Genomic DNA, 50466 nt, shown 5'->3' with positions numbered 1-50466 from the left:
GGTGTGCTTGGCGGCGACGTTGGACTGGATGAAGTCAGCACCCTTTAGCAACACGCCCTAAGGCTCCGCACGGTAATGACGAGCACGACCAGTACGAACACAGCCGAGACCACGGCTGAGCGCCTGCGCCGTTCGACGACGCTGCGCACCCTCTGGCTGGTCGTGGCGGTGGTCGTGCTGCTCGTCGTCATGGCGGTCTCCACCGCCGTGGGCTCGCGCGACGTGGGGCTGGCCGACATCCTCGCCGCCTACGGGGGCTCCGCCGACGGATTCGACCAGGCCTCCGTCGCCAAACGCATCCCCCGCACCGTCCTGGCCGTCGTCGCCGGGGCGGCGCTCGGCGTCACCGGCGCGGTGATGCAGGGCGTCACCCGCAACCCGTTGGCCGACCCCGGCATCCTCGGGGTCAACACCGGTGCGGCGCTGGCCGTCGTCATGGGCATGGCGTTCCTGGGCCTGACCACCACCAACCAGTACATCTGGCTGGCGATGGCGGGTGCGGCGGTGACCGCCGTGGTCGTCTACGTCATCGGCTCACTGGGCCACGGCGGGGCCACCCCGCTGAAACTCGCGCTCGCCGGCTCCGCCACGGCGGCGGCGTTGACGTCCTTCATCAGCGCGATCATGCTCACCCGCGCCGACCTCGTCGACCTCGCCCGCGACTGGCAAGTCGGCGGCGTCGGCGGCGGCACGTGGGACTCCATCCGGCTCGTCGCCCCCTTCCTGGTCGTGGGTTTCCTGGTCTGCCTGCTGTCCGCACGCGGGTTGAACTCCCTCGCCCTCGGCGACGAACTGGCCGCCGGGCTGGGCGAGCGGGTGGCCTTGACCAGGGCGTGCGCCGCCCTGGGGGCGGTGGTGCTGTGCGGTGCGGTGACGGCGGTGACCGGGCCCATCGGGTTCGTCGGCCTCGTCGTCCCGCACGCCTGCCGGCTGCTCGTCGGCGTGGACCACCGGTGGCTGATCCCCTTCGCCGCGGTGTCCGGCGCGGTGCTGCTCGTCGCCGCGGACATCCTGGGACGCATCGTCGCCCGCCCGTCCGAACTGGAGGTCGGCATCCTCACCGCCCTGATCGGTGCGCCCGTGTTCATCGCCATCGTCCGACGTCAGAAGGTGCGTGCGCTATGAGTGTAACCAGCACAATTCAGGCCGTCGCGGCGGAACGACGCGGCCGCCACCGGCGGTGGTGGACGCTCGTGGCCGTGCTCGTGACCCTCGTCGTGGCGTCCTACCTGGCGTCCTTGAGTTACGGGCACACCGTGTACCCGCTCGGCGACGTGTGGCGCGTGGCCACCGGCGAGACCGTGCCCGGGGCGAGTTTCACCGTGGGACGCCTGCGCCTGCCGCGCGCGTCGCTGGCGGTGGTCTGCGGCCTGGCCTTCGGCCTCGGCGGTGTGGTCTTCCAGACGATGCTGCGCAACCCCCTGGCCAGCCCGGACATCATCGGCATCAGTTCGGGAGCATCCGCCGCGGCGGTTTTCGCCATCCTCAGCCTGTCGCTGAGCCGGGCCGGCGTGTCCGCCTTCGCCATCGCCGCCGGGCTCGGTGTAGCGCTGCTCGTCTTCGCCCTGGCGTGGAAGGGCGGGGTGGCCGGCACCCGGCTGATCCTGGTCGGCATCGGGGTCTCGGCGATCCTCACCAGCCTCACCAACTGGCAGCTCTCCGGGGCACAGACGTGGGACACCCAGACGGCGATGCGCTGGCTCACCGGCAGCCTCAACAACGCCGTGTGGAACGACGTCCGTCTCGTCCTGCTCGCCCTGGTCGTGCTGGTGCCGGTGCTGCTGGCGCAGTGGCGCAACCTCTCGGTCACCCAGCTCGGCGACGAGACCGCCGGCGCCCTCGGCGTACGAGTCACCCTGACGCGGCTGGTCCTCGTCGTCGCGGCGGTGGGGCTGATCGCCTTCGCCACCGCCGCGGCCGGGCCGATCGCCTTCGTCGCCTTCCTGTCCGGGCCCATCGCCGCACGGCTCGTGGGGCCGGGCACGAACCTGCTCATTCCCGCCGCCCTCGTCGGCGCGTTGCTGGTGCTCATCGCCGACTTCGCCGGCCAGTGGGCCTTCGACGCCCGCTACCCGGTGGGTGTCGTCACCGGTGTGCTCGGCGCGCCGTACCTGATCTACCTCATCATCCGCACCAACCGGCGCAACGCCACTGGAGGCGCACTGTGACTCGTGAACACTCCCTCGCCGTCGAGGACCTGAACCTGGGCTACGGGGACCGCGCGGTGATCCGCGGCATCGACCTCAGCGTGCTGCCCGGCAGGGTCACCGGCATCATCGGTGCCAACGCGTGCGGCAAGTCCACGCTGCTGAAGTCCATGTCCCGGCTGCTCAAGCCCACGTCGGGCCACGTCCTGCTGGACGGCAGGGACGTGCACTCGCGTCCGGCCAAGGAGCTCGCGCGCACCCTGGGGCTGCTGCCGCAGTCGCCGATCGCCCCGGAGGGCATCACCGTGGCCGACCTGGTGGGACGCGGACGCCACCCGCACCAGGGCATCATGTCGCGCTGGTCGGCCGCCGACGACGAGGCCGTGGCCTTCGCCCTGGACACCACCGGCACCGCCGCGCTGGCCGACCGGGCCGTCGACGAACTCTCCGGCGGGCAGCGCCAACGCGTGTGGATCGCCATGGCGCTCGCACAGCAGACCGACCTGATGCTGCTGGACGAGCCGACGACCTTCCTCGACATGGCCCACCAGGTCGAGGTGCTGGACCTGCTCACCGACCTGAACGAGGCGTCCGGCATCACCATCGTGATGGTGCTGCACGACCTCAACCTCGCCGCCCGTTACTGCGACCAGGTCGTGATGATCGCCGACGGGGGAGTGGAGGCCGTGGGAGCGCCGGCGGAGATCTTCACCGAGGCCCGCGTGGAGAAGGTGTTCGGGCTGCACTCGCGCATCATCGACGACCCGGTGTCCGGCACGCCGCTGGTGCTGCCGATCGGACGGCACCGGGTGCTGTGAGCTAACCGGTCGCACCCGTGTTCATCCCCAGGTTCATCCCCAGGTTCGCCCGCAACGTGGAGTGCGTGGGGAGCCCCGACGGGGACGGTCGGGCGCCGAGGGACACGAGCTCCGGCACGACCTCGTCGCACAGGAACCGGAGGTCCTCGGGGATGAGCCGGGGCATCAGGATGAACCCGTCCAGGCCCGTCTCCTCGACGATGCGCACCAGGTGCCCGGCGACGTCCCGGCCGGACGGCGCACGCCCGCCGGTGGTGGGGGTGTGGAAGTGCAGTCCCGCCGGGCCCGGCTCGCCAGGGGAGCCGAACTCGGGGAACCCGGCGGCGGAGACGAAGTAGCCCGGCATGAGCCGCGGGGCGTCCTGCCCGGTACGTCCCTCCTCCCCGGCGAAGGTGCGCAGGGTTCCGACGGCCCGGCGGGCGTCGTCGGCGTCCCTGAGTGCGGTGAACACCACGTCGGCGTCGCGCGCCGCGGTGCGCAGGAAACCGTCGGACGCCCCGGCCATCACCACCGGCGGGTGGTCCTGCACTGACCGGTGCAGGGTGAGCGGGCCGGCGACGTCGAAGTACTCGCCGTGGTGGTCGACGGGGCGCACCGTACCGGGGCGCGTCCACCGCCGGGCGTCGGCGTCGGCGACCACCGCGTCGGCGTCCCAGGACGTCCACAGCCGTTTCACGAGGGACACCGCCTCGGCGTGGCGGGCCTTCATCCCCTCACGCGTGTCCTCCGGGCGGTGCGCGAAGTTCGGCTGCTCCAGGCCCGGGTGCGAGGACACCGCGTTCCAGCCGGCGCGTCCCCCGGACAGGTGGTCGAGGCTGAGGATCTGGCGGGCCAGCGGGAAGGGCTCGTACCAGGTGGTGGACAGGGTGGGGACCAGGCCGATGCGGGAGGTGACGGCGGCGAGGTAGCTGAGCAGGGTGAGCGGCTCGAACCAGCTGTCCACCATCGACGGGTCGGCACGCCCGGGCGGGGCGGCGTTGGCGACGTGCTTGTCGGGCAGGAAGAGGAAGTCCATGCCGGCAGCCTCGCAGTCACGGGCGAGCCCGGCGTACAGCGTGGGGTCCATGGCGCGGGAGGTGAACTCCGGGGACTCCGGCCAGGCGTTCTGGAGCTGCCACGGGCTTGCGGGGAGGACGCCGAGGTACATGGGGGTGAGCCTAGCATTACCTCATGCCGTTGGGTCGCCCTCCGGCCCGCGCACACACGGCCTATGATGGTTCACGACGCGAAGTACACCGGCAGGAACGGGAGATCAAGATGGTCAAGGTAATGGTCACAGGCGTGGACTCGAGCGAGACGGCGCTGCGGGCCGCACGGAAGGCCGCCGAGCTGGCGGAGGGGTTCGGTGCGGAGCTGCACGTCGTCACCGCCTACGCGGCGAACGACTCCTACAGTATCGAGACCGAGGGCGGCAGCGACGGCAGCAGCCCCGCGGCGTCCTCCACGACCTCGGACGGTCTGGCGACCAACGCCCGCAGCAGCGCGGACGCCGTCGCCGCCGAACTGCGCGCGGCGCACCCGGAACTCACCGTCGTGGCGTCCGCCGGGGTGGGCTCCCCGGCGGAGGTGCTCGTCGGCAAGGCCGAGGCGCTGGACGCCGACCTGATCGTGGTGGGAAACAAGCGCGTCCAGGGGCTCGCGCGGATCCTGGGCAGCGTGGCGCGCAAGGTCACCGCCGAGGCGGGCTGCAACGTCTACATCGTCAACACCGTGCACCGATAGAAGGGCCGGCACCCGCCTGGCACACTGGACGCATGCCTGAACAGCAGCCCACCGCAGGGGCCTACGCGCACGGGTTCGCCCGCGTCGCCGCCGCCACCGTCCCGGTCGCCGTCGCCGACCCTGCCACGAACGCCCGCACCATCCTCGACACCGCCCGTGACCTGCACGGGCGTGATGTCGCCGTCGCCGTGTTCCCCGAGCTCAGCCTCACCGGCTACGCCATCGAGGACCTGGTGATGCAGGACGTCCTCCTCGACGCCGTCACCGACGCGCTCGCCGACATCGTCGCCGCGTCCGCCGACCTCCTCCCCGTGCTGGTCGTCGGCGCGCCGCTGGTGCACGGCAACCGGCTGTACAACTGCGCCGTGGTCGTCCACCGTGGCCGCATCCTCGGTGTGACCCCGAAGTCCTACCTGCCGACGTACCGGGAGTTCTACGAGCGCCGCTGGTACGCGCCGGGCGACGACGTGCGCGCGGCGAGCATCAGCATCGGCGGGCAGGACGTCCCCTTCGGCTCCGACCTGCTCTTCGAGGCGTCCGACGTGCCCGGGCTCACGCTGCACGCGGAGATCTGCGAGGACATGTGGGTGCCGGTGCCGCCGTCGTCGCTGGCGGCGCTGCAGGGGGCGACGGTGCTGCTGAACCTGTCGGGCAGCCCGATCACGGTGCAGCGCGCCGACGACCGTCACCTGCTGGCGAAGTCGGCGTCGGCACGCAACCTGGCGGCGTACGTGTACGCCGCCGCCGGTCAGGGCGAGTCCACCAACGACGTCTCGTGGGACGGTCTGACGATGGTCCACGAGCGCGGCGTGCTGCTCGAGGAGACGGAGCGTTTCCCCGACGGCCCGCGCGTCAGCGTCGCCGACGTGGACGTCGCCGGGCTACGCGCCGCGCGCCTGCGCCAGGGCACCTTCGACGACAACCGCCGGAGCGTGCAGGACGCCGTGGGCACGCGGGACGCGGCGTTCCGCACCGTCTCCTTCACCCTCGGCGCCCCGCGCGGTGACGTGGGACTGTACCGCGACGTGGCGCGCTTCCCGTTCGTGCCCGGCGACCCGGCTCGTCTGGCGCAGGACTGCTACGAGACCTTCAACATCCAGGTGTCCGGCCTGGTCCAGCGGCTGCAGGCCATCGGGAACCCGCGGCCGGTGATCGGGGTGTCCGGCGGGCTGGACTCCACCCACGCGCTGCTGGTCGTGGCCCGGGCGATGGACCGTACCGGGCGTCCGCGCTCCGACATCCTGGCCTACACGATGCCCGGCTTCGCCACGAGCGACCACACGAAGTCGAATGCGGTGAAGCTCGCCGAGGCGATGGGGGCGACGATCGAGACCCTGGACATCCGGCCGGCGGCCACCGAGATGCTGCGGCAGATGGGGCATCCCGCCGGCGACGGCGAGCCGGTGTACGACGTCACCTTCGAGAACGTGCAGGCGGGCCTGCGCACCGACTACCTGTTCCGCCTGGCCAACCACCTCGGCGGGGTGGTGGTGGGCACCGGTGACCTCTCCGAGTTCGCCCTGGGCTGGTGCACCTACGGTGTCGGCGACCAGATGAGCCACTACGCGGTGAACTCCGGTGTGCCGAAGACGCTGATCCAGCACCTGATCCGCTGGGTCATCGCCGACGGGACCGTGGTCGGGGAGGACGCCGCGGTGGTGCTGCGCTCGGTGCTGGACACCGAGATCAGCCCGGAGCTCGTGCCCGCCGGGGCGGACGGGCAGGTGCAGTCGACCGAGGACACGATCGGGCCGTACGCGCTGCACGACTTCACGTTGTGGCACGTGCTGCGCGGGACGCGGCCGTCCACGATCGCCTTCCTGGCGTGGCACGCATGGCGCGACGCCGACGCCGGCGAATGGCCCGCGGGGTTCCCCCCGCAGGACCGCTACACCTACGACCTGGCCACGATCGTGCGGTGGGAGCGCACGTTCCTGCAGCGTTTCTTCGGCTTCGCGCAGTTCAAGCGCACCGCGGTGCCGAACGGGCCGAAGGTGTCGCCGGCGGGTTCGCTGTCGCCGCGGGGCGACTGGCGGGCCCCGTCCGACGGCAACGCCCGCGCCTGGCTGGCGGAACTCGACGCCGCGTACCCGCCGGAGTAGTCGCGTCCCGGAGAATCCCGCGGAACTGTCGACTAGAACGCCGCGGAACTGTCGAGCAGCGCGGCGAACTCCTCGTCGGGCATCAGGGAACCGCCGGTCAGCCACGCGATGTGCGTGCCGCCGTCCCCGTCACCGTTCCCGAGACATCCTGCTGCGCGTAGCCCCGCACAGGCGGACGGCTCAAGCTTCATGCCGGCGACGTCGTGCGCCAGGCGTAGGACGCGCATCAGGTCGTCGTCGGTGACGGTGGCGTACCCGGCGACGAGGTGGCCGACGGTCGCGCCGACGAATCCGGAGGGACGCCCGACCGCCAGGCCGTCGGCGAGTGTCGCCTCGCCGCGTCCGATGTCGGTGACGGCGACGGCGTCGTCGCGCCCGGTGAGCCGGCCCAGCAGGAAGGCGGGCATCGCCACGGGTTCGACGAACACGCAGTGTACGGCGTCACCGAAGGTCTCCCACAGCCCGTAGGTGATGCCGCCGGGTGCCCCGCCGATACCGCACGGCAGGTACACGGTCAGCGGGTGCCCGGCGTCGACGACGACGGAGGACGCCGCGAGCTGGCCGGCGAGGCGGCGTCCTGCGACGGCGTAGCCGGCGAAGAGGCTGCGGGAGTTCTCGTCGTCGATGAAGTGGGCGTGCGGGTCGGCCTCGGCGGCGAGACGTCCGGCGTGCACGGCCTCGGTGAAGTCGGTTTCGTGCTCCACGACCTCGACCCCGGAGGCGCGCAGGCGCTCCTTCTTCCACTGTTTGGCGTCGTGGGACATGTGTACCGTCACGGAGAAGCCGAGCACCGCGCCCATCAGCCCGATGGACATGCCCAGGTTGCCGGTGGAGCCGACGACGATCCGCCGGGTGGCCATGCGTTCCCGGGTGGTCTCGGAGAGGAAGGTCAGTGGCCCGTCGGCAAGGTCGATGCCCAGCTCGTCGGCGGTCTCCACCGCGGTCTGGAGGACCTCGTGGATGCCGCCGCGGGACTTCACCGAGCCACTGACCGCCAGCGAGTCGTCCCGCTTGACCCACAGGTTCGCCGGCACGGGTGCGTCGAACCCGGTGCCCAATGCCTCGCTGAGCGCGGTGACCTTCGTCAGCTCCGACTCGATGATGCCGCCGCGGCCGCGGGTGTCGGGGAAGAGCTCCTCGAAGAGCGGGGCGAACCAGCGGAAGCGGTCCTCCGCGGCGTCGACCAGCGGGGCAAGCGCGCTGAGTGCGCTGTGGTCAGGCGCCGTCCCACCACGGTGGGGACGCCACACGGTGGGGCGTCCGGCGACGAGGTCGTCGAAGACGGCCCGGTCGGCGTCGGTGGTCAGGGCGTCCCGAAGTGAGTGCATGGTGGCCGAGTCTAGAGGTGCACGTCCGGAGGTGGTCGCTCACACCAGTTCATCGCGGTGCGGCGGTTGCGCCCCGGCACGCGACACCGCCACCGCGGCGCTGGCCACCGCGGTGTCCAGTGCGCGGGCCACCCGGTCGGTGCCAAGGGGCTCACCGGCGACGAGCAGCCGGTCGCTGCCGTCGCTGACCAGGGCGAACAGGAGGCCGGACATGAAGGCGTCGCCGGCGCCGATGGTGTCGGCGACCTCCACCTTCCGCCCGGGCACCTCGTGGGTGACGCCGTCGACGACGGCGGTGCAGCCGTCCGCGCCGCGGGTCATCACCGTCACCCGCGGGCCGGACGCCGCGACGTCCGCCAGCACCTCGTCCGCGGTGCGGCCGTCGCCGAGCCAGGCGGCGTCCTCGTCACTGAACTTCACCACGTGGCAGGACGCCGCGAGGTCGCGGATCACGCGGCGCGCGGTGCCCGCGTCGCCCATGATGTCGGAGCGCACGTTGGGGTCGTAGGTGCGCAGGACGCCGGGGCCGGCGGTGGCCACGGCCGTGCGGGCCACCGTCCCGCCCGGCTCGAGGACGGCACCGATCGAGCCGGTGTGCACCACCGTGACCCCGGAGGTGTCCGAGACGTCCGGCACGGGGAGGTCCCAGACGAGGTCGAAGTCGTAGCTCGCGCCACCGTCGTCGGCGAGGGTGACCGTGGCGGTGGACGTCCGGTCGTCGACGAGCGCGCCGTCCGGCACGGCGACGCCCTCGTCCGCCAGTCGTCCGGCGACCATCTCTCCGTAGCCGTCGCGTCCGATGCGGGTGTGCAGCGTGGCGGGGAGCCCGAGGCGGGCGAGGCCGACCGCGACGTTGAGCGGCGACCCGCCGACGTAGCCGTGGCGTTCCTGCGTCGGGCCCTCCTGGACGACGTCGACGAGGGACTCGCCGATCACGGCGATGCGGGTGGTCATCGGTGGGGCTCCTGGGATGCTCTCGGGTTCTACGTTTTCCGGGTTCAACGTTTTCCGGGGCCAGTGTAGGCGCGGTGCCGGTACGCTCATACCGGTTGGTAGGAGACGGAGGAGGTGCGCGGTGTCTGTGACGGTGATCGGGGTGCTGCTCGTCGGGTCGTTGGCGGCCGGGTGGGTGGACGCCGTGGTCGGTGGTGGGGGACTGATCCTCATCCCGCTGGTGATGATCCTGAACCCGGGGATGTCCAACGCCCAGGCGTTGGGCGTGAACAAGGTCGCCGCGATCTTCGGGACCGCCAGCTCGGCGGCGGTGCTGGCGCGCAAGGTGCCCTCGGCGCGTAAGGCCCTGCGTTTCGCGCCGGTGGCGTTGCTCGGTTCGGCGGGTGGGGCGATGATCGCCTCCTCGGTGGACAAGCAGGTCATGCGCCCGGTGATCATCGTGCTGCTCGTCGCCGTGGGGGTGTTCATCGCCGTGCGGCCCTCGTTCGGGCAGGGGTCGGGGACCGGCGGGCTCGCCGGGACAGGCCCCGGGGTGCGCACCTGGCTCAGCCTGACCGCCCTGGTCGCCGCGATCAGCGTGTACGACGGCACGTTCGGCCCCGGCACCGGGCTGTTCCTGATCCTGGGCTTCACCTCCCTGTTGGGCGGGGACTTCATCACCAGTGCCGCGTGGGCGAAGGTGATCAACGTGTTCACCAACCTCGGCGCGCTGGTCACCTTCGCGCTGCAGGGCGAGGTGCTGTGGCTGCTGGGCCTGGGGCTGGCGGTGACGAACGTGGTCGGCGCGCAGATCGGTGCCCGGATGGTGCTCGGCAGGGGGACCGGGTTCGTGCGCGTGGTGATCCTGGTGGTTGTCGTCGTGATGTCCGCGAAGCTGGGGTACGACCTGATCGCGGGGTGAGCGGTGGTGAGCGGTGGTGAGCGCACGACGAAACCCCCGGTCCGAGGACCGGGGGTTTCGTGTTGGCGGAGGATAGGGGATTTGAACCCCTGAGGGATGTGACTCCCGCACGCGTTCCAGGCGTGTGACATAGGCCGCTAGTCGAATCCTCCGCCGAGAAATATACACACGACGGTGTCGCAGATGCAAAACGCGGGTGAATTCCCAGGTGGGAGGGCGAAAACGGGGTGACGCCGGCATGTGGCGGCGCTGCCGGGCGACCGGTCTTGGCTCCGCGGGGCCCGGCTTGCTACTATGAGGACCGGACGCCGCGCGGCGTGCATCTTGTGAACTCCCCCAGGGCAGGAATGCAGCAAGGGTCAACGAGCTCTGGCGGGTGCGCGGTGTCCTCTTACTTTTTCGCGGTGGTGACACCGTAGGGCGGTGGGGGCGTCCTGCCCGGGGGCGGACGTCCTGGAGGACGGGTTCAGCGCGGAACCGGTGGTGCTGACGGGTGGGGCGCACCCTGTCGGTTCCCGTCGCCGCCAACTACACTCGGACCGAACCCGCCCGTTGAAGTCGAGGAGGTCCTGCGGGACTATGAAGCTCACCCACGCGAACACCGCGAACGCCGAGAACACCGACGTGATCGAGAACCTGAGGTCCCTGAGGGGCGAGGCCGACAAGGCCTACCGCGAGCTCAAGGAGCGCAACCTGACGCTCGACCTCACGCGTGGAAAGCCTTCCGCCGAGCAGCTCGACCTCGGCATGGACCTGCTCAGCCTCCCGGGCGTGAACTACACCTCCGAGGACGGCGTGGACACCCGCAACTACGGTGGCGGCGACGGCCTCAAGGAGATCAGGACGCTGTGGGCCGAGCTCCTCGGCGTGGACCCGTCGCTGCTGATCGCCGGCGACTCGTCCAGCCTGAACATCATGTTCGACCTGGTGTCGTGGTCGCACACCTTCGGCAACAACGACTCGCAGCGCCCCTGGTCGGCCGAGGAGACCGTGAAGTGGATCTGCCCGGTGCCCGGCTACGACCGCCACCACACCATCGCCGAGACCTTCGGCTACGAGATGATCACCGTGCCGATGACCGAGCAGGGCCCGGACCTCGACGCGGTGCGTGAACTGGTCAAGGACCCCGCGGTCAAGGGCATGTGGACGGTGCCGGTGTTCTCCAACCCGACCGGCTGGTCGGTCTCCCGCGAGGTGGCCGAGGGTCTGGCGTCGATGGAGACCGCCGCCCCGGACTTCCGTGTGGTGTGGGACAACGCCTACGCGGTGCACACCCTCACCGAGGAGTTCCCCGAGGTCATCGACATCGTCGCGCTGGCCGCGGAGCAGGGCAACCCGAACCGTTTCTGGGCGATGTCCTCGACCTCGAAGATCACCTTCGCCGGTGCCGGTGTGGCGTTCTTCAACTCCTCGGCGGCGAACCTGGACTGGTACCGCAGCTTCGCCTCGGCGCGTGGCATCGGCCCGAACAAGGTCAACCAGCTGGCCCATGCCCGCTACTTCGGCGACGCGGAGGGCGTGCGCGTGGTGATGCGCAAGCACGCCGGGATCATGGCGCCGAAGTTCACGGCGGTGACCGACATCCTGCAGCGCCGCCTCGGTGACCTGGGGATCGCCGAGTGGACGAACCCGGACGGCGGCTACTTCATCTCCGTCGACGTGGTCGACGGCACCGCTTCGCGCGTCGCCGAGCTTGCGAAGGACGCCGGCATCGCGCTGACGGGTGCGGGTGCGACGTTCCCGTACAAGAAGGACCCGGACAACCGGAATCTGCGGCTCGCCCCGTCGATGCCTCCGCTGGAGGAGGTCGAGGTCGCGATGGACGGCGTGGCGACCTGCATCCTGCTCGCCGCGATCGAGGCCGCGGAAGCCGCGGCCGCCGGAGAGTAGCCTGTGAATCTCGAGGAGACGACGTACTGGGTCGGTGACCTGCTGCCGGGTGAGGTCACGACGTCGCGGCGCCGGGTGAGCCAGAGCTTCCCGGAGTTCACGGTCGCCGAGATCCACCTGGGTGGGGAGGATGAGGCGGCTGACGCGGAGACCGTTGCGGCGACGCTGGACGCTGCGCGCATCGAACCGTTGCTGGTCACGGAGGACGGTTCGGACCTGCGGGTCGAGTTCATCACCGTGACCACGGGTCACGGCCGTGCGGCGGCGGACCTGGTGATGGCCGCGGCGACGATGATCTCCCGTGACCCGATCCAGCTGTCGCCGCAGCCGGGGCTGCTCCTGCCGAAGCTGGGGTGGCACGTGGACGACACGATCACCGCGCAGCACGGTCTGCTCGTCCCGCCGTTCCTGTGGGAGGACGGGGTGCCGAACGTCCACGAGGTGAACTTCGGTGGTCGTCACGGTGGCGGGTCGCAGCACGAGTACACGCATCCGGGACGGATGACGGTGTTCGCTCAGTTGGTGATGCTCACCGAGGACGAGTACCGCGTGGCGGTGGACGGTGGTCCTGGTGCGGTGCAGCAGATGCTGGCGACGTCGCAGGCGAATCTCAACGACGTGTGGCGCTGAGCCTCCGGGGCAATTCTGGTCCTGGCCGCACATCCGGCCCCTGCACCTGTGAAGGTGCGGGGGCTTTCGGCGTAGCTGCGGCCGGCTTCTAGTCCGGCGGATCCTCGGTGGTGGCGGGGCCGTCCGGTTCGGTTGGTTCTGCAGGTTCAAGCGGTTCGTCGGGATAGTCCGGGTAGTCGGCGTACGGGTCGTAGGCCTCGGCCAGGGGGCCGGTGGCGTACGTGGCGTAGCGCCTGCCGTTGGGGCCTTCCCAGTCGATGGTGAACCCGTCGTCTGCGGTGGAGCAGGACCACACCCCCTCGGTCTTCAGCCGGTGGTGCGGTCGGCACAGCTTCTGTCCGTTGCTCGGATGAGTGGCGCCGTCGCTGGTGGGGTCGGTGTGCGGGGAGTTGACGATATGGTCGTTGTCGCACAGCGTGGCAGTCACGTCGCAGTTCGGGAACCTGCAGGTCCCGTCGCGGCCGTCGAGGTAGGCCTTCTGCGCGGTGGTGAACGCGTAGGCGTCCGTCTCCGGATACTTGTCGGGGTCGGTGTGCAGCACCCGTACGTAGGAGGACTCGTGCTCCAGGCGGTCTGCGGTGGCCGGGTTGATCCACCCCACCCCGGTGACGTAGCCGGCACCGGTGCCGTGGATACCGTCGAGGGTGGCGCGGTAGAGGTTCACGCGGATGGTCATGCTCGTAGGGTTGTCGCCGAGCTGTTCGAGCAGTACCTGGGCCTTGAGTTCCGAGCGAGTCGGCAACTCGGTGCGTTCGTCCTCGGGCAGCGCTTCCTGGCGGCGTCGGGCATCGGCGAGCAGGACGAGGGCCTGCTTGTCGAGTTTGTCGTCGATGGCGGCCAGGGTGACGCTGTTGCCGGAGGTGAAGACCATTTTGTTGCCCCGGCGCTTCAGTGTGGCGGTGTCCTCCTGGGCCAGGGCGGTGTCGTTGGCGAGTTCCGGTGCGGCGTCGAGGATCGCCGCGGTGACCCGGTCCTCGATCTCGCGCAAGGTGACCAGGCGGGTGGTTTCGCGGAGCCAAGGGGTGACGTGCGCGTTCACCGCCGCGTCGAGATGCCCGGTGATCTCGTCGTGGTGTGCCTTGGGCACGGTGGAAAGTTGGGCGTGGATCAGTCGGCGGATCAGTGCGAGGTGGTCGGCGGCGAGGATGCCGGTGGTGATCACCGCGCAGAACAGTTCGAGGTTTCGAGCGGCGAGTTCGCCTGCGTGAGCGAAACACATTGCGTCGCCGCGGGAGCGTCCACGAAGTGCCAGTGCGGTGGAGAGGCGCTCGGTGGCGGCGATGTCGCGCAGTTTGGCGATGAGCAGCATCTCACCGTGGTTGAGGTGGCGTTGGATGTCGTCCATGCTCATGACGGGAGTGGTGTTGTCGGTGGTCATGGTGCCAGTGTCCCCCCTGTGGTTGGCCGTCCTTGACGGAAGTGTACTACAGGCCACGGACATGGTCAACAGTATGTTCGAATAATAGCCGTATTCCGTGGTGTGCGCACTCGAGAGGCGGGCTCTTTCCGGGATGTGCCGGACGATGCCTTCCCCCGGTCTCGACGGTGGGGCAGACCATGTCCGTCGCGCCTTGTAGGCTGGGTCCGTGGCTCTTTACAGGAAGTACCGGCCGGCGTCGTTTGCCGAGGTCGTGGGGCAGGAACATGTGACCGAACCGTTGTCGACGGCACTGGACAGCGGGCGGATCAACCACGCCTACCTGTTCTCCGGTCCGCGGGGCTGCGGCAAGACCTCGTCGGCGAGGATCCTCGCCCGCTCGCTGAACTGCGAGCAGGGGCCCACGTCCTCGCCCTGCGGCGAGTGTGCGTCCTGCCGTGCCCTGGCGCCCGGCGGGCCGGGGACGTTGGACGTCACCGAGCTGGACGCGGCGACGCACAACGGTGTCGAGGACATGCGCGAGCTGCGCGACCGGGCGTTCTACGCCCCGGCGGACTCTCGCTACCGGGTGTTCATCATCGACGAGGCGCACATGATCTCCTCGGCGGGTTTCAACGCGCTGCTGAAGATCGTGGAGGAGCCCCCGGAGCACCTCATCTTCATCTTCGCCACCACGGAGCCGGAGAAACTGCTACAGACCATCCGGTCGCGGACGCACAACTACCCGTTCCGGCTGCTGACCCCGCCGGCGATGCGTGGCTTGCTGGGCCGCGTGTGCGAGGACGAGGGGGCGGTTGTCGAGGACTCGGTCTACCCGCTGGTCATCCGTGCGGGAGGGGGCTCCCCGCGTGACTCGCTGAGCATCATGGACCAGCTGCTCGCCGGTGCCGGTGAGGAGGGCGTGACCTACAACCGTGCGGTGGCCCTGCTCGGGTTCACTGACACCTCGCTCATTGACCGGGCGGTGGACGCGCTGGCAGATCAGGACCAGGCGGGGCTGTTCGGCTGCGTCAGCGACGTGATCGACGCCGGCCACGACCCGCGCCGGTTCGCGATGGACCTGCTGGACCGGTTCCGGGACCTGCTGGTCGTGCAGGCAGTGCCCGAAGCCTTCGACACCGGCCTGGTGGACGCCCCCACCGACCAGCGTGAGGTGCTGACCGCGCAGGCGAACACCCTCGGGCAGGCGACGCTGACGCGGTGCGCCTCCCTGGTGAACGAGGGCCTGGCGCAGATGCGTGGCGCCACAGCGCCCCGACTGCTGCTGGAGATCCTCTGCGCCCGTATGGCCCTGCCCGCCGCGGGTATGACGGTCGAGGCGCTCGCGCAGCGTGTCGAGGCCCTCGAGGCAGGCGGCGGCACGGGCGGAGTGGGCGCCGGTACCGGGAATGCCGCGCCAGCGGGATCCGGACGTCCCTACGTGCGCAAGTCGAAGAGGGAGGCGGAGGCTGCTCAGCAGGCGCAGCAGACGCAGCCGGCTCCGTCGACTACGCAGGAAGAATCGGTCCAGTCTGCGCCGATGCCTGCCCAGCCCGCGGCGCAACAGACGCCGGACGCAACGCCGACACCTGCTCCCGCTCCGGCTACGGCGCCGGAGACCTCTCCCGAGGACGACCGCAGGGCCGAGGCCGAGCGTGCCCGCGAGATCATGCGACGTCGCCGGCAACCGGCCGCGGAGCAGACACCAGAACCCGAACCCATCCCGGAGCCGGTTCCGGAGCCCACACCGGAACCTGAACCGGCTCCCGAGCCTGCACCTGAGCCTGAGCCCACACCGGAACCTGAACCGGCTCCCGAGCCTGCACCTGAGCCTGCGCCCACGCAGGAACCCACGCCTGCACCTGAGCCTGAGCCCACGCCCGAGCCCGAGCAGGCACCTGAACCCGCGCCAGAACCGGCGCCCGAGCCAGCGCGGAGCGCCCACCCCGTCGACAAGTGGGGCGAGGTCCTCGAAACGCTGAAGGACGCCAACCTCGCCGCATGGATCGCCGCGCGCGATGCCACGGCGCAGGAAGGTGCCGTCGGCGAGGACGGTGCACCGACGATCTACCTCAACCACCACACCGGAGCCTTGGCGAACTACGTCAACGCTCCCGACCATGCCGCCATCTACGCGGAAGCGGTTCAGAAAGTCACCGGCGAGTCCGTGCGTGTGACTGCGGGTGTCGGTGTCGGTGCCGGTGCCGGTGTGCCCCAGGAGTCGCCGGGAAAAGCTGAGGCTGCGGCTGACCCGCAGCCGGAGCCCACACCATCGCCGGAGCCGGAGCCGGAGCCGGAGCCGGAGCCGGAGCCGGAGCCGGAGCCGGAGCCGGAGCACGAGCAGGCGCCAGCGCCTGAACCTGCACCAGAGCCGGCCCCTGCGCCCGAGCCCACCCGACCGGCGGACCCCGTCGACATGGCACTGCAGCGGGCCCGACAGGCCGAGTCGGTGGCTCCGGCGCAGCCTGAGCAACCCCGCCAACCGGCTCAACCCCAGCCCCAGAGCTCCTTCCAGAACACCGCCCCGTCGCCCACCGCCAGGAACGAACGTCCCGCCGAGGAACTCTCCGGCTGGCGTGCCCGTCGCGCGAAGATCGACGCACGTCGCAACACCGGTGGTCCTGGCGGGTTCGGCGGCCCGGGAGCAGGTCCCGCCGACAACGGCGGATTCAACGGTGTCCCGCTGCCGGACGAACCGTCCGAGCCCTGGGACGACGGCCCCGGTGCGGTACCCCCGGATCCGGAGGGGCAGCAGGGTGTCGACCGGGCGGAGGCCGAGGAGGCCATGGCGCAGCTCAACGACCCGTCTTCGGCCAACATCGACCACCGCAATGCCATCGAGATCGCCGGCGAGCTGTTGGAGAAGCACCTCGGGGCGGAGCGCACGCGGTAAGGAGAATGATGAGTACAGCCCCGTCAGTCATCGCCGGGATGATGCGGATCGCCGAGAAGACCGACGCCGAGATCCGCGCGCTCTACGACACGGCCCGCGGACGCGGCGTCACGTACTTCGACCACGCCGACCTCTACGGCGTCGGCGCGCCCGGCGGCGGTTACCACCGCTGCGAGAGCAGGTTCGCCGGTGCGCTGAACCTCAGTGCGTCCGCACGCGACGAGATCGTCCTGCAGTCCAAGGTCGGCATCGTCACCGACGGTCCGTACTACGACTCGCCCTATGAGCACATCATCGCCACGGTCGAGGAGTCGCTGACGGCGCTGCGCACCGACCGTCTCGACGTCCTGCTGCTGCACCGTCCCGACGCGCTCGTGGAGCCCGACGAGGTGGCCCGGGCATTCGACGAACTCGAGGCCACGGGCAAGGTGCGGGCCTTCGGGGTCTCCAACCACACGCCCCGGCAGATCGACCTGCTCAGGACCGCGGTCCGGCAGACGCTGGTCGTCAACCAGCTGCAGTTGTCGATCACCCACGCGCCGGTCATCACCCAGGGACTCACGGCGAACATCGTCGGTGAACCCGGTGCGGTGGACGTCGACGGCGGTGGCGTCCTCGACTACTGCCGCCTCAACGGCATCACGGTGCAGGCGTGGTCGCCGTTCCAGAAGGGGACGGAACGCGGGGTGTTCCTCGGCGACCCCGGCTACGCCGAACTCAACGCCGTGCTCGGGGAGGTCGGCGACGCCCACGGCGTCGCCCCCGCGGCGGTGGCGACCGCCTGGATCCTGCGCCACCCCGCACGCATGCAGGTCGTCCTCGGCTCCACCGATCCGTCCCGTTTCGCCGAGGCGTCCGGCGGTGCGGACGTCGAACTCTCCCGCCGCGAGTGGTACCGGTTGCTGCGCGCCGCCGGGCACCGTCTTCCCTGAATCAGTTGCGGACGCCGTCAGCAGGTAAACTCCGACGGGGTAGAAGACCAGAACGATCGACCTGAACCTACAGCGAAGGGAACACACCGTGAGCCAGCCCGACATGAACCAGATCATGGCCCAGGCCCAGCAGATGCAGCAGCAGCTCCAGGAGGCGCAGGCCGAGATCATGGCCTCCACCGTCGAGGGCACCGCCGGCAACGGCCTGGTCAAGGTCGCCCTGCGCGGCTCCGGAGAGGTCGAGAGCCTCTCCATCGACCCGTCCGTGGTGGACCCGGAGGACGTCGAGACCCTCCAGGACCTCGTCATCGGCGCCTACCAGGACGCCGGGGAGAACCTCAAGAACCTCTCCAACGAGAAGATGGGGCCGCTGTCCCAGGGCCTCGACGGCCTCGGCTTCTAGGACGAGTCCACCGTGTTCGAAGGTCCCCTCCAGGACGTGATCGACGAGTTCTCCCGCCTCCCCGGGGTGGGGCCCAAGAGCGCCCAACGCATCGCCTTCCATCTCCTCCAGGCAGAGCCGGAGGAGCTGGACAGGCTCGGCGGCGCGCTGTCGCGCCTGCAGAACGGCGTGCGTTACTGCCGGATCTGCCACAACGTGTCCTCCGAGGAGGTCTGCCGGATCTGCGCGGACTCCACCCGCGACGCCACCATCGTGTGTGTCGTCGAGGAGTCGAAGGACATCCAGGTCATCGAGCGCACCGGTGAGTACGACGGGCGCTACCACGTCCTCGGCGGCGCCCTGGACCCGCTCAACGGCGTCGGCCCGAAGGAGCTCAATGTCACCGCGCTGGTGCAGCGTATCGGCGGTCGGGTGGACGACGTCGTAGCCGCCGACGGCACGGTGGCGGACGCCCCGGACATCTCCGAGGTCATCATCGCCACCGACCCGAACACCGAGGGCGAGGCCACGGCCGCCTACCTCGGGCGACTGCTCAAGGAGTTCCCCGGGCTGACCGTGTCCCGCCTGGCCTCGGGAATCCCGATGGGCGGCGACCTCGAGTTCGTCGACGAGCTGACGCTGTCGCGGGCCTTCGAGGGCCGCACCGCGATCCGGTAACGGGCGCGCGAGCCACATAAGCGGCATTTACCTCACCGGGGTGTCCTTGCCCACGAAAGCGCTGACAGGGGGTCGGCGTCGGCGTAGCGTGAGGGCCATGACCACACGAAACAAGAACCTCGCGAATGCCAGGGCAGCAGTCTGGGCCACCGTCTTCGGCGGAGCCGGGGTGCTGCACTTCGCGCAGCGACGCTTCTTCGACTCCATCGTCCCGGAGGAACTCCCCGGGGAGCAGAAGTACTGGACGTGGGGGAGCGGGGTCATCGAGCTCGCCCTCGCCGCGGCGATCGCCAACCCGTCCACCCGGGCGGCCTCGGCGAAGCCGGCATCGCTGTTCCTGCTCGGTGTGTGGCCCGGCAACATCAAGATGGCGATCGACTGGCAGGCCTCGGACTCCAAGAGCACACTGTTCAAGGCCGGCGCATGGGCTCGCGTCGCAGGTCAGGTGCCCATGATCGTGTCCACGAGCAGGCTCGGGGAGTAGGACAGAACATCCCCTACGGGGAAGTTTTGTCGGGGGGATGACAATCTTGTAATCACTATGTCGGTAAAGGTGTCCGCATAGAGTGACGCAAGGCACATGTCGACGGGGTGGGGTCCCGTCAGGGGTCGTGCGGGGGTGGGCGGACGGCGGGGTCGTCCGGGTCGGCAAAAACACTTGTTGACCTAAGGAAAGCCCGTCCGGTGGAGCCGGTTTCCGGCGGGGTGTGGGGGTAGAGCACATATATGTGCAGAACAGAACGGGTCGGAGCTGTCCGTAGCGGTTCCTAGAGTTCATCCCTATTCACGCGCACCGTGCCCGAACGATCTCGGGCGCGCGTCGCGTTGAGCCCTTCATGAACCGACTCTCCGAAAGGAGCCCGATGCCGACCACCATCCTCGTGGCCAATCGTGGCGAGATCGCCGCACGTGTCGTCCGTACTGCCCGTGACCTGGGACTTCGTTCCGTTGCCGTGTACTCCGACCAGGACATCGACTCACCTGCCGTCGCCCTGGCAGATGACGCGTACTCGCTGGAGGGCACCACCCTCCAGGAGACCTACCTCGACATCGCCAAGATCATCGACGTCGCACAGCGTGCCGGGGCGGACGCCGTCCACCCCGGCTACGGTTTCCTCTCCGAGGTGCCGGACGCCGCCCAGGCCGTCGCGGACGCCGGACTGACCTGGCTCGGCCCGGCCGCGGACACGATCCGCCAGCTCGGCGACAAGATCAGCGCCCGGCGCACCGCCCTGGCCGCCGGCGTCTCGCCGGTGCCCGGCACCACCGACCCGGTGCAGTCCATGGAGGAGGTCGACGACTTCGTCGCCGCCCACGGATACCCGATCGTCCTCAAGCGCTCGGACGGAGGCGGCGGACGCGGCATCGAGGTCATCCGCACCGACGAGGACCTGAAGACCTTCGCTGCGGGCCACGCGATGGCCGGCGGCGACCTGGACAAGTTCTTCATGGAGCGTTTCATCGTCTCCGGCCGTCACATCGAGACCCAGTGCATGCGTGACTCCCACGGCAACTTCGCCGTGGTCACCACGCGCGACTGCTCGGTGCAGCGCCGCCACCAGAAGGTCATCGAGGAGGCCCCGGCACCGTTCCTGCCCGAGGGTGCCGACGAGACCCTGCAGACGTGGTCCAAGGCCCTGTTCGACCACACCGACTACGTGGGTCTGGGGACCTGCGAGTTCATGCTCACCGAGGAGGGTGAACTCTTCTTCCTGGAGGTCAACCCGCGCCTGCAGGTCGAGCACACCGTCTCCGAGGAGGTCACCGGGCTCGACCTCGTGGAGGCGCAGTTCACCATCGCCGACGGCGGCAGCATCCCCGAGGTTCCCGAGATCCGTGGCCACTCCATCGAGCTGCGCCTGACCTCGGAGGACCCCGCCAAGGACCTCACCCCGACCGCGGGCAAGATCAAGGAACTCGAGTGGCCGGCCGGCCACGGGGTCCGCATCGAGACCGGTGTGCGTCTCGGCGACAAGGTCTCCCCGGAGTTCGACTCGATGATCGCCAAGCTGATCGTCACCGGCCCGGACCGTCCCCGCGCGATCGCCCGGGCACGCCGCGCGCTCGGCGAGCTGTCCATCAAGGGCATCGCCACCTCCACCCCGGTGCTGGACCTGATCATGGCCCACCCGGACTTCGACGCCACCAACGACCACGGTGACCTGCGGGTGCGTACCCGCTGGCTGGAGACGACCTTCCTGCCGGCCGTGGACATGGAGAACCTCGGTTCCGACTCCGACGGGGAGGACGACGAGAGCAGCATCGCCGCGGCACTGCGGACCTTCACCGCGCAGATCGACGGCCGTCGCCACCGCATCACCCTGCCCGACGGGCTGGCGAACCTCGGTTCGATGATGCAGAGCGGGCTGGGCAACCTGGGCGAGATGGGCCAGGAGATCGGCTCGCGTGTCCGACGCAGCCAGCCGCGTCGCGGTTCCCGGCGTCGTGGCGGCGAGGCCGCCGCCGGTGCCGCCCCGGTCGGCGAGTCGCTGACCGCCGAGGGCGCGCTGAAGTCGCCGATGCAGGCCATCGTCGTGCGCATGGGCACCGAGCCCGGTGCGTCCGTCGGGGAGGGTGACGTGGTCATCGTCCTGGAGGCGATGAAGATGGAGAAGTACATCCACGCCCCGGCCGGGGGAACCGTCGCGTCCATCGACGTCGCGGTCGGCCAGAACGTCAACGCCGGCGACACGCTGCTGCACATCAACGCCGAGAGCACCGAGGAGGCCGCAGAATGACCGCCGCCGAGAAGACCGACAAGATCGAGAAGATCGCCGCGAAGGCCTCCGTCGACTACGACGCACTCGCCGCCGCCGCGGACGAGAAGGCCCAGAAGTTCCAGCACGGCAAGGGCAAGTACACCGCGCGTGAGCGCATCGCGATGCTCTGCGACGAGGGCTCGTTCGTGGAGTACGGCCGTTTCTTCGGCGGCGACCCCGCCGAGGGCTTCCTCGGTTCCGCCGTGGCCACCGGCTTCGGCACCATCGACGGACGCACCGTCGCCATCTACGCCCAGGACTTCTCCATCCGCGGCGGCACCCTCGGCAAGGTCGAGGGCCAGAAGATCACGGACATCATCGACCGGGCGATCGCCGAGCGGGTTCCCTGCTTCGGCCTGCTGGACTCCGGCGGAGCCCGGATCCAGGAGGGCGTCGCCGCCCTGTCGTGGTACGGCCGTATCTTCCGCAAGTCCTGCGAGGCCTCCGGGTTCATCCCGCAGATTTCACTGATCCTCGGCCCGTGTGCCGGCGGTGCGGTGTACTCCCCGGCGCTCACGGACTTCGTGATCATGCCGCGCGAGAACTCGCACATGTTCGTCACCGGCCCGGACGTGGTCAAGGCCGTCACCGGTGAGCAGATCAGCCTGGACGACCTGGGCGGCGCGGAGATGCACAACAGCGTCTCCGGTGTGGCCCACTACCTCGCCGAGGACGAGGAGGACGCGATCGACTACGCCCGCGCCCTGCTCAACTACCTGCCGCAGAACTGCAACGACGAGACCCCGTCCTACGACTACGTCCCCACCAAGGAGGACATCGAGGCCTCCCGCGGTGTCGGCGACATCGTCCCGGCGGACAACCGCATGCCCTACGACGTCGTCGAGGTCATCGAGTCCCTCGTCGACCACGGTGAGTTCGTGGAGGTCCAGGAGCACTGGGCCCGCTCGATCGTCATCGGCTTCGCCTGCATCGAGGGCAAGCCGGTCGGCATCGTCGCCGACCAGCCCATGCACAACGCCGGCACGCTGGACGTCGAGGCGTCGGAGAAGACCGCCCGTTTCGTGCGCTGCTGCGACGCCTTCGGCCTGCCGGTCGTCACCCTGGTCGACGTGCCCGGCTACCTGCCCGGCGCCGAGCAGGAGCGCGCCGGCATCATCCGCCGTGGCGCGAAGGTGATCTACGCCTACGGCAACTGCACCGTGCCGGTGGTCACCATGATCACCCGCAAGTCCTACGGCGGCGCCTACATCGTGATGGGTTCCAAGGGCATCGGCGCGGACTTCGCCTTCGCCTGGCCGGACGCCGAGATCGCCGTGATGGGTGCCGAGGGTGCCGTGCAGATCCTGCGTCGCCGCGACATCGCCGCGGTCCCCGACGAGGAGAAGGCCGACTACACCAAGCAGCTGGCCGACGAGTACCAGGCGGAGAACATCAACCCGAACTTCTCCGTCGAGACCGGTGAGATCGACCGCATCGTCGTCCCCGCGGACACCCGCGACACCCTGGCCTCCGCGCTGCGTTCCCTGCGCACCAAGGACCGCGACCGCCGCCACTTCAAGTTCCACTCCAACGGGCCCCTGTGACCCCTGCAGAGAACCGTCGGACAACTAAGGACATCATGACTGACTCTTCCTCCAGCTTCCTCTCCCGCCTGAACGGCGGCGACGAGAAGACCACCCTGCTCTTCGGCGGTCAGGCCACCCCCTGGCGTCCCGCCTGCGCGCAGCTCGCCGAGGACCCCACTCTGGCCGGCGAGATCCGTGCGCTGATCACCGCGTCGGACGACCTGCTCGCCCCCGTCGCCGCCGAGCTCACCGCCGCCACGGCCGGCGCCCTGACGCTGGAGCGTCTCGCCGGTGACGCGACGACCTCCGCCGGCCCCGTCTCCGCGGCGCTGTCGGTGCCCGGCATCACCGCCGTGCAGTACGCGCAGCTCTCCGCGCTCAAGGGTGCCGGCTTCGACGCCGTCGCCGCCGTCGCCGACGGCCGCGCCACCGCCCTGGGCCACTCCCAGGGCGTGCTGGGCGCCGCCTTCGTCGCCGGGGACGGCCCGTCGGACGCCGAGGTCTTCGCCGTCGCCAGGCTGATCGGTGCCGCCGCGGCGCGCACCACCCGCTCCGCCGGCTTCGCCGTCGGCGAGCACACCCCGATGCTGTCCGTGCGTGGTCTGGAGAGCTCCCACCTCGACGCCGTCATCGCCGATGCCGGCGTGGACGTCGAGGTCGCCATCCACAACGGCCGTCGCCGCTTCATCCTCTCCGGTACCCCGGAGGACCTGGGTGTCGTGGAGCAGACCGTGCTGCAGCTCGGCGAGAAGGACGCCGCCGAGCTCACCGCGAAGACCCGCGGCGGTGCGCCGCTGGCCCCGCAGACCGAGTACCTCGAGGTCACCGTGCCGTTCCACCACAGCTCCATGGAGCCCGCGGTGGAGCAGGTCGTCGCCTGGGCAGGACGCTGCGGCCTCGCCGCGGACACTGCAGGTTCTGTCGAGCGCTTCGCCCGCGCCGTGCTGACCGACCACGTCGACTGGGTCGACCAGGTCGCCGCCGCCCGTGATGGTGGCTCCGCATGGTTCCTGGACGTCGGCCCCGGCGTCGTCGCCTCGAAGATCTCCGCCGAGGTCATCGAGGGCTCCGGCGCCGGCATCGTCGCCGCCGGCAGCCTCGACGACGTCGACGCGCTCGCCGCACCGGGCCCGGACCCGGAGCGCACCGTCGACTGGTCGTCCTACGCCCCGCGCCTGCTCGACCTGCCCACCGGGCAGGTCGTGGAGACCGCGTTCTCCCGCCTGACCGGCCGTTCCCCGGTGCTGCTCGCCGGCATGACGCCGACCACCGTGGACCCCGAGATCGTCGCCGCCGCCGCCAACGCCGGCTACTGGGCCGAGATGGCCGGTGGTGGACAGGTCACCGCAGAGGTCTTCGACGCCAACCTCACCAAGCTCAAGGGACTGCTCGAGCCGGGCCGTGCCGTGCAGTTCAACGCCATGTTCATGGACCGCTACCTGTGGAACCTCCACTTCGGCGGCCAGCGCGTGGTCTCCAAGGCCCGCGAGTCCGGCGCACCGCTGGACGGCGTGGTCATCTCCGCCGGCATCCCCGAGCCCGACGAGGCCCCGGAGGTCATCGGCGCGCTGCGTCAGTCCGGCTTCTCGCACATCGCGCTGAAGCCCGGCACCGTCAACCAGATCCGCGCGGGCCTGGGCATCGCCCGCCAGATCGAGGACACCGGCACCAGCATCATCCTGCAGGTCGAGGACGGTCACGCCGGTGGACACCACTCCTGGGAGAACCTCGACGACCTGCTCACCGCCACCTACGCCGAGATCCGCCGCCAGAAGAACGTGGTGCTCTGCGTCGGCGGCGGCATCGGCACGCCCGAGCGCTCCGCCGACTACCTCTCCGGTGACTGGTCGGTGGCCCTCGGCCTGCCGTCCATGCCGGTCGACGGCGTGCTCGTCGGCACCGCGGCGATGACCGCCAAGGAGGCCAAGACCACCGACGAGATCAAGCAGCTGCTCGTCGACACCCCCGGTGTCGCCGATGCGTCCGGCGCGGCCTTCACCGCCCCCAACGGCGGCTGGATCGCCCCCGGCAACTCCGCCGGTGGCGCGACCTCGGGCCTGTCGCACCTGCGTGCCGACATCCACGAGATCGACAACTCCGCCGCCAAGTGCATGCGCCTGATCCAGGAGGTCGGTGGATCGCTCGAGGCCGTCAACGCCCGCCGCGACGAGATCATCGAGGCGATGGACAAGACCGCCAAGCCCTACTTCGGTGAGCTGGAGAAGATGACCTACGCACAGGTCGTCCGCCGCTTCGCCGAGCTGAGCTTTCCGTGGGTCGACCCGTCCTGGCTGCAGCGCTTCCAGGAACTCCTGCAGCGCGTCGAGGCCCGCCTGACCAGTGCCGAGCACGGCCCGGTGGAGACCCTGTTCCCCACGGTGGAGTCCGCCGAGGACCCCACCGCCGCGGTGGAGACCCTCGTGGCCGCCTACCCGTCCGCCGAGGTCGACACCCTGACCCCGCTGGACACCGCCTGGTTCATCGCCCTGTGCCGCAAGTACCCCAAGCCCATGGGCTTCGTGCCGGCCATCGACGAGGACCTCCTCGCATGGTGGGGCAAGGACTGCCTCTGGCAGGCGCAGGACGACCGCTACTCCGCCGACCAGGTGCGCATCATCCCCGGACCGGTCTCGGTCTCCGGCATCACCACCGTCGACGAGCCCGTCGCCGACCTCCTCGGACGTTTCGAGGAGGCCTGCCGCGCCCGCATCGCCGACACCGAGCCGGTCACCGCGTGGTCGCGCACCGAGGACGCCGTGGACGTGGAGTCCCTGCTCAAGGCCGTGCCCTACATCTCCTGGACCGGCCACCTGATGGACAACCCGGCCCACGTCATCGACGAGGACCGCTACGACCTGGTGGTCACCAACGACGGCTCCGACGGCAACCCCGTCACCGTCACCATCGACCTGCACCTGGACACCTTCTGGGACGACACCGCCGCCGGTTCCGGCGACGCGCAGGTCCACGCCGTGCGCAGCCTGCCCGTCCCGCTGATCCTGGACACCACCAGCATCACCGGCGGCATGCCCGTCGTCGACGAGGAGCGCCTGCCCGACACCATGTACGGGCTGCTCGCCGGCACCGCCGGTGTGGGCAACACCGCCGTCACCGGCGATGAGATCACCGCGATGCCGACCAAGGTCGCCGGTTCCACCACCGACGAGACCCCCTTCGGCACGTTCAGCTACGACTTCACCCTCACCGGCTCCCTGGGCTCCGAGCACGCCGGTGTGACCGGCGACGACCTCGGCGACCTCTCCGCGGTCGGCGGCGGCGCCACCCGCGCCTCCATCGTGCCCGACGCCCTGCTCGGTACCTGCTGGCCGGCGATCTACGCGGCCCTGGGTTCGGCCACGGTCAACGAGTACCCCGTCATCGAGGGCCTGCTCAACGCCGTGCACCTGGACCACACCGTGGCCCTGGAGGTCTCCGCCGAGGAGCTCGCCGCCCGCGCCCCGCTGACCGTCACCGTGTCCAGCTGGGCCGCCGGCATCGAGGAGTCGTCCTCCGGACGCGTCGTCACCGTGCACCACCACATGCACGACGCCGAGGGCGTCCTGCTGGGACGCCAGACCGAGCGCTTCGCCATCCGTGGCCGCGCCTTCGGCACCACCCCGCCGGCCGAGCCGGCCGCCGCCGGCGGCACCGGCGCGGAGGTCACCGACACCCCGCGTTCCACGCTGCTGCGCACCCGCGTCAACGCCCCGGCGGAGATGACCCCCTTCGCCTGGGTCTCCGGCGACTTCAACCCGATCCACACCAGCCACGTCGCCGCCCGCGTCGCCGGGCTGCAGGCACCGCTGGTGCACGGCATGTGGCTCTCGGCCACCGCCCAGCACGCCGCGTCCGCCGCCGGATCCGGCCACCGCATCCTCGGCTGGACGTACCGCATGTTCGGCCTCGTCCAGCTCGGTGACCCGGTGGACATCCAGGTCGAGCGCACCGGACGCGTCGCCGGCGGCGGACTGCTGCTGGAGGTGACTTGCCGGATCAACGACGAGCTCGTGTCCCAGGGCACCGCCGTCACCGCCGCCCCGTCCACCGCGTACGTCTACCCCGGCCAGGGCATCCAGTCCAAGGGCATGGGCCTGGACGAGCGCGCCGCCTCGAAGGCGACCGCCGCTGTCTGGGAGCGCGCCGACGCGCACACCCGCGCCACCCTGGACTTCTCCATCCTCACCGTGGTCCGCGACAACCCCACGTCGCTGACCGCCAACGGTGTGACCTACCAGCACCCGGACGGCGTGCTGTACCTGACGCAGTTCACCCAGGTCGCCCTGGCCACCCTGGCGCTGGCGCAGACCGCGCGCCTGCGTGAGGCCGACGCCCTGGTCGCCGACGCCTACTACGCCGGCCACTCGCTCGGCGAGTACACCGCCCTGTCGGCCTACGCCGGCACCATCGAGCTGGAGACCGTGCTGGAGGTCGTGTTCCACCGCGGCTCCACCATGCACCACCTCATCCCGCGTGACGAGAACGGCCGCTCGGACTACCGGATGGGTGCCCTGCGCCCCAACCAGTTCGGCGTCGACGACGACCACGTCGTGGAGTACGTGGAGTCCGTGGCGGAGGAGTCCGGCGAGTTCCTGGAGATCGTGAACTTCAACCTCGCCGGCGAGCAGTACTCCGTCGCCGGCACCGTCGCCGGCCTGGACGCCCTGCAGAAGGACGCCGCCGAGCGCACCGCCGCCGCCGGCGGCAAGGGCTCGTTCATGATGGTCCCGGGCATCGACGTGCCCTTCCACTCGCGCGTGCTGCACCCCGGTGTGCCCGACTTCCGCGAGAAGCTCGACGACCTGCTGCCCGCGACCATCGACCACGAGGTCCTGGTGGGACGCTACATCCCGAACCTCGTGGCCCGCCCGTTCGAGCTGACCCGTGAGTTCGTGCAGTCCATCCTGGACGTGGTGCCCGCCGAGCCGGCCCAGGCCGTGCTCGACGACTGGGACGCCCGTACCAAGGACGAGGCAGGACGCGCCGAGGTGGCGCGCACCCTGTTCATCGAGTTGCTGTGCTGGCAGTTCGCCTCCCCGGTGCGCTGGATCGAGACCCAGGACCTGCTCCTGGCCACCGACCGCCTGGACATCGACGAGCTCGTCGAGGTCGGCCTCGGCGCCGCCCCGACGCTGGCGAACCTGGCGACCAAGACGCTGCGCCTGCCCCGCTTCACCGGCGCCGACGTCGCCGTGCGCAACGTGCAGCGCGACGAGAAGGCCGTCTACCACGAGGACGTCCAGACCATCGAGGCCCCGGCAGCGCCGGCGGACCCGGCTCCCGCAGAGCAGGACGCCGTGGCCACCGGCGACGTCGTCGCCGAGGCGCGTCCCGACGCGTCCGCACCGTCCCCCGCCGTCGACGAGGGCTACGCCACCCCGGAGCCCCCGGCACCGGCCGGCTCCGTCGAGCGTCCCGCGGACCTGCCCTACAAGGCGTCCGACGCGATCAAGACGCTGCTGGCCTACGCCAACAAGCTGCGTCCGGAGCAGATCGGTGGTGCCGACACCACCGGCACGCTGACCAACGGTGTGTCCTCGCGGCTCAACCAGCTGCTCATGGACATCTCCGCGGAGCTGGGACTGTCCAGCGTCGAGGGTGCAGCCGAGGCCGACGTGACCACGCTGTCCGCCACCGTGGACGCCGCGGCGCACAACTACTCCGCGTTCGGCCCGGTGCTCAGCGAGGCCGTCAAGGACCGGCTGCGCAAGCTCTTCGGTGCCGCCGGGGCGAAGGCCACCGCCATCGCCGACCGCGTCACAGGCACCTGGGAGCTCGGCCCCGGCTGGGTCGACCACGCCACCGCGCAGATCCTGCTCGGCTCGCGTGACGGCGCCTCCGCCCGCGGCGGCGACCTGTCGACCCTGCCGACCTCGGCGACGTCGATGGCCGACGTCAACGCCATCGTCGACGAGGCAGTCACCCAGGTCGGTGCCGCCCACGGCATCCCCGTGGCCAAGCCCAGCGCCGGCGGTTCCGGCGGCGGCACGGTGGACTCCGCCGCGCTCGACGCCTTCGCCCAGGAGGTCACCGGCGACGAGGGTGTGCTGGCCAACCTGGCCCGCCACATCCTGCACGACCTCGACCTCGACGTCCCCGCGTCCTCGTCCTTCGGCGACCCCGAGGCCGACGAGACCGCCGCGGTGCTGCAGGCCGTCAGCGAGGAGCTCGGCGCCACCTGGCCCAAGCAGGTCGCGCCCGTCTTCGACGAGCGTCGCGCCATCCTCGTCGACGACCGGTGGGCCTCCGCCCGTGAGGACATCTCCCGTCTGGCCGAGGGCGGCGAGATCGCCGACACCGCCACCTTCCGTGGCACCGGCGAGACCGTGGCCAAGCACGCCGACTGGTGGGCCGACCACGTCTCCGACGCACAGCTGGCGTCCCGCTTCACCGGCATCGCCGCCGAGGCCCGCGACGAGGAGACCACCGGTGACTTCGCCGGACAGGTCGCCGTCGTCACCGGCGTGACCCCGGCGTCCATCACCGGTGGCGTGGTCGGCGACCTGCTGTCGCAGGGGGCCACCGTGGTGATCACCGCCTCGCGCATCAGCCCGGCCCGCCTGGAGTTCATCAAGAAGCTCTACCGCGAGCACGCCTGCGCCGGTGCGAAGATCTGGCTGGTCCCGGCGAACCTGTCGAGCTACCGCGACATCGACGCCCTGGTCGACTGGATCGGCAACGAGCAGACCGAGACCGTGGGATCCGAGAAGAAGCTGGTCAAGCCGGCACTCGTCCCCGACCTCTTCCTGCCCTTCGCCGCACCCACGGTGTCCGGCACGGTCGAGGATGCCGGCGGAAACGCCGAAACCCAGGCCCGCCTGCTGCTGTGGAGCGTGGAGCGGTCCTTCACCGCCCTGTCGCGCATCGGCCACGAGGCGAACCTGGCCCACCGCCTGCACGTCGTCCTGCCGGGTTCCCCGAACCGCGGAACCTTCGGCGGCGACGGCGCCTACGGCGAGACCAAGGCCGCCTTCGACGCGATCTGCAACAAGTGGTCCAACGAGCCGTGGGCCGAGCGCGTCACCATCGCGCACCCGCGCATCGGCTGGGTCGCCGGCACCGGTCTGATGGGCGGCAACGACCCGCTCGTCGACGCCGCCGTCGAGGCCGGGGTCCGCGTGTGGACGCCGTCCGACATCGCCGGTGAGCTCGTCCGCCTGTGCTCCTCGGAGATCCGCGCCGCCGCGTCCATCGGGCCGGTCGACGCCGACCTGACCGGTGGGCTCGACAAGATCAACCTCACCGAGCTGCGCGAGCAGGCCATCGCCGACGGTGCCTTCGACACCGTCGCCGCCGGTGCCGACGCCGAGGCCACCCAGGCCCCGGTCACGGTCAACGCGCTGCCGTCGCCGGTGCGCGCCGCCCAGCCCGTCGCCGTCGACGGTGACGAGGCCTGGGGCGAGGTCAGCGCCGACCTGGACGACATGGTCGTCGTCGTGGGTCTCGGCGAGGTCAGCGCCTGGGGCTCCGGACGTACCCGCTTCGAGGCGGAGTACGGCGTGCAGGCCGACGGGTCCGTGGACCTCACCGCCGCCGGTGTGCTCGAGCTCGCCTGGATGACCGGCCTTCTGACCTGGAAGGACACCCCGGTCGCCGGCTGGTACGACGCCAAGGGCGAGATCGTGCCCGAGGAGGAGATCTTCCCGCGCTACCGCGACGAGGTCGCCGCCCGCGCCGGTGTGCGCACCTTCGTCGACGACGTCGCGCTCGAGGACGTGCACACCCCGCAGGCCGCGGAGATCTTCCTCGACCGCGAGGTCACCTTCTCGGTGGACTCCGCCGAGGCCGCACAGTCCTTCGTCGAGGCCGACCCGGACTTCACCCGGGCGACCGTGGACGAGGGGACCGGCGAGTGGTCCATCACCCGACTGCCCGGTGCCCGTGCGCGGGTGCCGCGCCGTGCCACCCTGGCACGCAAGGTCGGCGGCCAGTTCCCCACGGACTTCGACCCCACCCGCTGGGGCGTGCCGGCCTCGATGGTCGAGGCCATCGACCGGATCGCCGTGTGGAACCTCGTCGCCACCGTGGACGCCTACCTCTCCGCCGGCTTCACCCCGGCAGAGATCCTGCAGGCCGTGCACCCCTCGGATGTGGCGATGACCCAGGGCACCGGCTTCGGCGGCATGACGTCGATGCGCAAGCTCTTCGTCGACCGCTTCCTGGAGGAGGACATCCCGTCCGACATCCTGCAGGAGACGTTGCCCAACGTCGTGGCCGCGCACACCATGCAGGCCTACGTCGGCGGCTACGGTGCGATGATCCACCCGGTCGGCGCCTGCGCCACCGCCGCGGTCTCCGTGGAGGAGGGTGTCGACAAGATCAAGCTCGGCAAGGCCGACTTCGTGGTCGCCGGTGCCACCGACGACATGTCGGTGGAGTCCATCAGCGGGTTCGCCTCGATGAACGCCACCGCCAACTCGGACGCCATGGCCGCCAAGGGCCTCAACGAGCGCTTCTACTCCCGGGCCAACGACCGCCGTCGCGGCGGTTTCGTGGAGGCCCAGGGTGGCGGAACGATCCTGCTGACCCGCGGTTCCGTCGCGGCGAAGCTGGGTCTGCCGGTGCAGTCCGTGGTCGGCTACGCGGCGTCCTTCGCCGACGGCGCGCACACCTCCATCCCCGCCCCGGGCATGGGTGCGCTGGCGGCCGGACGCGGCGGGCAGGGCTCGAAGCTGTCGAAGGAGCTCGCCAAGCTCGGTGTCTCCGCCGACGACATCTCGGTGGTCTCCAAGCACGACACGTCCACCAACGCCAACGACCCGAACGAGTCGCGCCTGCACACCCGCCTGGCGGCGGCGATGGGCCGTACCGAGGGCAACCCGATGTACGTCGTCTCCCAGAAGACGCTCACCGGGCACGCCAAGGGTGGTGCCGCGGTCTTCCAGACCGCCGGCCTGGGCGACATGTTCCGCACCGCGCGCATCCCGGCGAACCGCTCGCTGGACTGCGTGGACCCGGAGATGGCCTCCGCGCCGAACCTGGTCTGGCTGCGTGAACCGCTGCAGCTCAACCGCACGGTCCGTGCGGGTCTGCTGACCTCGCTGGGCTTCGGTCACGTGTCCGCGCTGATGGCGCTGGTGCACCCGGAGGCCTTCCGGATCGCCGTGGCCAACCAGCTCGGGGAGGACGCCGCGACGGCGTGGGTGGAGACCGCCTCCGCCCGCCTGCGCGCCGGCGTGCGACGCCGCGAGGCCGGCATGCTCGGCCACCGCGCCCTGTTCGAGGAGATCGGGCACCGTCGCTTCGCCGAGGACGTCGACATCGACGCCGCCGAGCCGGCGATGCTGCTCGACCCGCAGGCCCGTGCCGGTGAGGACGGTCTGCTGCGGTGACCGGTTCCTCCTTCGTGATGGGTGTCGGTATCGACGTGGTGGACATCCCGTCGTTCGCCGAGCAGCTCGACCTGCCGGGGTCGCGGTTCGCCGCGTCCTTCACCGGTGCCGAGCGGCGCGCCTGTGCCCGTCTCGCCGAGACGAGCGGGAACGAGGCGCAGCACCTGGCGGCCCGGTGGGCGGCGAAGGAGGCGTTCTACAAGGCGTGGACCGCCGCCGAGGCCGGCGACGAGATCCCCGGTGCCAAGATGGACTGGTCACGGATCGAGGTCGTCAAGGACCGGTGGGGTCGGCCGTTCATCCGGCTGCACGACCCGTTGGACTCCGTGGTCACCGGTGCGCTGACCCGCCACTTCGGTGGTGGGGCCCCGGAGAACGGGCACGCCGTCTGGCATCTGAGCCTGTCGCACGACGGCCCGGTGGCCCAGGCCTTCGTGGTCGGGGAGTGGCGGCGCATGTAGCGGCCCGGGTTCCCCCGGAGTGAGCGAGCAACCCCGCAGGTCGGTGTGACCGACCTGCGGGGTTGCTGCGCGTGGGCACTCCCACCATGTTGTGATCGGACGCTACGCGGCGTGCCATCGTGGTCCCACGGTTGTCGCATGCGTGCCGGGCACGCTGGGGTGATGATGAGGACCAGTGGAAGTGACCGCCGTCGGCTACCGGGATTGCGCGGCAGATTCCGGTCGGGAGGACGCCGCCGCCTGCTCGGCGACACCGTCGGCCACCGCAGGGAGATCGGGTGTGAGGCGAGCGAGCCCTCCAGTCCGAAGAGCCGGCGGTCCCGGTGATGGTGCCGTGTCGGTGTGCCGGATCTATCCAGCCTCTCGGCCGAGCTCATGCTCGGCTGCGCGCCGGATCCACGAGGACACCGAGCGGTCGTCCTTCTCGGCGGCATCCCGGATCCGGTCCAGGAGCGGCTGCGGAAAGCGGACCGGGACCGGAGCCCCGTACTTGGACTTTCTCCTTACCGGCGGACCTTGGGGTTCCTGGTTCTCGGGTCGGGAGTAGAACTCGTGCTCTTGCGCCTTGTTCATGCTGTTAGTCACCGGTCCTGCTCGTAGGGGGGGGCAGTCCTCCAGAAGCCTGAAAAGAAGCGGAGCGTAATGGCGAACCGGATGGTCTATCCAACCAATCCTATATCTCCTGTATTACAGATGGCTACTGCCGATGAAATCCGTGCCGGAAGGAGTGGACAACCGGGTGGTGTGGATAGCGGGGGAGGAGACGTCTCAGCCCAGTGCGCCGCGGATGCGTTCCATCGCGGAGGTCAGCGAGGCCTCGGTGACCCGAGCGGCGGCACAGGCATGCCCTGCGGCGACCGCGTCGATGAGTTGACGCTGGTGGGTGAGGATCCCGGCGGGCGTCCGGGACTCCAGTTCCTCGCGCACACCGACGATCTTGTAGTGCCGGCACTGTGCCCACAGGCTGCGGATCGACTCACACAGCACCTTGTTGGCGGAGGCCTCGTAGACGGCGGACAGCAGTTCTTCGTCGGCGGTGAGGTGACCGAGGACGTCCCCGCGGCCCAGCGCGTCGAGCATCCGGTCGTACAGGGGCTCCAGTCCGCCCGCGGTCACGGCAGCCTTCCCGGCATCATCCCCCTCCTCGGCATCCCCACCCAGCGCAGCGACGCCCAGCTCCGTGGCGCGGACCTCGAGCACACGCCGCACGTCGTAGATGTCCAGGAGCTCGGCGGGGGAGAAGGAGCGCACCACGGCACCGCGCCGGGGACGCGTCTCGACCAGGCCGTCCTCCTCCAGGCGGGTGATGGCCTCCCGCACCGGCATCACGCTGATGCCCAGCTCCGCGGCGAGGTCCCTGATCTGCAGGCGGCGTCCGCCCTGGTACGTGCCGTCGACGATCGCGGCATGCAGCGCCGCGTAGGCCTGGTCGCCCACACGGGTCGCCGCGGGAAGAGGGCTGAGGGACATGCCGACCACTCTACCGACGGGACCTACGCCTTCAGTCGCTCCGCGCGCAGCTGCGCGACCTCGCCGTCGAGCTGTGTGGCGAAGGCGCCGGTCAGCGGCGGCAGCTCGGCCAGCGTCGTGTCCATCGCCGAGGCCAGCAGCAGGTCCGCCAGCTGCGGGTTACGCGCCAGCACCGGCCCGTGCATGTACGTCGCCACGATCGATCCCTGCACCGCGCCCTCGAAGTAGACCTCCTTGCCGGCACGCTCGGGGGTGAGACCGGCGGTCAGCGCACCGTGGGCGTCGGTGTTGCCCACGCCCTCGGTCACGTACCCCAGCGGCGTGGCGTCGGCGCCGAGCAGGGTCGCGCCCTGGTGGTTGGCGAAACCGGTCAACGGCTCGGTCAGCACACCGGCCGCACCCAGCGAACCCGCGGTCAGGCCGAAGCCCTTCAGATTCGGGTCCGACCGCAGCTCACCGATGGTGCGGTTCTGCAGCGAGGACGTCGTCGCGTCGATCAGCCCCAGGCCGTCCACCATGCGGTCGGACGCCCGGAAGGACGTCCCGAAGACCTGCAGGCCGGCACAGATGGCCAGGACGGGACGTCCCGCCTGCACCGCACGCGCCATCGCGCCGTCGGCGGCGAGGTGCTCGGCGGCGAGGATCTGGGCGACGTCCTCGCCACCACCGACGGTGTACACGTCGAGGGTCTCCGGCACGCCGTCGTGCAGGGTGATCGGGTGGATCTCGGCGGTGATGCCGCGCATCCGCGCACGTTGGCGCAGGACGAGGGCGTTGCCGTCGTCGCCGTAGGTGCCGAGCACGTCCGGCAGCACCAGACCGATGTTCAGGGCCGCTTCTCTACTCACTGGGAGATCTCCTTCTGCAGGTCCTTACGCAGGTCACGGAAGGCCGTGTAGTTCGCCAGCACCTCCACGCGCCCGGGCGGGCAGGCGCGCACCGCGGCGACGGTGTCCGCCACGGTGTCGTGCTCCACCCCGGCGTAGCCGAGGCGTACGGCCAGGTCCGAGGACCGCTCACCGGCGGCGACGACCTTGAGGTCGTCGAGGTTCTCGAACTTCACGTCCCACAGCCAGGACAGGTCCTGACCGTCGGCGACCTGCCCGTTCACGGCGATGACCAGGCCGTCGGCGGCGCGGTCGACCATCGACAGGGCCTCCTGCCAGCCGGCCGGGTTCTTGGCGAGCAGCAGGTGCACCTCGCGGCCGTCGAGGTTCACCGTGGAGTAGCGTCCGGCGACGTCGTCGACACGCTCGGCGGCGGCCAGGGCGGACGTCTCGTCCACGCCGAGGGCCACCGCCGCGGCGATCGCCTGCGTGGCGTTGCCCCGGTTGGCGTTGCCTGGCAGCTTCAACGACAGCGGCAGCAGCTCGCCCGAGGGCGTGGTCAGCCCCTCGGGCGTGACCGTCCAGGTGGGTGTGGGACGGCGGAACTCGCGGCCGTCGGCCAGCGGCTTCACCGCGTACCAGTCCGGGGAGCCGTCCTGCTCCTCGGTGCGCACCACCGCACCACCGGTGCGCGGGCAGGACGTGGAGTCGCCGGTGAACCCGACGCCGGCGGACACCCACACCACGTTGGGGCAGTCCCACGCCACGGACGTGACCTGCACGTCGTCGCAGTTGGCGACGACGGTCATCCCGGGGCGCGCCTCCACGCACTCGCGCAGCACCCGCTCGATCTTGTTGATCTCGCCGACCCGGTCGAGCTGGTCGCGTGAGAGGTTCAGCAGCACCAGGACGTCGCAGTCGAGCTTCTTGGCGATGGCCGGCACGTGCAGCTCGTCGACCTCCAGGACGATGCGCTCGCGGTCCCGGCCGGCCAGCAGTGCGGAGATCACCCCGGCGTCCATGTTGTCGCCGCCGTCGTTGGTGGCCACCGTGCCGAGGGCGCGGACCGCCTCGGCGAGCATGCGGGTCGTGGTGGACTTGCCGTTGGTGCCGGTGACGATGGTGCAGGGGCGTCCCGCGCCGAGCTGCTCCATGAGCTTCGGGTCGATGAAGTTGGCGACCAGGCCGCCGATCATGCCGCCGGAACCGCGGCCGGTCTTCTTCGACGCCCAGGTCGCGGCGTCCGCCGCGCGGACGGCCAGTGAGGTCAACATTCCCATTGCTTCATTCACCCTTGGTTCTGGTTCTGCTTCTGGTTCTGCTTCTGGCCCTGCTGCTTCTGGCTGCCGGAGCCGCGCCGTCGACGCCGCCGGGACGACGACCGGCCGGAACCGTTGCCGCCGCCGTTGCCGCCGCCGTTGTTCTTCCCGCCGCCGGACGTGGCGTCCTTGGCGGGGTCCTTCGACGCATTGCCGGAGTTGCCGCCGCCGGAGTTACCGCCACCGTTGCCACCCCTGCCGCCGTTCTTGCCGCGGGCCTGGTTGCGGTTGCGCGACTGGTTGCGGTTTCGTCCCTGGTTACGGCTCTTGCCGCGTTGCGGGGCGGGGATGCGCGGGGTCGCCGGCCGGGCGTCCGGCACGGCGATGTCGGTGGAGCCCGGCTCCACGTCCTCCAAGGCGGCGAGGAACTCCTCGTCGGTGAACAGGGGGATGTTCTTGCGCTCCCCGTGCATCGCCTTGCCGCGCAGCTCGTGGCTGCGGTTGCACACCACCAGGCTCGACGTCCTGTTCAGCTTCTCGCTGTACACCAGTCCGGCCTTCGTGGCGGTGCTGATCAGCAGGTCCGGGTCGTCGCCCACGTCCGGGCTGACCACGAACTCCATGCCCTGGCGCAGGGTGTGCCCGTCGGGCGTGCCCGGGTTGCCGAAGGGACGCGGCGAGGTGGTGGCGTCCACCCGCACGGTGCTGCGTTGCAGACCGAACCGGTCCGCCGTCAGGTCGGACGGATCGGCGACCGACAACCCGCCGGGCGTGTTGTCGGCGGCACCGTCGGCGACCTCGCGCTGCGCGAGGTGGAGAGGGTGCAGGATGCGGGTGTCGGCGAGCAGCAGCTCGTCGGCGAGCACGTCGGCGCGCTGCAGGCTGGACGCCGGGCCGAGGGACGCCAGGGCGTCCTGCGGCAGGTCCAGCCCGTGGGCGTGCGTGTAGTAGGACGCGATGCTGCGCAGGCGCGGATCCTCCACCGGTACCCCGGCACGTCGGGCCGAGGCCAGGGTGTCGATGATGCGCGTGGGCGTGGGCACCGAGATCTTCTTCGGCCGACGCTGCCCGCGCCGCCGCCCGCGCGGGTTGTTGCGCTGGGTGCCGCGGTTCGCCGCACGCTGGGCGCGCCGGTACTCGAACTGGATGAACCCCCACGTCAGCGTGGTGTTGTGGCAGATCAGGGTGCGTCCCTCGATCAGGTCGAACAGCAGCGGGGCGACGGTGGCGAAACCGGGCGCCTGGCCCAGGTCGGCCTCCGTGTAGCCGTGCAGGTGCCACGGGCCCGGGTCCTCGCCGGGGTTGATCTGCTGGACGAAGCCGGTGAGCTGCGCGGCGGGGTCTGTGTTTTCGGTGCCGTCGGTACCGTCGGTCTGCGCCGAGGCGGGACGGTTGCCGCTGAACACGGCACGCTCCCCGTCGGCGGTGTGCAACGTCGCGGCGAACGCCACCATCCGTGAGGTGCTGGGGTGGATGCCCGACGTCGCCACCGTGATCTCCACGAACGGCGCCTCCTGCGCACTCGGCAACGAGCCGTGGAAGGTCTTCGGGAGGTTACGGGCGGGACGCGGCGCGGCCTGCGCCGCGCCGTCCTGCACCGGAGCGTCCTGCGTGCCCGGTGCGTCCTGAACGGAGGGTGCGGACGCGGCAGGCACGGCAGGCTCGGCAGGCACGGCGGCCGGGGCGTCCTGTATCTTCTGTTCGGCCTTCTTGTCTGCCTGCTCGACGGTCCGTGCCGACGGGGGAGCGGAACGGCGGTGGACCTGGCGGCGGCGACGCCGGGAACGGCCCTGTCCGCTGCGCGGGGCACCGTCTGCGCCGTGGGTGGCGTCGGGGCCGGAACCGGGGGAAGTCATGGGGGACATCATACGTTCCGTCCAGCCGCCGGTGCTAAGGACACCGGTGACTCGCCGCGCCGGAGCTCCACGTCTGCGTCACTCGTCGGTGGTGAACCACACGGTGATCCAGCTGTCCGGGTCGTCGCCCCCGAGCTCGCCGGCGACCCGACGACGGATGCCGTGCCACTGCGTCAGGGGGCGCGGGGGTGTGTCGGGGGAGACGTGGAAGACGATCTCCAGCTGGCGCGAGCGGCCGACCTGCGCGGCATGCACGTCCGCGGACAGGAAACCCTCCTCGGCGACGACCCGGTCGGCGACGGCGCGGGCCTCGGCGTGCAGTTCCGGCGGGGTGACCAGCGCGATCTCGGACAGTGCGCGCAGCAGGGTGCGCACCGGCACCGGGATCAGCACGGACGCCACGACGATCAGCACCACCGGGTCCACGTACGGCAGCAGGTGCTCGTGGGAGGTCCCGTCGATGACCATGCCGACCAGGAACGCGATCAACAGCGCACCCGTCACCCCGGCGCCCATGAGCCACCCCTTGACGTCCATGGCCACCAACGCGGAGCCGATCCTCCGGTTCGCCCGGTGCTCCAGGGCCGCGGTGGTGCCGGCGAGCAGCAGGACGACCACGGTGTAGACCACGGCCGGGCCGAACTCGACCTCGCGTCCGCCGTCCAGCAGCGCGGTGACGGCCTGCAGCAGCGCATAGCCGGCGACCGCCATCATCACCAGGGCGTTGAGGCACAGCACCAACGGTTCGAAGTGCCAGAACCCCATGCTGAACCGCCGCGGCAGCCCCTCGGACCTGGATTTGGCGAGCAGCCCGGCCAGGATGATGGAGATCACCGACATCAGGGCGTCGACGAGGGAGAAGACGCCGTCGAACAGGATGGCCGCGGACCCGGACACCAGGCCGAAGCCGATGCCGAGCGCGGAGAGCAGGAGGACGGCGACCAGCGACACGCGCAGGGCCTGTTGTTCGGTACGCACCGTGAAAAAGACTCCTCGGAGGTCACGCAGGGACAGGGCGTTCACTGTCGCACGGGCGTGCCGCACCGGCCAACCACCGGGTTAGGAAGCGGATTCCGGTGCCCCTGCGGGGTGGTGCCAACTGGGTCGTCCCCCAGGCCACGAAACCCACTGTTTCGTTACCTGGGGGACGACTCAGATGACACAGCTGACCCAGCTGGGACTAGACCCCGCCGAGCACACCCTGGGCGACCGGCTCCTTGGAGTGCGCGCGGTTCACCCCGGAGGTGATGGCCTTCAGCGAGGCGTAGGTGATCGAACCGGCGATGCCGACACCCCAGACCTGCTGGCCGTCGATCTGCGCCAGGACGTAGGCCGCGGCCTCCGCGTCGTCGCCGGCGGTGCGGGCGTGCTGGGAGTACTCCTGGACCTCCACGTCCACGCCCAGGGCCTCCAGGGCGTTGCAGTACGCCGCGATCGGCCCGTTGCCACGGCCCTGGATGGTGCGGGTGTCGCCCTTCCACTCGATCTCGGCGGTGACCTTGGTCTCCGACCCCTCGGTCTGCGGGCCGTCCACCGTCACGGAGATCTGCTCCAGCGGGGAGGTGCGCTCCAGGTACTCGCCGGTGAAGATGTCCCACATGGCCTTGGAGTTCACCTCGCCGCCCTCGGCCTCGGTCACGGCCTGGACCACGCCGGAGAACTCGACCTGCATCGGACGCGGCATGTCGATGCCGTGGTCGGTCTTCATGATGTAGGCCACGCCGCCCTTGCCGGACTGCGAGTTCACCCGGATCACGGCCTCGTAGCTGCGGCCGATGTCCTTCGGGTCGATCGGCAGGTAGGGGACCTCCCACTGCACGCGGCGGAAGTCCTCCTCGGAGATCTCGTTGGCGTGGTGGCCCGGGGAGACGGAGTCCGCCAGGGCGTCGATGCCCTTGTTGATGGCGTCCTGGTGCGAACCGGAGAAGGCGGTGAACACCAGGTCGCCGCCGTAGGGCTGACGCTCCGGGACGACCAGCTGGTTGCAGTACTCCACCGTGCGGCGGATCTCGTCGATGTCGGAGAAGTCGATCTGCGGGTCCACGCCCTGGGTGAACATGTTCAGCCCCAGGGTCACCAGGTCCACGTTGCCGGTGCGCTCACCGTTGCCGAACAGGCAGCCCTCGATGCGGTCGGCGCCGGCCATGTAGCCCAGCTCGGCGGTGGCGACACCGGTGCCGCGGTCGTTGTGCGGGTGCAGCGACAGGATCACCGAGTCGCGGCGGGCGATGTGGCGGCTCATCCACTCGATGCCGTCGGCGTAGACGTTCGGGGTGATCATCTCCACCGTGGACGGCAGGTTGATGATGATCGGGTTCTCCGGGGTCGGCTCCATGATCTCGATGACCGCGTCGCAGACCTCCTTGGCGTACTCGACCTCGGTGCCGGTGTAGGACTCCGGGGAGTACTGCCAGCGCCAGGTGGTGTCCGGGTAGTCCTTGGCGACGTCCTTGATCAGCTCGGCGGCGTCGGTCGCCAGCTTCTTGATCGCGTCCCGGTCCTTCCGGAAGACCACGCGGCGCTGCAGGATCGAGGTGGAGTTGTAGAAGTGCACGATCACGTTCTTCGCGCCCTCGCACGCCTCGAAGGTGCGGCGGATCAGGTGCTCGCGCGCCTGCACCAGCACCTGGATGGTGACGTCCTCCGGGATCATGTCGTTCTCGATGATCTCGCGGACGAAGTCGAAGTCGACCTGGGAGGCGGACGGGAAGCCGACCTCGATCTCCTTGTAGCCCATGCGTACCAGCAGGTCGAACATGCGGCGCTTGCGCTCCGGGCTCATCGGGTCGATCAGGGCCTGGTTGCCGTCGCGCAGGTCCACCGCGCACCACTGGGGTGCGGTGTCGATGACCTTGTCCGGCCAGGTGCGGTCGGGCAGCTGGAAGCGCTCGACCTCGGTGAAGTGCGGCTGGTAGCGGTGCGCCGGCATCTGGGAGGGGCGCTGCTTGTTCCAGGCCTTCTGGCCCTCGGGGATCTCGCCGGCAGGGGTGGAGATGCGGGCGGGGGCGGAGATGAAGGAATCAGAGGGGGTCATGATGGTGCTCCTTGGATCGGTGGAAGGAAATAATGGTCATCACCGACCGGCACGACTCAACTCCGCGACGGGGAGCCGGTCGGTTTTTCAGAACCTGACCCCGCCGCGGCAGAGAAGGAGGAGCTGCGCGCGCGAGTTAATCATGGCGACCACTGTAACACGGTGACGCGGACGCGGGGAAAGTGGGAGTGTGACCGGGCTAACGTCGACCGGGTTCGCCATGGTGGTGGGGCGCTAGGATGGACGACCGTGGAACGAAGAGCAACGGCTGGCGTGACGGCGGTGACCGCAGTGGTCTCGGGCGTGGTGACGGTGCTGACCGCCGTCGTGCAGATGGTCGTGATGACCGTCCGGGGCAACCGCAACGGCCTCAGCCTGCGCGAGGTCCTCACGCAGTGGGACGCGCACTGGATGATGATGATCTCGGAGCACGGCTACTCCGGGTTCGTCATGTCGTCCGAACCGTCCGGCCCGGTGCAGTGGGAGTCGGTGGCGTTCTTCCCCGGGTACCCGGTGCTGGTGCGCCTCGTCGCCGCCCCGATGGCGGTGCTGGACGTGGCGGACGCGACGTTCCTCGCCGCGATGTTCACCTCCGCCGTCGCGACGTTGTTCCTGGCCTGGGGTGTCAGCCTGCTGGCCACCGAGCTGTGGTGTCCTCCGGACCGCCGGACGTTGGTCGTGCTGACGGCCGTGGTGACGGTGCTCGCCGTCGGTGCGCCGATGGGTGTCGTCTACTGGATGCCCTACTCCGAGAGCCTGTTCACCGCCCTGACGGTGTGGGCGCTGTACTTCCTGCTGCGCCGCCGCCACCTCGCCGCCGGTGTGCTGACCCTGTTCGCCGGGCTGACCCGGCTCACCGCCGCGGCACTGGTGCTCACACTGTGCGTCGCCGCCGTGGTCGAGGTGTGGCGCTGGTGGCGGGCGCGCCAGGCAGGACGAACACGGCAGGACGCTGCGCTTCCTGCCTTCCCGGCGTCCGCCGTCACCGCGCCGGTGCTCGGCGCCCTGGGGATCGGCGCCTACCTGGCGTGGGCGAACCGGACGGTCGCCGAGATCGGCGGGTACTTCGCCGCGCAGGAGCGTGGCTGGCACTCCGGGGTCGACCTGGGGGCGGCCACGCTGCGGTGGCTGGCGGACAACCTGCCCGGCCAGATGACCGGCTACACGATCTCCAGCTGGTCGATGATCCTGGTGGCGTTGCTGTGCGTGGCGTCGCTGTGGATGCTGTGGGCGGGGTGGATCCCCTGGCAGCTGTGGCTGCCGGCGGTGGTCCTGGCGGGCATCGTGCTGGGGTCGGACGGCATCATGCACTCACGTCCGCGGCTGCTGCTGATCCCGGTGCTCCTGCTGTGCCTGCCGCTGGTCGTCCGGGCGGTGCGTGGCTGGCGGACTGCCGGGGCGGTGGGTCCGGTCCATGTCGTGGCCGGCGCGGCGATCGGGGTCGCGGCGGTCCTGTGGTGCACCCTGGGATTCTGGGTGTCCGCCGAGATGCTCATCGGCTTCGAGTACGCGATCTGAGGATCACTCCCCGCGCTCTTCCTCGGCCTTCTCCTCTGCCACCTCTTCGGCCTCCTCTCGCCGTCGCAGGCGGATACGGCGCAGTTTCATGGCCCGCGCCATCGTCATCGGCTGGCGCAGCCTCTTCTGCGCCGCCCACGACAGGTCCTGCATCCCAGGTAGCACCCAACCCCGCCAGTAGGCGGCGATCATCAGCCCCGCGCCGATGAAGGGGGACACGATCAGCCCCACCAGGAACACCGGGAAGTCACCGGCGACCCCGGAGTCGTCCAACGACTTGATCCCGACCATCACCGCCGCGGTGAGCAGTGCCGGGGTCGCGTACAACGTCGCCCCGCCGAAGATCGCGGGCACCGACCCGGTCATCACGTCCCGGATCATGCCGCCGCCGACCACCGTCAAGACCCCGAGGAACAGCGCCGACGACCACGGCAGGTCGTTGGCCAGCGCCTTCGTCGAGCCGGTCGCGGCCCACACGCCCAGGACCACGGCGTCGCCGTGGACGCGGAAGATCTCCCACCCGCGGGAGTTCATGTGGATCATCGTGGAGATCACCGCCCCGACCAGGGCGAGCCCGAAGTAGCGCATGTCCTGCATGGCGGCCGGCGGCCCGTTGTCGATGAGCACGTCGCGGATCATGCCGCCGCCCAACGCGGTGATGATCGACAGGAAGAGGATGCCGATGAAGTCGAGGTTGCGGGCGCGGGCGATGATCGCCCCGATCATCCCGTAGAGAACCACCCCGATCAGGTCGAGTGTCTCGTAGACCGCCCTGATCGACGGGTCGACAAAGTCCATGGCGCCGAGGATATCCTTTTCCACTCACTCCACGCCGCGGCGCGAGAGCACCACCGTGGACACGATCATCACCACCAGGGCACCGGCCATGATCAGCCACTGGGTGCCCTCCACCTGGAACCGCTCACCGAGCACCAGGTAGCCCAGCACGAACGCCACGATCGGCTCGGTGATCGTCATGGCGGGCAGCGAGTTCTTCAACGCGCCGGCGTTGAAGCTGGCCTGCTGCACCAGTGTGCCGATGATCGCCGCGGCGATGACCCCGTAGAGCTCCCAGGTGGTCAGCAGGGCGGCCACGCCCTCCTGGTTGAAGATGTTGACCACCGACTTCGACAGCACCGCCAGGTAACCCATGATCGCGCCGGTCACGGCGCCGAGGATCAGGGCCCGGGTGCGCAGCTGCTGCCGGGAGGCCAGCCACATCAGGGCCAGCAAGACGATCGCGCCCACCCCGAGGGTGGCCATCCACGTGCCCAACGTCGGGAAATCGTTGCCGGGCAGGGGACGTCCCCACACCACGACCACGCCCACGGCGACGGTGAGCAGCGTCGCCCACGCCATCTCCATACGCGACACCCGGCGTCCGTCGAAACGGGCGGCCAGCGGCAGGGTGAACATCAACGAGAGCACCAGCACCGGCTGGACGACCAGCAGCGTGCCGAACCCCAGCGCCACGATCTGCAGCCCGTAGGCCGCCAGCGCGCAGAAGACGCCCGCCCACCAGCGTGGACGGGCGACGGCCGCGAGGACCGGGGTGCCGTGGGCGTTGTCGCGGTCGCCCGACGTCTGTTCGGCGACCTGGTGGCGCAGGATCGTTCCCCAGGCCACGGTGAGGGCAGAAAGAAGGGCGAAGACGACAGCGAGCAGGTTGCTGTGCATCATCAGAAACTCAGACTAGTCGTCCGCCGCCGAGGATGTATCAGAGGGCTTTATTACCCGATTACCCCACGATCACGTCACGATCACTTCGCGAAGTACTCCTCGATCTGGTCGAGCATCACCATCGCGCTGTAGTAGTCGATGCGGAAGGTCTCGGCACTGAACTCGAAGATGCGGTCGTTCTCCACGGCGTAGGTGTTGCGCGCGGTGGGCTTCTCGGCCATCTGCTCGCTGACGGGGTTGTCGGCGTCGGCGTTCGTGGCGAAGATCGTCCGGCCGGTCAGGCCCTTGTCCAGGTTCTCGTCGGTGACCTGCACCACGTCCGTGCGTCCGGCGTAGTCGCCGTCGGTACGTGCCACACCCTCGCCGGGGACGTCCAGGTCCCAGCCGAGCTCCTCGATGATGCGGCCCTGCGCGGACTCGCCGGTCATGAAGTTCACGCCGCCGTCGGTCGCCGGCAGGATGAACTGCACGGGCTGCTCGGGCTCCTCGATGTTCTCGGTCACCTCGGTGGCGCGGTCCTTGAACTCCTGAATGGCGTCGGCGGCCTCCTCCTCGTGGCCGGTGACCTCACCGAGCTGCGTGGTGACCTCGGTCCAGTCCTTGTCGGAGTAGTCCAGGACCACGGTGGGGGCGACCTCCGACAGGCGCTCGGCGAGGTCCGGGGCGGCGTCCGCGCCGAAGGCGGAGACGATGATCAGGTCGGGGTCCTGGGCGGCGATCTTCTCGAAGTCCGGCTCCAGCTGGCCGATCTCCTCGACACCACGCTCGTCGGCGACGTCGGCCCACTGCTTGAAGAAGCCCTTGTCGTCGGAGGTCGGGCCCGGGCTCGCTGCACCGGAGGCGATGACCGGGGCGTCCATGGACAGCAGGCTGCCGGTCAGGGTCACCGACGTCGACACGATGCGCTCGGGCTGGGCGGGGATCTCCACCTCCTCGGTCTCACCGGTGGGGGTGCCGTCGTCGACGCCGATCGAGTCGACGGTGCGCGGCCACTCGCCGTCGCTCTGGGACGCGGCGGAGGTGTCGGTGCTGTCGGAGCCGTCGGACGAGCTGCTGTCGTCGCTGTCGTCGGAGCAGGCGGCCATGGCGAACACGAGGCCGGAGACGACGACGGCGCCGGCGATCCGGCGGCGCATGGTGGGCAGATGAGACATGTGATTCTCTCCTCGAGAATACGAAAGGGTGGTTACGCTCAGTAATCGTATCGGCACCGCCCGTCCACCGGTAGGGGGTATGTCAGGTGATGCTAACCTCGTGGCGAAGCGGTTCGACCGCCACCCCCGCACCCAACGTGAGGAGCACTTCGCCGTGCCACGAATCAGCCGCGACACCGACATCTACCCGATCACGATGCGCGAGCTGGAGGTGCTCGGGGTCGAGGACGTCTCCCCGAACATGCGCCGCATCGTCTTCGGTGGTGAGGGGCTGCGCGCCCATGAGCGCGACGGTGAGACCGTGCCGGCCATCGTCTCCGACGGTTTCGACGACGACATGCGGATGATCTTCCCCCACCCGGAGACCGCCGAGCGTCCCTACCCGGTGTCGCTGGGCGACGGCCGCCTGGACTGGACCGCCGAGGTCAACGAGCTCTTCCGTACCTACACGGTGCGCCGCTGGTCGCCGGACGCCGGGGAGCACGGCGAACTCGTCGTGGACTTCGCCCGTCACGGCGCGGGCCTGGCGGAGGGGTGGTCGTCCACCGCGGGCGTCGGCGACAAGGTGTACGCCGCCGGCCCGAAGAACTGCGCCTCGCTGCCGGTCCACACCGACTGGCTGCTGCTCGTCGGCGACGAGACCGCCCTGCCGGCGATCGGCCGCTGCCTGGAGGAGGTGCCCGCCGGGCACCGCGTGCTCGCCATCGTGGAGGTCCCGGACCAGGCCGACATCCAGGAGGACCTGGGTCAGGTGGCCTGCGCGGACACCCTGGACCTGCGCTGGGTCGTGCGCGCCGAGGGCGGGGACTTCACCGCGGAGGTCGACGCCCTGGCGTCCGGCGACACCGCACTGCCGGAGGGCACGCCCTTCGTGTGGGCCGGTGGTGAGGCCGGACGGCTGAAGAAGGTCCGTTCCTTCATCAAGACCGCCGGGGTGCCGCGCGAGCACGTGCAGGTCACCGGCTACTGGCGCAAGGTCGACGCCCCGCAGCCGGCCGCCCAGGAAGAGGGCAACGGCGAGGCGGGGGAGGACGCGACCGGTGCCGCCGCAGCCGAGGCACCGTCGTCGAGCATCTCCGTGCTCATGCAGCTCCACGAGCTCACCGAGATCGCGCCGGGCCTGGCACTGCAGGCGGCTGCACGGCTGGGCCTGTTCGAGGCCGTCGACGTGGCTGCCGAGGCGGCGGGCGGACCGGCGGCGCCCCTCGCCGAGGTCGCCGGCGCGACCGGGGTGGACCCGGACCGGCTCCTGCGTTTCCTGCGCTACCTGCAGTCGCTCGACCTGCTCACCATCGTCGGTGACGCTGAAGACGCTGCGACCCCTACCGTGCAGCTGACGACCCTGGGCAACGAGCTCGCCGACCCGGAGGGTGTCGTCGCCCGTCTGACCGGGCCGGGGGCGGTCCAGTCGCTGGCCTGGCTGCACCTCGACGAGACGCTGCGCACCGGCACGCCGGCAGCCGTCGGCTCGCGCGGGGCCGACTGGGCGTCCGTCCGGGCCGAGAAACCCGCCCTGGGCGAGACCCTCGCCGACGGCGAGGCCACCCGCGCCCAGTGGGTCGCCCCGGCGCTGGCGAAGAAGCTGGACGCACTGCCCGGCGGTGCGCCGACGCACGTCGCCGTGGCCGGAGCGTCCGAGGGCGTGGCCGCCGCGGTGTACGCAGACGAGCTCGTCCGCGCCCGTGGCGACCTCAACGTCACGGTGCTCGACCTGCAGGAGTCACAGGACGCCTCGCACGAACGGGTGCTGCGCGAGGTCGCCATCTCGCGCCGGGACCGCGTCGAGGTGCGGGACTGGGCGGAAGGCACCGGGGACGCTGGAAGTGCGCCGGACGCGCCGGGCGTCCTGATCCTGTTGGACCCCTTCGCACTGCGCACCGCGCAGGACGTCCCGACGTTGCTCGCCGAGGCGGCCTCGATCGTCGGGCCGTCCGGCAGTGTCGTGGTCGTCACCCGGCTGCTCGCCGAGAGCGGGGAGGAGGACCACGACTACGAGGAGGACCTGACCCGCATGCTCGTTGACGGGCACCGTCTGCCCACGGCCCGTGACCTGGCGTCCGCGGTGGCGGAGGCGGGTCTCACCGGGGTGGCGGACATGCCGGTCGGGTGGGGTAGCCACGCCGTGGTCGTCGCCGGAAAGTGACCTGCGACACCGGCTTCCGGGAGCAGTGAAGGCTCAGGTACGCTGGGGAGGTCTGAGCAATTATAACGAGTTATCCCGTCAACACGGGAAGGTGGAGCTGGGAACCGTGGCCTTGATCGTGCAGAAGTACGGCGGATCGTCGTTGGAGAGCGCCGAACGTATCCGGCGCGTGGCGCAGCGCATCGTGGAGACCAAGAAGCAGGGCCACGACGTGGTCGTGGTCTGCTCCGCGATGGGTGACACCACCGACGACCTGCTCGACCTGGCGAACCAGGTCAACCCGGTGCCGCCGGGCCGTGAGATGGACATGCTGCTCACCGCCGGTGAGCGCATCTCCAACTCCCTGGTGGCCATGGCCATCGACTCCTTCGGCGCCGAGGCGCAGTCCTTCACCGGCTCCCAGGCCGGGGTGATCACCACGGAGCGTCACGGCAACGCCCGCATCGTGGACGTGACCCCGGGCCGGGTGCGCGAGGCGCTGGACGAGGGAAAGATCTGCCTCGTCGCCGGCTTCCAGGGCGTCAACCGGGAGACCCGGGACATCACCACCCTGGGCCGTGGTGGCTCGGACACCACCGCCGTGGCGCTTGCCGCCGCACTGAAGGCCGACGTGTGCGAGATCTACTCCGACGTCGACGGCGTGTACACCGCCGACCCGCGCATCGTGCCCAACGCCAAGCGGCTGGACACCATCTCCTTCGACGAGATGCTGGAGATGGCCGCCGTCGGCGCCAAGATCCTGATGCTGCGGTGCGTGGAGTACGCCCGCGCCTTCAACGTCCCGATCCGTGTCCGTTCATCATTCAGCAACGAAACCGGCACCCTGGTGTCCGGCTCTTTGGAGGATATCCCCGTGGAAGAAGCAGTCCTTACCGGTGTCGCCCACGACCGTTCCGAGGCGAAGGTCACCGTGCTCGGCATCCCCGACAAGCCGGGCGAGGCCGCCCGCGTGTTCCGCACCCTGGCGGACGCGGAGATCAACATCGACATGGTGCTGCAGAACGTGTCGTCGCTGGCGGACAACCTGACCGACATCACCTTCACCTGCCCGCGGGAGGACGCACCGCGCGCCGTGGAGCTGCTCAAGGGCCTGCAGGGCGCCGAGGAGCACCAGAAGTTCGGGCAGCTGCTGTTCGACGACCAGGTCGGCAAGGTGTCGCTGGTGGGTGCGGGCATGAAGTCGCACCCCGGCGTGACCGCGGACTTCTGCGAGGCGCTGCGCGACGCTGGCATCAACATCGAGCTGATCTCCACCTCGGAGATCCGTATCTCCGTGCTGATCCGCGACACCGACCTCGACGCGGCCGTGGCCGCCCTGCACGAGCGTTTCAAGCTCGGTGGCGAGGAGACCGCCACCGTCTACGCCGGCACCGGCCGGTAGAAGGGACACCGAGAAAACCATGACCACCCTCGCGATTGTGGGCGCCACCGGCCAGGTCGGCCGCGTGATGCGTGACATCCTGGAGAACCGTCCGGCCGTGCTGGAGAAGCTGGACTCGGTGCGTTTCTTCGCCTCGGCCCGCTCGGCGGGCACCGAGATCGAGTTCAACGGCGGACGTGTCGTCGTCGAGGACGTCGAGGCGACCTCGACGGAGGACCTGCGTGGCATCGACGTGGCCCTGTTCTCCGCCGGTGGTGCGACGTCCAAGGTGCAGGCCCCGCGTTTCGTGGAGGCCGGCGCCACCGTGGTGGACAACTCCTCGGCGTGGCGTAAGGATCCGGAGGTCCCGCTGATCGTCTCGGAGGTCAACCCGGACGACGCGAAGGACGTGCCGAAGGGCATCATCGCCAACCCGAACTGCACCACCATGGCGGCGATGCCGGTGCTGGGTGCCCTGCACGGTGTGGCCGGTCTGAAGCGCCTGCACGTGTCGAGCTACCAGGCGGTGTCCGGTTCGGGTCTGGCCGGGGTGAAGGCCCTGGCCGACCAGGTGCGGGCCAACCTGGAGGTGCTGGAGAACCTGGCGACCGACGGGTCGGCGCTGCAGGTCGAGGACTTCGGCCCGTACGTGGCCCCGATCGCCTTCAACGCGCTGCCGATGGCCGGCAGCATCGTGGACGACGGCTCCGGGGAGACCGACGAGGAGCAGAAGCTGCGCAATGAGTCGCGCAAGATCCTGCACATCCCGGAGCTTCCCGTGGCCGGCACCTGCGTGCGTGTTCCGGTGTTCACCGGGCACACGATGACGGTGCACGCGGAGTTCGATTCCGCGATCACCCCGGAGCGTGCCGAGGAGGTCCTGTCCGCGGCGCCGGGTGTGGAGCTGACGGACGTGCCGACGCCGTTGGCTGCCGCGGGTGTGGACCCGTCCCTGGTGGGGCGTATCCGCCAGGACCAGTCGGTGGAGGACGGCCGTGGCCTGGTCCTCGTGGTCTCCGGTGACAACCTGCGCAAGGGCGCGGCGTTGAACACGATCCAGATCGCGGAGCTGCTGCTCTAGCGGTTCTCGTCCCGCACGTCGGGGCCGGTGAGCCTGTGCCGGTGCATTCCTCCTCTCGAGGAGGGTGCACCGGCGCAGGCTTTTGTTTCCTCGCAGGTCAGTGACACCGTGGAAGCCGCTAATGTGACGCATGCTACCGTGTTTCCCGTCCAACTTATGTGATCACAGATTTCACGAGTGCCGGGCCGCCAAAACCTGGGGAACACCACCCCAGCACACTGCACCACAGCGACAACCTGTCCGCAGCTGGCGTCCCGGCACCGGATAGGGAGAGC

At 70.2% G+C, this 50466-nt stretch carries 34 protein-coding genes, 1 tRNA gene and 1 other RNA gene; 22 read left to right on the top strand and 14 right to left on the bottom strand.

Going from position 1 to position 50466, the window contains the following annotated elements; all coding sequences use genetic code 11:
- Positions 1 to 75 precede the first annotated feature (75 nt).
- The 3 genes from ACT3TD_RS11045 to ACT3TD_RS11035 are packed head-to-tail and all read left to right on the top strand — an operon-like array spanning position 76 to position 2965.
- Positions 76 to 1125 carry a FecCD family ABC transporter permease gene (locus tag ACT3TD_RS11045; protein ID WP_441579805.1) on the top strand — a complete coding sequence of 350 codons (1050 nt, stop codon included), beginning with the start codon at positions 76 to 78 and terminating at the stop codon, positions 1123 to 1125.
- Positions 1122 to 2168: a FecCD family ABC transporter permease gene (locus tag ACT3TD_RS11040; RefSeq protein ID WP_301441765.1), complete on the top strand. Its 1047-nt coding sequence runs from the start codon at positions 1122 to 1124 to the stop codon at positions 2166 to 2168. Before ACT3TD_RS11045 ends, ACT3TD_RS11040 begins: the two co-directional genes overlap by 4 nt.
- The gene (locus ACT3TD_RS11035; protein ID WP_301441766.1) at positions 2165 to 2965 is read left to right on the top strand and encodes an ABC transporter ATP-binding protein; all 801 of its coding nucleotides are present in this window, start codon (positions 2165 to 2167) and stop codon (positions 2963 to 2965) included. The genes ACT3TD_RS11040 and ACT3TD_RS11035 overlap by 4 nt, the downstream gene beginning before the upstream one ends.
- A 1-nt stretch (position 2966) precedes the next feature.
- Here the strand turns inward: ACT3TD_RS11035 and ACT3TD_RS11030 are convergent, their stop codons facing one another.
- Positions 2967 to 4112, bottom strand: coding sequence for an LLM class flavin-dependent oxidoreductase (locus ACT3TD_RS11030; RefSeq protein ID WP_441579804.1), 1146 nt, complete (start codon positions 4110 to 4112; stop codon positions 2967 to 2969).
- 134 nt (positions 4113 to 4246) lie between these two features.
- Between ACT3TD_RS11030 and ACT3TD_RS11025 the strand changes: the two genes are divergently transcribed.
- Positions 4247 to 4687 carry a universal stress protein gene (locus ACT3TD_RS11025; protein ID WP_441579803.1) on the top strand — a complete coding sequence of 147 codons (441 nt, stop codon included), beginning with the start codon at positions 4247 to 4249 and terminating at the stop codon, positions 4685 to 4687.
- A 32-nt stretch (positions 4688 to 4719) separates the two neighbouring features.
- Positions 4720 to 6789 (top strand): NAD(+) synthase, encoded by a 2070-nt coding sequence (locus tag ACT3TD_RS11020; RefSeq protein WP_301441768.1) that lies wholly within the window; start codon positions 4720 to 4722, stop codon positions 6787 to 6789.
- Positions 6790 to 6821: 32 nt separating this feature from the next.
- Here ACT3TD_RS11020 and ACT3TD_RS11015 read toward each other — a convergent pair whose 3' ends face one another.
- Positions 6822 to 8117 (bottom strand): D-serine ammonia-lyase, encoded by a 1296-nt coding sequence (locus ACT3TD_RS11015; protein WP_441579802.1) that lies wholly within the window; start codon positions 8115 to 8117, stop codon positions 6822 to 6824.
- Positions 8118 to 8156: 39 nt separating this feature from the next.
- Positions 8157 to 9071 carry a carbohydrate kinase family protein gene (locus ACT3TD_RS11010; protein ID WP_301441770.1) on the bottom strand — a complete coding sequence of 305 codons (915 nt, stop codon included), beginning with the start codon at positions 9069 to 9071 and terminating at the stop codon, positions 8157 to 8159.
- 121 nt (positions 9072 to 9192) lie between these two features.
- Between ACT3TD_RS11010 and ACT3TD_RS11005 the strand changes: the two genes are divergently transcribed.
- On the top strand, positions 9193 to 9972 hold the full coding sequence (locus tag ACT3TD_RS11005) for a TSUP family transporter (RefSeq protein ID WP_301441771.1): 780 nt from the start codon (positions 9193 to 9195) through the stop codon (positions 9970 to 9972).
- A 63-nt stretch (positions 9973 to 10035) separates the two neighbouring features.
- On the opposite strand, the gene ACT3TD_RS11000 is transcribed toward ACT3TD_RS11005, so the two are convergent.
- Positions 10036 to 10124 (bottom strand) — tRNA-Ser (locus tag ACT3TD_RS11000).
- A gap of 147 nt (positions 10125 to 10271) precedes the next feature.
- Between ACT3TD_RS11000 and ffs the strand changes: the two genes are divergently transcribed.
- From ffs to ACT3TD_RS10985, 3 genes are all read left to right on the top strand, one after another.
- Positions 10272 to 10368, top strand: an RNA gene (ffs, locus tag ACT3TD_RS10995) — signal recognition particle sRNA small type.
- A 183-nt stretch (positions 10369 to 10551) separates the two neighbouring features.
- Entirely contained in the window at positions 10552 to 11862 is a 1311-nt protein-coding gene (locus tag ACT3TD_RS10990) for an aminotransferase class I/II-fold pyridoxal phosphate-dependent enzyme (RefSeq protein WP_301441772.1), read from the top strand.
- A gap of 3 nt (positions 11863 to 11865) precedes the next feature.
- Positions 11866 to 12492 carry a hypothetical protein gene (locus ACT3TD_RS10985; RefSeq protein ID WP_301441773.1) on the top strand — a complete coding sequence of 209 codons (627 nt, stop codon included), beginning with the start codon at positions 11866 to 11868 and terminating at the stop codon, positions 12490 to 12492.
- A gap of 88 nt (positions 12493 to 12580) precedes the next feature.
- Here the strand turns inward: ACT3TD_RS10985 and ACT3TD_RS10980 are convergent, their stop codons facing one another.
- A complete protein-coding gene (locus ACT3TD_RS10980) occupies positions 12581 to 13870 on the bottom strand; it encodes an HNH endonuclease signature motif containing protein (protein ID WP_301441774.1) in 1290 nt (429 codons plus the stop codon).
- 208 nt (positions 13871 to 14078) lie between these two features.
- Between ACT3TD_RS10980 and ACT3TD_RS10975 the strand changes: the two genes are divergently transcribed.
- From ACT3TD_RS10975 to acpS, 9 genes are all read left to right on the top strand, one after another.
- Positions 14079 to 16742, top strand: coding sequence for a DNA polymerase III subunit gamma and tau (locus ACT3TD_RS10975; protein WP_444615006.1), 2664 nt, complete (start codon positions 14079 to 14081; stop codon positions 16740 to 16742).
- An 8-nt stretch (positions 16743 to 16750) separates the two neighbouring features.
- Entirely contained in the window at positions 16751 to 17674 is a 924-nt protein-coding gene (locus ACT3TD_RS10970) for an aldo/keto reductase (protein WP_444637990.1), read from the top strand.
- 88 nt (positions 17675 to 17762) lie between these two features.
- Complete coding sequence (locus ACT3TD_RS10965; RefSeq protein WP_301441777.1) at positions 17763 to 18077, top strand: YbaB/EbfC family nucleoid-associated protein; 315 nt, start codon at positions 17763 to 17765, stop codon at positions 18075 to 18077.
- 12 nt (positions 18078 to 18089) lie between these two features.
- Entirely contained in the window at positions 18090 to 18734 is a 645-nt protein-coding gene (gene recR, locus ACT3TD_RS10960; protein WP_301441778.1) for a recombination mediator RecR, read from the top strand.
- Positions 18735 to 18831: 97 nt separating this feature from the next.
- Positions 18832 to 19218: a DoxX family protein gene (locus tag ACT3TD_RS10955; RefSeq protein ID WP_301441779.1), complete on the top strand. Its 387-nt coding sequence runs from the start codon at positions 18832 to 18834 to the stop codon at positions 19216 to 19218.
- 379 nt (positions 19219 to 19597) lie between these two features.
- Positions 19598 to 21472, top strand: a complete 1875-nt coding sequence (locus ACT3TD_RS10950) for an acetyl/propionyl/methylcrotonyl-CoA carboxylase subunit alpha (RefSeq protein WP_301442873.1) — start codon at positions 19598 to 19600, stop codon at positions 21470 to 21472.
- On the top strand, positions 21469 to 23037 hold the full coding sequence (locus tag ACT3TD_RS10945) for an acyl-CoA carboxylase subunit beta (RefSeq protein WP_301442872.1): 1569 nt from the start codon (positions 21469 to 21471) through the stop codon (positions 23035 to 23037). Before ACT3TD_RS10950 ends, ACT3TD_RS10945 begins: the two co-directional genes overlap by 4 nt.
- 35 nt (positions 23038 to 23072) lie before the next feature.
- On the top strand, positions 23073 to 32348 hold the full coding sequence (locus ACT3TD_RS10940; RefSeq protein WP_444615007.1) for a fatty acid synthase subunit beta domain-containing protein: 9276 nt from the start codon (positions 23073 to 23075) through the stop codon (positions 32346 to 32348).
- Positions 32349 to 32365: 17 nt separating this feature from the next.
- On the top strand, positions 32366 to 32809 hold the full coding sequence (acpS, locus tag ACT3TD_RS10935) for a holo-ACP synthase AcpS (protein WP_441579517.1): 444 nt from the start codon (positions 32366 to 32368) through the stop codon (positions 32807 to 32809).
- 768 nt (positions 32810 to 33577) lie between these two features.
- On the opposite strand, the gene ACT3TD_RS10930 is transcribed toward acpS, so the two are convergent.
- The 6 genes from ACT3TD_RS10930 to leuA form a co-directional block, all read right to left on the bottom strand.
- A complete protein-coding gene (locus tag ACT3TD_RS10930) occupies positions 33578 to 34279 on the bottom strand; it encodes a GntR family transcriptional regulator (RefSeq protein ID WP_301443698.1) in 702 nt (233 codons plus the stop codon).
- A 23-nt stretch (positions 34280 to 34302) separates the two neighbouring features.
- The gene (locus tag ACT3TD_RS10925) at positions 34303 to 35127 is read right to left on the bottom strand and encodes a type 1 glutamine amidotransferase (RefSeq protein ID WP_301443699.1); all 825 of its coding nucleotides are present in this window, start codon (positions 35125 to 35127) and stop codon (positions 34303 to 34305) included.
- Positions 35124 to 36386, bottom strand: coding sequence for a MurT ligase domain-containing protein (locus tag ACT3TD_RS10920; RefSeq protein ID WP_301443700.1), 1263 nt, complete (start codon positions 36384 to 36386; stop codon positions 35124 to 35126). The genes ACT3TD_RS10925 and ACT3TD_RS10920 overlap by 4 nt, the downstream gene beginning before the upstream one ends.
- 8 nt (positions 36387 to 36394) lie before the next feature.
- Positions 36395 to 38221 carry a DNA polymerase III subunit epsilon gene (locus tag ACT3TD_RS10915; RefSeq protein WP_441588265.1) on the bottom strand — a complete coding sequence of 609 codons (1827 nt, stop codon included), beginning with the start codon at positions 38219 to 38221 and terminating at the stop codon, positions 36395 to 36397.
- A gap of 78 nt (positions 38222 to 38299) precedes the next feature.
- A complete protein-coding gene (locus tag ACT3TD_RS10910) occupies positions 38300 to 39199 on the bottom strand; it encodes a cation diffusion facilitator family transporter (protein ID WP_301444205.1) in 900 nt (299 codons plus the stop codon).
- Positions 39200 to 39401: 202 nt separating this feature from the next.
- On the bottom strand, positions 39402 to 41255 hold the full coding sequence (gene leuA, locus ACT3TD_RS10905; protein ID WP_441582499.1) for a 2-isopropylmalate synthase: 1854 nt from the start codon (positions 41253 to 41255) through the stop codon (positions 39402 to 39404).
- A gap of 249 nt (positions 41256 to 41504) precedes the next feature.
- Here leuA and ACT3TD_RS10900 point away from each other — a divergent pair, with 249 nt between their 5' ends.
- The gene (locus ACT3TD_RS10900) at positions 41505 to 42773 is read left to right on the top strand and encodes a hypothetical protein (RefSeq protein WP_301443147.1); all 1269 of its coding nucleotides are present in this window, start codon (positions 41505 to 41507) and stop codon (positions 42771 to 42773) included.
- Between the two features lie 3 nt (positions 42774 to 42776).
- Here ACT3TD_RS10900 and ACT3TD_RS10895 read toward each other — a convergent pair whose 3' ends face one another.
- From ACT3TD_RS10895 to fepB, 3 genes are all read right to left on the bottom strand, one after another.
- Positions 42777 to 43571: a trimeric intracellular cation channel family protein gene (locus tag ACT3TD_RS10895; RefSeq protein WP_301443146.1), complete on the bottom strand. Its 795-nt coding sequence runs from the start codon at positions 43569 to 43571 to the stop codon at positions 42777 to 42779.
- Positions 43572 to 43595: 24 nt separating this feature from the next.
- Positions 43596 to 44450 (bottom strand): DMT family transporter, encoded by an 855-nt coding sequence (locus ACT3TD_RS10890; protein ID WP_301443150.1) that lies wholly within the window; start codon positions 44448 to 44450, stop codon positions 43596 to 43598.
- Positions 44451 to 44533: 83 nt separating this feature from the next.
- Positions 44534 to 45607: a Fe2+-enterobactin ABC transporter substrate-binding protein gene (gene fepB, locus ACT3TD_RS10885; protein ID WP_301443145.1), complete on the bottom strand. Its 1074-nt coding sequence runs from the start codon at positions 45605 to 45607 to the stop codon at positions 44534 to 44536.
- Positions 45608 to 45686: 79 nt separating this feature from the next.
- On the opposite strand from fepB, the gene ACT3TD_RS10880 reads away from it, so the two are divergent.
- The 3 genes from ACT3TD_RS10880 to ACT3TD_RS10870 all read left to right on the top strand — a co-directional run bounded on the left by ACT3TD_RS10880 (position 45687) and on the right by ACT3TD_RS10870 (position 50191).
- A complete protein-coding gene (locus tag ACT3TD_RS10880) occupies positions 45687 to 47750 on the top strand; it encodes an SIP domain-containing protein (RefSeq protein WP_441579729.1) in 2064 nt (687 codons plus the stop codon).
- A 106-nt stretch (positions 47751 to 47856) separates the two neighbouring features.
- Complete coding sequence (locus ACT3TD_RS10875; protein WP_301443149.1) at positions 47857 to 49131, top strand: aspartate kinase; 1275 nt, start codon at positions 47857 to 47859, stop codon at positions 49129 to 49131.
- Positions 49132 to 49150: 19 nt separating this feature from the next.
- Positions 49151 to 50191, top strand: a complete 1041-nt coding sequence (locus ACT3TD_RS10870) for an aspartate-semialdehyde dehydrogenase (RefSeq protein WP_441579730.1) — start codon at positions 49151 to 49153, stop codon at positions 50189 to 50191.
- Positions 50192 to 50466: the final 275 nt, after the last annotated feature.

It is taken from the genome of Corynebacterium sp. AOP36-E1-14 (assembly GCF_052377495.1).
Taxonomy (GTDB): Bacteria; Actinomycetota; Actinomycetes; order Mycobacteriales; family Mycobacteriaceae; genus Corynebacterium.
The sequence above is the reverse complement of the archived record's forward strand: the minus strand, read 5'-3'. Positions and strand labels throughout refer to the sequence as shown.

Bases quoted from the DNA above. Each gene is read 5' to 3' on its own strand.
- ACT3TD_RS11045 (WP_441579805.1), top strand. From the start codon at position 76: ATGACGAGCACGACCAGTACGAACACAGCCGAGACCACGGCTGAGCGC.
- ACT3TD_RS11040 (WP_301441765.1), top strand. From the start codon at position 1,122: ATGAGTGTAACCAGCACAATTCAGGCCGTCGCGGCGGAACGACGCGGC.
- ACT3TD_RS11030 (WP_441579804.1), bottom strand. From the start codon at position 4,112: ATGTACCTCGGCGTCCTCCCCGCAAGCCCGTGGCAGCTCCAGAACGCC.
- ACT3TD_RS11020 (WP_301441768.1), top strand. From the start codon at position 4,720: ATGCCTGAACAGCAGCCCACCGCAGGGGCCTACGCGCACGGGTTCGCC.
- ACT3TD_RS11015 (WP_441579802.1), bottom strand. From the start codon at position 8,117: ATGCACTCACTTCGGGACGCCCTGACCACCGACGCCGACCGGGCCGTC.
- ACT3TD_RS11010 (WP_301441770.1), bottom strand. From the start codon at position 9,071: ATGACCACCCGCATCGCCGTGATCGGCGAGTCCCTCGTCGACGTCGTC.
- ACT3TD_RS10990 (WP_301441772.1), top strand. From the start codon at position 10,552: ATGAAGCTCACCCACGCGAACACCGCGAACGCCGAGAACACCGACGTG.
- ACT3TD_RS10980 (WP_301441774.1), bottom strand. From the start codon at position 13,870: ATGACCACCGACAACACCACTCCCGTCATGAGCATGGACGACATCCAA.
- ACT3TD_RS10970 (WP_444637990.1), top strand. From the start codon at position 16,751: ATGAGTACAGCCCCGTCAGTCATCGCCGGGATGATGCGGATCGCCGAG.
- ACT3TD_RS10955 (WP_301441779.1), top strand. From the start codon at position 18,832: ATGACCACACGAAACAAGAACCTCGCGAATGCCAGGGCAGCAGTCTGG.
- ACT3TD_RS10950 (WP_301442873.1), top strand. From the start codon at position 19,598: ATGCCGACCACCATCCTCGTGGCCAATCGTGGCGAGATCGCCGCACGT.
- ACT3TD_RS10945 (WP_301442872.1), top strand. From the start codon at position 21,469: ATGACCGCCGCCGAGAAGACCGACAAGATCGAGAAGATCGCCGCGAAG.
- ACT3TD_RS10940 (WP_444615007.1), top strand. From the start codon at position 23,073: ATGACTGACTCTTCCTCCAGCTTCCTCTCCCGCCTGAACGGCGGCGAC.
- acpS (WP_441579517.1), top strand. From the start codon at position 32,366: ATGGGTGTCGGTATCGACGTGGTGGACATCCCGTCGTTCGCCGAGCAG.
- ACT3TD_RS10930 (WP_301443698.1), bottom strand. From the start codon at position 34,279: ATGTCCCTCAGCCCTCTTCCCGCGGCGACCCGTGTGGGCGACCAGGCC.
- ACT3TD_RS10920 (WP_301443700.1), bottom strand. From the start codon at position 36,386: ATGGGAATGTTGACCTCACTGGCCGTCCGCGCGGCGGACGCCGCGACC.
- ACT3TD_RS10915 (WP_441588265.1), bottom strand. From the start codon at position 38,221: ATGACTTCCCCCGGTTCCGGCCCCGACGCCACCCACGGCGCAGACGGT.
- leuA (WP_441582499.1), bottom strand. From the start codon at position 41,255: ATGACCCCCTCTGATTCCTTCATCTCCGCCCCCGCCCGCATCTCCACC.
- ACT3TD_RS10895 (WP_301443146.1), bottom strand. From the start codon at position 43,571: ATGGACTTTGTCGACCCGTCGATCAGGGCGGTCTACGAGACACTCGAC.
- ACT3TD_RS10890 (WP_301443150.1), bottom strand. From the start codon at position 44,450: ATGCACAGCAACCTGCTCGCTGTCGTCTTCGCCCTTCTTTCTGCCCTC.
- fepB (WP_301443145.1), bottom strand. From the start codon at position 45,607: ATGTCTCATCTGCCCACCATGCGCCGCCGGATCGCCGGCGCCGTCGTC.
- ACT3TD_RS10880 (WP_441579729.1), top strand. From the start codon at position 45,687: ATGTCAGGTGATGCTAACCTCGTGGCGAAGCGGTTCGACCGCCACCCC.
- ACT3TD_RS10870 (WP_441579730.1), top strand. From the start codon at position 49,151: ATGACCACCCTCGCGATTGTGGGCGCCACCGGCCAGGTCGGCCGCGTG.